We start from the raw sequence: 44,105 nt of genomic DNA, 5'->3' as shown, positions 1-44,105 counted from the left end.
TGTTGAACGTTGACTTTCATAGGAAAATTGAATTTTTATGGTCAACCTATGTCAGGGACGTACATGGTGAATGGTGAATACCACTTACTACTTACTTACTACTCACCATTCACCAATCTCCAATTAAATTCCAGCAATCACCTTTAATTCTTCTATCATACGACCCGCTAAACCATCAGCTTCGTCTTGCGTTGGCGCTTCGGTATAAATGCGAATAATCGGCTCTGTATTTGATTTTCTCAAGTGTACCCAACTCGTAGGGAAGTCTATTTTCACCCCATCAATCGTAGTAACTTCTTGATTTTTATAGTTTTCTGCGATTAATTCTAAAATCATATCGACGTTTAATTTCGGCGTCAATTCGATTTTATTTTTGCTCATATAATACTGCGGATAAGTCGCTCTTAATTCAGCTACAGTTAGCGTTTGATTGGCTAAATGCGTTAAAAAAAGCGCTACACCAACTAGGGCATCGCGTCCATAATGCGTTTCAGGATAGATGATTCCGCCATTTCCTTCTCCTCCAATTACAGCATTTGTTGCTTTCATAAGTTCCACTACATTGACTTCGCCAACAGCAGCAGCTTGGTAATTCCCTCCTCTATTTACGGTTACATCTCTCAAAGCACGAGAAGAAGATAAGTTTGACACTGTATTTCCAGGCGTTTTACTCAACACATAATCTGCTACAGCGACCAAGGTATATTCTTCACCAAACATTTCACCATCATTAGAGATAAAAGCTAAGCGATCAACATCGGGATCTACCACAATACCTAAATCTGCTCTTTCTGCTTTTACCAAAGCGCAGATATCTTGTAAATGTTCCTTTAACGGTTCTGGATTGTGCGGAAAATGTCCGGTTGGATCACAGTACAGTTCCACTACTTCTACACCTAATTTTCTCAATAAAGCGGGGATAATTACTCCTCCAGAAGAGTTTACACCATCAACCACCACCTTAAATTGGCGTTTTTTAATAGCTTCTACATCGACTAATTTTAATTTTAAGATCTCGTCAATGTGAATATCCATATAATCTGTTCTCGAAGTAATCGTTCCTAAACGGTCAACTTCAGCAAAAATAAAGGCATCTTTTTCTGCGATGTCCAAGATTTCCTCTCCTTCAGCTCCACTCAAAAATTCTCCTTTTGCATTGAGTAATTTTAGCGCATTCCACTGTTTTGGATTATGCGAAGCCGTTAGAATAATTCCGCCATCTGCTTGTTCCATGGGAACGGCAATTTCTACCGTTGGCGTGGTAGACAATCCTAAATCCACTACATCAATTCCCAACCCTACTAAAGTGTATACCACCAAGTTGTGAATCATCGGACCCGATAAACGCGCATCGCGTCCTATTACAACTTTTACTTGTTCTTTTCCTGCTTGGTTCTTAATGAACGTTCCATAAGCAGAAGCAAATTTAACTGCGTCAACTGGAGTGAGGTTAAAACCAACTTTCCCTCCAATTGTTCCTCTTATTCCTGAGATTGATTTTATCAACGTCATAGTATCTTTTTTTTATTCTTCTACAAGAACAAATATAAAACAATTCAATCGCTTATACTTTCAAATACTAAACTAAAAAACCGTAAATTTGAAAGTAAAGCGAAGCAATGAATTTTTTAGCACATGTATATTTATCAGGATCAGACCAAGAAAAGGCCATTGGCAATTTTATAGCGGACAGTGTTCGCGGTAAACAATACCTAGAATTTCCAAAAGCCATCCAACATGGTATTCTATTGCATCGAGAAATAGATACTTTTACCGATACCCATCCCATTTGGCGTGAAAATAAGAAATTACTCGTCCCGGCTTATAATCACTATGCTGCGGTAATTATTGATATGTACTACGACCATTTTCTCGCCAAAAACTGGTCTGACTATCATGCGGTTCCTCTTGCGGATTATGCAGCGCAATTCTATGCTACCTTAGAAGCTAATTTTGCTGTTTTACCTGAAAAAATTCAAAATTTTTTACCGATTATGATTCAAGAGGATTGGTTTACCTGTTATGAATCTATCGAGGGGTTGGGGTATATTCTCTACCAAATGGACCGCAGAACGAAGGGCGTTTCTAAGATGTCAAAGGCTACTGTTGAGCTTGAAGCGTACTATAACATCTTAGAAAAGGATTTTATACGATTTTTCAAAGAATTGGAAACCTATGTTGCTTTCGTTCAACATTCCCCTCGTTTTACTACTATTTAAACTCTTTTTAGCATAAAAAAATATGTACGACGTCTCCTTTTATATGACTATTTAGGCTATTTTTGCAAGATGAAAATTTGGAATAAAAAACGTATTGCATTCTATTTTAAGCAAACCTTTCGGTATGCAGAAGGTATTTTATTTTTTTTAAAATCGATCCTTTCGGATCGCCAATTTTTGTATTTATCCTGTGTGCTAGTAGGTGCATCGAGTGCCATCGCAGTAACTGTATTGAAGTCATTTGCCCATGCGGTATTTCAATTTGCTACGTACATCGACAACATCTCTCACTTGCCCTATACCAATAGTATTTTGCCCATTATCGGAATTTTACTAACCGTATTTGTTGTGCGTAAATTTTTAAATGGCAGTATTGAAAAGGGAACCTATCAAATTATGATTGCTGTGGCAAAGCGTTCAGGTATCATGCCTAAGAAGCAGATGTACTCTCAAATTGTCACCAGTTCCCTAACTGTTGGTATGGGAGGATCCTTGGGATTAGAATCCCCTATTGCGATTACTGGAGCAGCATTTGGATCTAATTTTGCTCAGAATTACAAACTCAGTTACAAAGACCGCATTTTACTTTTAGGTTGTGGGGTTGCAGCGGGAATCTCTGCTGCTTTTAATGCACCAATTGCCGGTGTACTCTTTGCTATTGAAATTGTCTTAGCGGATATTACCGTTTCCGCCTTTATTCCCATTATGATTGCTTCAGCAACTGGAACAATTGTAACCAACCTCATGATCAAAGAAGACATCTTACTTTCCTTCAAGAAACAACTTGTTTTTGACACCTATAATACTGGATATTACGTTGTTTTGGGTATTCTTGCTGGATTTTTCTGTGTCTATCACGCGCGTATGTTTAGGAAAACAGAAGCCTATATCTCAAAATTCACCAATCACATTTATAAAAAAGCGCTGATTGGCGCAACGATGTTAGCCGTTTTAATCTTTTTATTTCCCACGCTCTTTGGAGAAGGATATGAAAGTATCAAAATACTCGCAGGCGATCATCCAGAGACCATCCTAAACAACACCTTATTACGCAATTTTTCAACCAATGAATGGGTACTTTTACTCTTTGTTGCTGGAGCTGCGCTAGTGAAAACGTTTGCGGTGGGATTAACTATGGGAAGTGGAGGAAATGGAGGAAACTTCGCTCCTTCTCTATTTGTCGGTTCTTATCTCGGATTTACCTTAGCTAAATTCTTCTCCCTCCTGGGGGTAAAAGACATTCCCATTCACAACTTCACCGTTGTAGGAATGGCAGGTGTTATCAGTGGATTATTTCACGCTCCTTTGACAGGTATTTTCCTAATTGCCGAAATAACTGGAGGATATGGCCTGATGGTTCCCCTACTTATTGTATCATCCATAAGTTTTGCCATTGCCAAAAACATGGAAAAATATTCCATGGACATTAAATCAATTGCCGAAACAGGGATGGTTTTTACGTCTGACAAGGATTCTAATATTCTGTCAACCATCAACGTACACGATTATATTCGCAATGATATCCATCTTTTAAAATCAACACAGACCACACAAGATGCTGTGACAATCTTTACGCAAACCCAACAGGAATTCATCCCTGTTATTAACGACGATCATAAACTATTAGGTGTAATTAACCTCAACCACGTTCGCCCTATTGTATTCAGTGCATTCCAAACGAAATTCACCCCAATCGCTGATCTGATTGAAGAGCCAATCACTGTTTCATATACAGATAGTACCAAACACATGGTCAATAAATTTGACTTGAAAAAAGCTGATTTTTTACTGGTGCAACAAGACCATAAATACGTAGGTTATATCTTAAAAGCAGATATTTTAGAAGCCTATAGAAACAATCTAAAATCGCTATCCATTAATTAACCACCTCAAGATCAACGAAGTAAAAACAAAAAAAGTAGAGTTCCCATACGATCAGACGCAAAAGCAAAGGTTGGGGACTAAATAAGGTGCTTCTGCGCGATTCGTAAAGGTTATTAGATCGTATGACTTAAGCATACTAAGTAGTTCGATTTATGTACCTGTCTTCTCTTACCCAGGTAGTAAAATAATAGAGAGTGCCTGTTTCGAGGCACCCTCCAGCATTATAGTATCTTTGTATCTGTTACTTTCCCATTTGAAATAGAACAACAAAACAACAAAACCAAATTCCTTACAAGTAGCCGCTCAAAAGAAATCTTAAAATAAATCTATTTCAAAACAAACACACAAAGAACTATTCATTCTCAATGAAGGACTAGTATAGCCCTCACACTTTCTTCATTCAAAGATACTGATTAATTTATTGAATCGCTCTAGTCACCCCTCTCCTTTTAACAATTATTATCCCAAAAAGATACCCTTTCTTCTCAAAGAGTATATTTAAAATACTAAAAAAACTATATTTTGTCACATTTAGTAGATATATATACTAAAAAAAAGTTAAGCTGTTTGTGTATTGGGTGCTTTTGACTACATTAGCTTTCCCAAAAGGAAGTAACTTTCTAAAAAGAAACTAAAAAAATGTCCATCACAATACCTTTAGACAGCATTCAATATACGCTTAACACGATTAGTGGTAAATGGCGTATGCCCTTATTGAATGCACTCTTTCAAATGGAGCGTGCCCGCTATTCTACCTTGCAACAAAAGATTCCCAAGATTGGCAGTAAGATGTTGACTACCGAATTAAAAGCATTGGAACAATTAGATCTCATTGAACGAATTATCACGGAAACACCAGTGATCATAGCCTATCAATTGACTAGTAAAGGGCGATCTTTACTTCCTGTATTAGAAGCACTTGCACATTGGGGAGAGGGTAAACTTCCGAGAAAAGCCACTGAATTAACACATAAAAATAAACACGAAATCAATCATTTCTTAACTATAAACATCTAAGGCTATATGGATTTTATTCAAGAATTAGTACAAAAAAACGAAAGTACAACCGCTTTTTTAGATAAAAAGAGAATGGAGAACTTTACGGATACCCTTTTTCACTTCTTATTTCAATTAGAAGATAAGCGCTATCACTCCGAACAAGCCATTAATATTCGATTAAATACGTTAAAGAATGAATTGGTTTCCATCCTATTTAGCATTAACAATAACGAGGATCGATCACATCAAATTGCCCGTGATTTCTTTGAGGCATTACCCACAATTTACACCTTGTTGAACACAGATGCGACAGCTATTTTAGAGAATGATCCTGCTGCTACTTGTTTACAAGAAGTTCACATTGCCTATCCAGGATTCTATGCGATCGCAATTTATCGCTTTGCACATCAATTGCAAATGCAACAGGTACGACTTTTACCGCGTATTTGGACTGAATATGCCCACAACAAAACCGGCATTGACATTCACCCAGCTGCGAGCATAGGTTCTCATTTTTGTATTGACCACGGTACAGGTATTGTAATTGGAGAGACCTGTGTAATCGGCTCCCATGTTAAAATTTATCAAGGGGTTACGTTGGGTGCGATTTCTGTTTCAAAAGACAAAGCAAATACTCGTCGTCATCCTTATATTGAAGACCATGTGGTGATCTATTCGGGAGCAACCGTTTTAGGCGGTGATACGATAATTGGTCACGACTCTGTCATTGGGGGGAACGTTTGGTTAACCAAAAGCGTAGCTCCTCATTCTATAATCTATAGCAAGAGTAAAGTTTATTCAAAATACACAGATAAATACCCCGAACCTATCAATTTTATTATATAACAGCACAAAAAATTAATATTATGAAAGCAACGACAATTTTAGAAACAATTGGGCGTACACCCCACGTAAAAATTAATAAACTCTTCCCTGCAACACACAATGTATGGATCAAATTAGAAAAGCAAAATCCAGGAGGAAGTTTAAAAGATCGCATTGCTTTAGCGATGATTGAAGATGCAGAAGCCAAAGGTATAATCAATAAAAACACAACGATTATTGAACCTACTTCTGGAAATACAGGAGTTGGTTTGGCAATGGTTTGTGCTGTTAAAGGATATCAATTAATTTTGGTTATGCCAGAGTCCATGAGTATTGAAAGAAGAAAATTGATGGCAGCATTTGGTGCTAAATTCGTTCTTACACCAAGAGAATTAGGTACAGCGGGTTCTGTTGCTAAAGCTACTGAATTGGCCGAGCAAATGGACAATGCATGGGTACCTCAACAATTCAACAATTTCTCTAACCCTGAGATTCACCGTAAAACTACAGCGTTGGAAATCATCAATGACTTCCCAGAAGGAATTGATTATCTAATTACGGGTGTTGGAACAGGAGGACATATTACAGGTGTAGCAGAAGTGTTGAAAGAAAAATTTCCCAACCTAAAAGTATATGCTGTTGAACCTAAGAATTCTCCAGTTTTAAGCGGTGGACAACCAGGACCTCACCCATTACAGGGAATTGGAGCAGGTTTCATTCCTAAAGTAGTTAATACAGCTATTTTTGACGGTATTATTACCATCGATAAAGACGAAGCCTTTGACTACACCAATCGCATTGCAAGAGAAGAGGGAATTTTAGCGGGAATCTCAACGGGAACCTCACTTGCTGCTATTGCGCATAAACTTCCTGAAATTGAAGCAGGAGCAACAATTCTAACCTTTAATTACGATACAGGAGAACGCTATTGGTCTGTTGATGATCTATTTGACGAAAAAGCAGCAGAATACAAAGAATAATCACAGTCCTCATACAAAAACCTTTCAACTTCATTTTGAAAGGTTTTTTTGTATTTAAGCTTCTCTTGGAGAAAAGTGGCTATTCTAATTTTATGTTGTATTTTTGTAGCTTAATAAACAGTAAAATTAAAATATGTTAAAAAGAACTTTTCTTCTTGCAGGACTAGTTGTTTTATCTGCGTGTAAAACAATCCCTTCAAGTCAAGTTACTTCAACAAACAACCCTTTACATCAAATTGAAGTAAATGGTAAATTATACGCTGCCGTTTTTCAACAAAATGCAGCTGAATATCAAGCTTTAGCTGCACAAGCTTTTAATATTGCCACGTTGCGCGTAGATGAACTCTTAACGCAGTCTTTTGACAAACCACTCGCTATTGTTACAGATATAGACGAAACCTTTTTAGATAATTCTCCTTATGCAGTTGAAATGGCGCGTCAAGGAAAAATATTTAGTGAAGAAACGTGGAATGAATGGACATCAAAAGGAGATGCTCTACCCCTATTAGGCAGTTTAGAATTTTTCAACTATGCAGCTTCAAAGGGAATTGAAGTGTACTATATTACCAATCGTACACAAAATGACAAAGCGGGTACCATGAAAAACTTGAAAAAATACAACTACCCTTTTGCTGATGAACAACATGTTATTGTTCGCACGACAGAATCAAGCAAAGAAACAAGACGTCAAAAATTAAGCGAAACCCATGAAATTGTCATGCTTTTAGGGGATAACTTGTCCGATTTCTCAACAGCTTTTGACAAGAAAACACAGGAGGAACGCTTGCAAAATGTAAAAAATAACCAAGCGTTATTTGGCAAGCGATTCATTATTTTACCTAATACTGGCTATGGCGATTGGGAATCTGCCCTATTGCAGTATAAACGCAATCTGACAACTGAAGAAAAAGACGACCTATACAACAAAAGTGTAAGGGGCTTTGAATCCAACAAAAAATAAATTAATAACGCGACAAAATGAAAAAATTAGTAGCTATTTGTGCTTTTTTAGCCTTGCCATTTGCATTTGGTAGTTGTTCAAGTGATGACAATACCGTAAAACGCAACGAAGGTGATTATGTAGGAGAATGGGTAACAGACGAATTATCGTATACTATTCCTGGGCCTAACGGAGGGACTTTAATGAAACACAAATTTAAAGAATTTCCTGGACCAGATGCAGTGATCGAAGATGTTATGGTATTGACCAAAGACAAAGCAACACTAACGGAAACAAAGAAACAAAGTGGAGTGCAACCAACTGTTCAAGGAACAATCAACAACAAAGTAATTACTTGGACAAGCGAAGATGCTAGACATACAAAAAGAGAAATCAAAGAGGTAACAGAAAAAGTGTTAACTGTTGAATATGACATTGACATGAGAGGTGCAAACCTTCCTGTTACGGTAACTTACTTGAGAAAATAAAATAAAAAAGCCTTCAGAATCTGAAGGCTTTTTTTATGCGTTAGGATTATCTTCTTAAGCGAATATACACAGGTGATTTTCCTGTCCATTTACCCCTTACTTCCTCCTTTACTTTGATAGGACTCAATTAAGCGAAAAAAAGCAACAAAACTAATGGATTTAGCTGTACAAATATGTTGAATTGTAGATAAGGGAATATCATAGGAAATTGTTCCCCGACTCAAAGCCACTTTTTTCATTTTTCTAGCTACGCTTTCATCGATCAAAAATTTTTTTGCAAAAGAGCGTTGAGATTTTTCTTTTAGCATCCACTCTTCATAAATAAAAGCACATATTTTAACACTAATATCTTCCATATAGCAATTGAGTTAATTTTAAAAAAAATGCGTTCGATAGCACGCACTTTTAAATCTTTTTTTTATCTTTGATCTATCAAACACAAGATTCCCCTCTCTTACTAGAGGCATATAATCTCTTTCGGTTCTATCCAAGTCTTTTATATATAGTTACGATCCTCAGACAAAAAATAGACGAAGCGATTGTGTTGATCTTGTCTCTTTGATCAAACGCTGTGTTAGCCAAAGCAACGGATTTAGCTCCATTGATTTGTTTGATTTGTGTTTGTCAGGTAAAAAAGAAATAGAGCTTTCTTTTTTACCATTGCTGTAAGGGATTCACCTTCCTTACTGCCCTCAATAAAAAACTGGAATAGCGGTAATTAAAGCAATGGCCGTAAAAACTTGAAATTTTGTTTTGTTTGATAGAGTTCACATGCTAAAAATAAAACCTTTCTTGTTTTAATCCAAAGAAAACCGTCAATAAACAGTTTATTCACGTTGAGGTACATTTTGTGATAGTTCAGCAGACAAACTGGACTATCCTTTAAAAGCCAAGCGCAATATTTGGTATTGCGTTTACAACATATCTTGACCTTTGTCTCCCTTTTGGTCATTAGAATACAACTAAGCGTGTAAAGTTTATTGCTTATATATTCAACATTAATAGTACTTGCACGTATTATTTTACCGACTAACTATACTATATCCTTAAAGAAGGCTCACTATATGGACGCCTGCTAGTTATCTCATATATCACATTTCCATTCACCCTGGGGCAACGTATTGGAATACGTGTGGTATATCGCTCAGATTTGTTTTACTTATTCCTGTTCAAAATATTCGTTTTGAGCAGGGATAACAAACAACTAAAACTTCGAACCCAACCACTATGTATAAATAATTGTTTAACCTTTAAAAACTAACACGCAACACACTGACCTCAACTAAATGGCCAAAAATGTATACGAAATCGACCTCAACTTGCTCTTTTTTAAAGCTAAAACGAGATGTAACGTTGAGATCCTTTTGAGTCAGTAGAAATATAAATCACCTCTTTTTATACGTCATTGCGCAATAAATTTCGCAAACGTACAGTTTCTTATGCCTATTTCACTGCTCAATAAAGATTTGTTTTGGGAGACGCAAATTCTTACTTGAAACAGGGGAATAGGCTTTTTATTTTATTCTACTAGTTGCCAAGAATAGCATCAACTTGTCTAGGGACACCTTAGCTCACTAAACTACCTAGCTATTCCCTCTCTTTTTACTTCTGTTTTCTGGATTAGTCAAACTATCCCACTTCAAAAACTCTTGCATTATCACCGTGGAACAAAAAGGTGTATTTTCCTTCAGAAGGTTCTTTTTCTTACCTGCGTTTCTCATCAAAAGTGAATCTTTTTTTATTCTTTTTCTCGGCAGAATTTTCCCCTCTTCCTTGCGATTAATCTTTTGCTCTCTACTACTAGAAAACAAAGCGAGAATAACAAGAAAAATAATGCCTATAGGCAAACTCAATGATGCAAATAAACTCTTCATGTGATGCTGTTTAAAAATTAATCCTGAATCTAGCCTGTGTAGTGAAGGTAAACCAGTCCCCTATTCTTCCTGCTAATCTTTTCCCTTTCATAAATATCTTATTTTTCAAATATAACCAACACAAATGTTAAATAACCAAACAAAACACAAGACTACATTCAAAGAATCAATTTTTAACTTTTTTAAACCAAAGTGGATTACACTTTTTTTTATTATCCAAACACAAAAAGATAGCCTAGACTATCTTTTTGTGTCATTCATTTCCCAACTTAAGTACAAAATTTGCACCTTGTTTTCTTTCCAAACGATTTCTAACTTGAACTATTTACTTCTTTTTTACTGGGCTTCTTCTTCCTGTTCTATTTTCTTCTATTATTTACTTTAACGAAAACAACCTAACCACCTCATTACCAACAAACAACACACCAAAGTATTTCTTTAGAAGAAACATTGTAATAGAGGGATAAAAAGGATAAGTCCCCCCTTCAAAAAGGGATTAGTTTTGTTTGTACAAAAAAATTGAAAAAATGAAAAAGAAAATGATTATCAGTTTGTTGTGCTTCTGGCAATTTACTATTTCTTGTGTAGAAAAAACGCATCCAACAAATCTGTCTCTACAAACAACACAAGCGTTCACTACTAATCCAGCTATTGCCAAACAAGATCAAGAAGGAGAATCCTTAAAAAAAGGATGGAAAGAAGTCAATGCCTATTATACCTATCACTTTACAGGAAAAATTGACAATCGATTTGCTTTTGACCTAAATTTACAAGTATTAAATGATCGTATTTCAGGTTCTTATTACTATTTAAAATACGAAGAGCTCCTAAAAATTGAAGGTAAAATAAAAGACAACTACGTAGAGTTTACGGAAGAATCAGGTAATACTTTCAAAGGGATATTCGATTACAACAAGGGAGAAGTTACCGGATATTGGACCAATAGTAGCACTGGTGAGTCCCTCCCTTTCACGATGGTAAACCCCAAAGGCAAAAGTTATGCGAAGAAGCAATACCGCGTATTGGCAACCGAAAAATCTTATGCTTCTAATACCTATTACATCAGTCAAATTGAAGAAATTGATCAACAGCAACACAAGCGAATCATCCCTATTGAATCCCAATTTTGGGAAACAGAGATCGTTGATAAATTCGACTTGTATATCGAAGATTACAATTTTGACGGTTATTTAGATCTGTGTACTTTCCATTCATTACCTAGTAAATACGCTTATTTCACCTATGATCCAACGAACAAAAACTATGTTGAAAATGAGCAATACAGTCATCTCAACTCTCCCCCATTTACCACTAATTTCAGAAAACAACTGCTTTACTTTCATACGGAGTATAATGAAATACATCGCAGTCTTTATCAGTATCATCAAGGGTGGTTGCGCAAGATATACCATGCGGCCCTATTTCCTGATCCAAATGATGATTGGGCAGAATATTTTAACTATGTCAATGGGGAAACGCTTTTAATTACGCCTACGGCTTTTGAGGCCCAATATGGCAAACAGGTAGTAAAAACATTTGAGTAAGCAGAAGAAGGTAGTGCAATTTAACTGTTCTGCTCTGCCTGGAGCTATGGATACTATTTGCTGTTGTAACCCCTTATTTTATAAACATTTATTTTGTTATCTATTGTTTGTTTCTTACTTTCATATGCTTTACTGTCACCTACTATGATAAACAAAAAGATTAATTCGACCTATAACAAATTCATTGTGCTACTTTTTATGTTGTTTGCTACGCTGGGAATACAAGCCCAAGTTTCTGGTCTTTCCGCTTTATTTCAGGCGGGAAACCCAGCTTATTTAGGCAACTATGCCAAAAACAAACGTTTGAATATTACTTTGAATGCTACTTTAAAAGGGCAATTGGTCTACAAGGATGAACGCTTGGTTATGGATTCACTACAGGTGCGCAACAATAATGTCGAGGATAAAAGTACAAAAACGCAATACAGTCTTCGCAATACAAATCTCACGCAAATCACGTTAATCAATGCTGATCAAGTTGAACTTCGACTCTTTCGCATTTTTCCTTATAGGGAAACGCTTTTTCGCGAAATAGATCAAGTCAACGGACTTACCTTTTACGACAATTATATCACCTTTGACAAGAAAACGATTGACCGATACAATATTGTAATTGGCTATAAGGATCGCTTTTACGAGTTACCGAAAAACAAAAAGAAAAGACAGCGCATGCTTGAACAAACGTTTACTGATCCACAAATCAAAGCAACAGTCGCCTCTTGGGCCTTAGCCCATATGTAACATCATTCTCTTGATGATTGACAATAAAAAAGATCTTGAGTATACTCCCAAGATCTTTTTTATAACCTTTATTTTTTATTTGCCATTTGGTTGACAATTTCTTTTAAAAGTGCTTTGCGCTTGGCTACTGCCTCCTGTTCTTTTTGCTTTTTCTTCGCCAATTTGTCCTTTACAATTTGGCGATTGGCGGGGGTATTTCTGCCCATATTTTATTTTTATTTTCAGGTGTAATGAACAACAAAAATAATACAATTGAAGCACATCCCTTTCTTTTTTTGTAGACAACCTTCTTTTTACGCACTAAAACTGTTGCCTTAGGCAATTGTACCCATTCATTCTGTAGCTTTTATCTTTTACAATGTTTTTTAGTCTACTCATACTAAAGAAGAATACTTCAAAAAACTACCTATCTTTGTAGTAGTCACTAGCACTAAAATCATCAAAATCCTTTATTTCTGAAAGCTTAGCCCGTTTATCTACTTGTAAATCCGTCCATATTTCTTTATATGTTTCCTTACCCGAATCACTGATTTTTATGATTTCTTTGACTAACTTTTTCTTTGTTGAAAAATTGACACTCTTTTCATCAAATGCTACCCAGTCGGAAATAAAATTACTGCGATAAGCACTATCGTATCCAATTAGTTCAAAGTCTCCTTGTTGATAGCGGAAGGTATAGCTCGAATAACCATAACGACCATGTGCATAGTGAAGGTAAATATTGCCTTTGGTTAGAGAAACGGATAAATCTGGTGCAAAATAAACCCCACCATCTTCATATTCAGAAGAAAAACAGGTTTCGTTTTTCAGGGCTAATTCATATTTCCCCTCTTTCTGAAACAAAATAATAATCCCCCTACGATTGAGATCAAGATCACCACGATACTCATCTGTAACTTTATTTTCCTCGTCTGTTCCTTTAATAAGTAGAACACAGTCTTCGATCCCGTCTTTGTTTAAATCTCCGGTAAGCGTTTGCATCACGGCATAACCTTCAGGTAAAAAATCGGTTGGCTTGTTTTTGCGCTCTACCTGCCCCAAGGCCGTTAGGGTACACAAGACAAATAAAAAGATCCATTGTTTTTTCATCGCTTTTCTAGTATATAGTATGGTTTACATGTATTGTTCTAACAAATTCTACATTTTCACTTTTAAAACTTGCTCGTACGAATGTACTACAAGAGAAATAATAATAAAAAGTAATCGGATCTTTCTGTAAGAAAATATTTGTTTTCTATATGAACTAAGTTGCTCCTATTTGATAATGTAATGTAATTTCTTTTTTCAGGTTCGCACGGTTTGTTAGACTGTTCTTAGTTAGATCACTCCATCTCATCTTCTCATCTTTTATTTTGTGTGATTTTAGCTGTCAACTGATTTTAAAAATAACGTGAATTAACAGCTTATTTTTTTATTTTTTAATACTTTTACATCACCTTTTTTCTCCCCTTGTGGCTGTAAATCACGAAAGGTTACACTTAAAATAGGCTAGAGATCGCTTGATCTTTACCACACGTATATCATGTATAAAAGAAAAAAAATCACCTACCACAACCTAATTAAATTGGTTCTCGCTTCGGCATTTGTTAGTTTATGTAGTTTACTACTTGTATTTCTAACCCAACAGGCAACTGAACATGCAGAAGAATTACTATTTGAAAAGGTAAACAACACCCAAAAACTATTATTTATCTTGCTGCCTACTATTGGTATTACGACCATCTATTTTTTGAGAAAATTCCTTTTCAAAGGTCGAAAGAATAAGGGAATTACAGAGATTTATAAAACACTGGATCAACGCAAGGATCACTTGCCTTTTTTCAAGATCCCTTCTCATTTACTCAATGGGTTTTTAACGGTTGCGACGGGAGGTTCTACGGGTATTGAGGTATCTTCTGTAGTTGCAACAGCTACTGTAGGTAATAGTATCCACACGAAGCACTTTACGGCAAATGCCTTTAAAAGAGAACTCATTTGTGCGGGTGTTACTGCGGGTGTTTCTCTTTTGTTTGGGAGCCCACTTGCGGGTTTTCTCTTTGCCTTAGAAGTAATTGCCAGAAAAACGAGTAAATCGCTGTGGATCAGTTGTGGGACTTCTGCCCTACTCGCTTGGGGATTTATTGTCTTGTTTCAGTATCAACCGTTGCTTTCGTTTCAAGTTACAGGATGGCATACACAGGCGATTCCTTTCTTTATCTTAGTAAGCCTTCTTGGAGGATTATTATCCGTTTACTTTACGCTACTAGTTACTCGAATCAAAAAGCTATTTGGTAACATCAACAATAACTTTTTACGCGTGAATCTCGGTGCCCTTTCGGTTGGACTATTTATTTTTTTATTTCCAGTTCTCTATGGTGATAGTTACCACGGGTTAAAGGAAGCCCTTCACCCTCAAGCAACGATCACTTTATATAGCCTTGGTCTTCTTATTTTACTCAAACCTTTTGCTGCTTCCCTAACGCTGGGTGCAGGCGGTGACGGTGGTGTATTTGCACCGAGTATTGTTGCTGGCGCCTTTTTAGGACTGTTGTTTGCGCACCTAGGCAATACCTACTTTGATTTGCAACTCATCCCACTCAATTTTGCTCTGGTCGGTGCCGCTGCAACCTTATCTGCCTCTATTTATGCTCCTTTAACGGCATTGATTCTCGCGTGTAACTTAGTACCCAATGGCTATCAATTGTTTATTCCACTGCTCTTGGGTAGTTTTACTGCTAAATACTTTGCTAAGCTGATCCTTCCTTACAATGTGTATACGTACGATTTTTATCTAGCTAAAAAATAAGCATCCCCTATACCCTTAAAAAAAAGCATGTAGAAGACGAAATAATACGCTTTTACATGCTTTTTTTAGTAAAGATAGATTGACCGATGCGATGCTTCCTTCGTCAGCAGAACAAGGTCATATTACTTATTTTTCTAATAAAAGAAAAAAATTCTCTACTGATGGTCTCACCCTAAAAATAGTAATATGCTCCCCATTTACGCCATCCTGACTAAAGAAAGGAGAAAGGTCGCATCCTAGGCATCCGCCATAGTGCAAATAGTAAAGCAACAGTACTGATACGATGAAAGGAAAATCATCTAAATAAGAACAGTTTACTGTCAACTGATTAACCGTTAGCTGTAAACCATTCCCTTCTCCTCTCTCCAACATTTACTTACAATTCGATAATTCCAGCACCGGAAATTCTTCCACTGGCGTGTACAAAATCATTCATCGATTGATTTTGTTCCGTTGTCAATTTACTGTAATTAATATCTAATTTAGAACGACTCATAGATAAATCAAACAGCTCTTTTTGAATGGCTTTTTGTCTTGCTGCGTCCGTTGATTTTCTGAATTCTTCTACGAGTTCCACTTCTTTTTTGTACGAAGCGATTACCTCTTCTTGTGGTACATCGGGAATTACTAAAGCCACAGGCATACTAGGTTCTGTAATGGTACACGTCCCATTTTCCACGCGACTTTGTTCGTGAAATCCTCTTTCTTCTGCTACAACTGCTTCGTCGTAAAACGCAATAAATTCAGCTTTAGTAAAGAATTTATTAAAAAAGTTTCCAACTGTATTTTTATTGTAGGTAATTTGTTCTTCTGGATAAGCTTCACCCAAGAAGTAGGTACAGCGATACAGGTTGTTATCAATAAAAAGGGCATTTGTTGATTTGATATTGTCCTCATAAGGCACACCATCAATTTCGATTGCACGTTGGATTGAACCAAACTTATCAAAGTTTCCTTCTGTAGCATACACCATCGAATAGATGTAATGTGGTGCTAATGCAGGGTTAATAATCCCGCCTGAATTTTGTTGAAATACATTGAAGACCTGTTTTTGTCCCTTGTATGTCAACTCGTGTATACCCGATTTTAATTTTACTAACTCCACGCTCTGAGGGGCTACGGTATATGCTTTGTCATCGATAGTGACTTGCATGGTTGCATCTGTGGGATTGGATAGGTAAAAATCTTGTCTTTTAAAAGGATCATCACAACTGATGAAGGTAATAACAGTTAGCAACAAGGCTAAAAATCGCATTTTCATAGGAATTAGTTTTATTTAAAAAAGGGGGCAAAAATAATAAATCTCAAAAAAACATCCTACTTTTCACTAAACTATTATGTCAATGACGTTTATACTTACAGGTTAAAATTAAAAATCAAAACACTAAAAATCAAATACTTAAAACCTAAATTATTGCTTACTATTCTTCTAATTCTTTTCATTCAAAGAGACATTTCCCTTTCCTAATTTTCCTTTACAACAAGGTTGCCTATGTATCTTTACGCCTAATTATATCCCTTTAGCTCACTTACTTTTAATCTTATTTCGATGGGTTAATCCAAATTGAATGAGGGATTCTAAAACGGGTAGACTCTCCAGTGCATGTTCAGTAAGGCAGTAAGACACCGTAATGGGTTTGGTTTGGTTAACTGTTCGAATAATAAACAGATTATCTTCTAATTCTTGTAATTCTTTCGTCAATACTTTGGGGGAGATTCCCTTTGCTTTTTCTTGCAAATCTTTAAACCGCATGGTTTTGTTTTGCAACAGATTATTCAGAATGCAAAACTTCCACTTTCCACTTAGTAACGCAAGGGCATCATGAAGTGCCAGTATGGTTTCTTTGGGTATCTTTTCTTTTTGATTGGTCATAATTACTATCCTCGAGGTAAGTCATAGCAAATATAAAATAAGTGTAGCCTAGATTTGTAACAATCTAAAAATTAATCAAATGAAAGTTACTGTAATCGCTAATATTTCAATCAATGGCAAGGTGTTGGTATCGGATAATCCTGCACATCAACTCCCAAAAGAGGCTATGGATTTTTACCTCAACTACGCCCATCGTGTAGGCAATTTAATCATCGGCATGAAGACATTTGAACATTTTCAACATTTCCCTCAAGTAGTTAAAGATCGCTTTATGGGAATCGAACTTGTTGTTTTATCTACACATACAGATAAAAAAGAAACAACAGGCTATAGGGTTGTGTCTAGTCCCGAGGAAGCTATTGCGCATTTTATGGCAAAGGGAGTATCCGAAATAGCCATTGGAGGTGGAACGGGCACATTCAATGCTTTTATTGATAAAGAACTAGCAACGGATCTCTATTTAAATATTAACCCTATCCTCACAGGACATGGTGGTTATTTGGTGCAAGAGAACAAGCTTCATACGACTTTTGAACTTGTGGCACAACACCTAAATAATGGATTTATTCAATTGCATTTAACCAAGGTGTAGGTGTTTATTGCCTAATAACACGATCTAAAAATAATGGTGCAACCAACCTTTTTATAAAAAGAGACCTTGCCCGCCCCTTCTCTAGTAAAAATTGTTATATCATTTTAAAATCATGTGTTTTTCTGCACGATTGGTTCAAAAAAGAGCACTGTTGCTAATGAGAAAAGTTGCTCGCAGTGGACTACGCTTGACTGTACGTTACAATACAACCATGCTTTCCATTTATTTGAAATATATTTGCCAAATTCAAACACAATTAAACAAAAATTACAATGAAAAAACTTTTTCTATGTTTACTCTTAACTACATCTGCAGCATTTAGTCAATCGATCAAAAAAACAGAGCTAACGAATAGTACCTTAGCTCAGGCTTTATTTATTGCTGAAGCTGAGGGTTGGGGTGGTCCTTATCAAGCTCAATTTGAGGACAATTTTGTAAAAAATGAAAAGATTTACATCTTTGAAATGGCCTACCAAGGAAAAGTATTCTTTAGAGAAGCCTTGAAAAAAACAACAGCCAAAGGCAAGGATTCGGCTCTTTTTTCCAATATGAACCGTTTCAAAACGGACTTCTTTGTTCCCTATGATCTTTTTGACAAGGACACCAAGTTGGATATGCTTGAACGCAAGTATCGCATCTATGATGTAGATGGCGTGCGCTACCTTTACTATCAAGATTTTGAACCGATTAAACGCATCAATGGAAACTATGTTATTAATCCTGATGTTCCACCCTACATTAGCCTAAAAATTTACGAATTAGAATTTAACTAATTGCCATAAAAAAGACGGATGAAAGTAAGCTTTATCCGTCTTTTTTTTATGGGTTCTTTCATTTTTCTAGTATTCCCCTCTGATTCAAAGTTTAAAAGAAAGGAATAAAATAACTACTTTTCTCTTTATCTTTTCTACCTCTAAATATTAAATTTCAAATGCCGTTATTTTAATTAACATTTTTTATAGTTAAATTATATAGACTTGCGTTAAAATCAGTATTATTGCAGTTGTAATTAGGCTCTACCTAGCGCATAGGTCAGCCAATGAAAATTTCGAATTAGAACACAAAAAACACTGCAAATATTAACATTACTAACATGAACACTGTATTAAAAAAACTAGGCCTTGGTTGTCTATTGATGCTTTCTACTTTCACTGCTTTTGCACAAGAAACGACGCCTGAGAAGAAGAATGACTTCAATCAAGTCTATATGGGAGTTGGATTCGGACTCGATTACGGCGGATTTGGAGCTAAAATTGAATACCTACCAGTTAAAAACATTGGTATTTTCGCTGGTTTAGGCTACAATTTAAAAGAAGCGGGATGGAATATAGGAGCTTCCTATAAAATACGAGCAACTGAGCGCTTATCGGTTAATCCTATAGCATTTTATGGTTACAATGGCGTTCTTAAAGTAGATGGTGCCTCTGAATATGATATGGTATCTTATGGCGTAACCTTTGGTGTAAATCTAGACATTTATGTAGGGCAAAAAGGAAACAAAATCAGTACTGGACTTTTTGTTCCTATCCGCTCGAAAAAGTTTATGGACAACTACGATATGGTTAAAGATGATCCCTACATCTCAATGGATAATGAATTAATTCCAATCGCCGTAACTGTAGGTTATAATTGGAAGTTGAACTAGTAGGTAAATACGAAACAACACCTGTTTAACAATACAAAAAAAGCGCTGTATATTCTATAGCGCTTTTTTTGTATTGCTTTTCTAATGAAAAAGGAAGGCTTCGTCACATTACATCGCCAATCCCCCTTTCTTTCCTCCTGTTATTTTTTTTCAAAAATTGGTACACTTGCCTTAGAATTGGATAGTAATACGGCATAATCCAAGTAATCTAGGGTTGCTGTATCTTTTACCCGCTCACCATTGACTTCTTCCGCTGTCATTATGATTTCGATTAAATCGGGTTCTTTAGCAGCATAGGGTGAATTTTTCTGGTTGAGTCGAAAAAGAGTTTTATCGGAAATTTTAGCATCTTTTAAGTGCTGTATTCCTCTAAAATACTCGTTTTCGCAATCGCCAATCCCCATACCGCCTTCTATGGTATAGCCTGTATATTCATCATTATCGTCGTATTCTTCATCCCATACTACCTCGCTATCCGTTAAATACCCAATAATTGAAATCACCTTGTCTTTGGGGTAGATATCATTTTCAATCAATCGCGTAAAAAAAGAAGGATATCCCTCTTCTCCTTCTCTTGATTTTTCAAGATGGAAAAACCCCATTCGCACAAAAGTAGAATTCGCACGGAAATCGTATTTCTCATGCAAATCAACATAATTGTCATAAATTACTTGTTCTCTTTCACTATCTTCTACAAAAGAATACTTCAAGTTTTTAATTAGATGCTCGAAATCAAATGTATGGCTGATATATTTTTTATACTTCGTTTTATCTTTCTCATAATCAAATACAAAATCTTGTAACGTCCTAAAGGCATAGCTCGTTTCTCTCATGGCATAGGAGGTCGTATCTAGCTTTACCATTTCCTCAATGCGATTCAAGTATTCGAGCTGATGATGGGGTGCTTTTATCAGTTCAAGCAGATGCTTAGCAGCATATTTATAACTCACTTGAAAATCGATACCCACTACGTTGATTTTTTTATCTATCGGCAACTCGTCATTCATTTGCTTCAGGGCTTTCCACTTGTCAAACACCTGAATGGTTCGTTCTTGAGGGACACGTTCTCCGTATTCGGTAACAAGGTCTTTTAATAAAACTGTATCGCCCGATTTTAGAAATGCATTAAAAAAATAGGCGAGACTAAAGTCTGTTTCAGGCAGGTAGTAGGGTGTCTTATTTGTTTTAACAATGGATCTTAAAAGGTCCATTTCCACCTCTTCCGTTTTTTCACTGCCGTGATAGGCGCCAAAACCAATAATGCCGAACTCAGACTGTGGGAATTCGAAATCTTTTTGGTTGAGATCAAATCGGTTAGACGCTAAGTATTCAACTTTGTTTTGAGCAAACGTTAGGGAAGAAAGCACTAACAATACATAGGTAATATTCTTTTTCATGGTCTAGTTTTGGTATTTTTTTCAACTACTTACACCTTGTATTTTTCAAGATAGCGGTTGCTGTATTGCTGTGAATGTAGGCAATTTAGTTGAAAGTAGCTAATTGTATATGGAATCTCCCCCCCTATCCACAGCTACGCTATTTTTTACAGGTTTAATTTTAATGTTCCAAAACTCCAGCTTGTCTCTCACCAATTGTGTATTGTTTGGCAAGATAGTTTTTCGTATTTTTAGGTACGCGTAAACAGCGCCTAGCGATATACTTTTAGGCTCGCTCAAAATGATTGTATTTCCATTATGCAAAAATCAGTTTCACTCCTTATATTGATGAGTTTCCCTTTTCTTTTTCTGTCTTGTACAAAAAATTACGAATTAGAATCCCGCGATGCTGGACAATATGGCTATGAAGTGTGGCAAGGCCACTTTCTTGTAGAAAACGGGGTGCAAATTCCTTTGCTATTTGGTGTTGAGGGAAAAACGGGAGTACGCCAAGTACGCTTATTTAGTGGTTCTGAACTAGCGCATTGGAGCTATTGGCATGAAGAAGCAGATTCTGTTCAATTTAAGGCTGGATTACACAGTGAATTTAAGGGAATACGAGTGGATAATACGATATCAGGAAGCTATTTCGATGGCGTTGGAACACAGGTAGCGCGTGCAAAATTTGTCGCCCAAAAAGTGGAGCAACAAACGTCCCCCTTTGCTCCTGTTGCTACCCCTACACCCATTGTACCTACTGGTACGTGGCAACTTGATTTTGGAACTTTAAAAGATCTGAGCGATCCCAATGAACTTCTGCGGTATACGATGGATCGCGTACAAACTTTTGATCTCTACCGAAAAGACCACACGATTATTGGTAAGGCCTATGGAGCTGGAGGTATTCAGGGATTTGATGGTATCATGACGTCCACAGGATTTATTTGTTCCTCCTTTCATCATGCAGAGCCCTTTTTGATAGAAGCGACCTTTGTAGATGAAAACACTTTTGATGCGACCATTACCTCCACAACGGATGTCTTTGAGGTTCGCGGAACACGCAAATCCCAAACCAAAGAGGATACAGCCTATACAGGTTCTGTACTTAGAGGGTTTTACTTAACAGTAAAAGCGTTCTTCAATAGGTAATCTTGGATCAAATTCCCTTTTTATTGCTTTTACTACAAAAAGCCAATGCATAATACACTGGCTTTTTTTTACATCTACAGGTTTTATCAATCCAAATGGAAGACATACTCGTGATCCTGCTCCTTTTTATACGCAAGTGAAGCCGTTTTAGGCGACAAAGCAAACAAAGGCGAAAACGTTTTTACTTTGACTGTCTTTCCATCGGGATAAAACTCCAAAATTCGAACTAAACCATCTCCTCCATTGCCATCATGTCCACCACCTTCCGATTGCATATCAAACAACATTTGATGTACTGTTCGACCAGCTTTATTTTGATCTGATCGATAACCCGTACCTGAAATATGTCCCGCTAGAACTAAGGCGATCTGTTGATTGGGATAAACTAATTTTTCCCAAAGTTGCTCCCCATTGTTAGAGTCAGGCAAAACAATACGACTTGATTTAAGCTGTTTTTTTTCTTTGATATAGGGCTCAAAAATCACCCATTTATTTTCACCATCGAGGCGTTCGTTTGTCCGATTGAGATAGGCATGCGTCAGTAAAATCACCTTGTGATTTTTATACTCCTCAAAACTCAAAATTGTATTAGCCCAAGCTACTGTTTGATCACTTGGTGCATATTCTACATTAAGCACTAAAAAGTCTTGTCCATGCAAGTCAGTAAACTCATATACTGCATTGCTCAATGTGGGTTTATTCGTTGCATCCCATCCATATTGTACGATGTGTTTTCGGTTCAATACATTTTGCTCTATGCTAAAATAATCATCATACTGAGAAGTTCTATTTCCTTGTTGATCAATCGTATAGTCATGATTTCCTGTTGCGAGAATATAGGGCACTTTATGATTGAGTAGACCAAACGAACGCGAAACAAATTCCCATTGCTCTTTGGAAGGGACATCGCCATCATGTCCAGGAAGGATCACCTGATCTTGTTCGACCAAGTCACCTACGCATAAGACCATTTTGATATTTAGTTTCTCTACATGGGCACTAATCCATTGATTCATCACATCCAAAATTGGCTGATTCTGATAGTATTTTACATAGTTTTGCACATCAGGTACCAAGACCAATGACCACGACTTCGCGTGGTCTAATTGGACAGTAGCCTCATATTGCTGTGCTTGTAGAGATAAGGTTGAGAAAAAAAAGCTCAATACTCCAATTCTACTATATTTTCTTTTCATCTTAATACCCTGGATTTTGCTTGATATTCGCATTGATAATAACTTCTTTCGAAGGAATTGGCCATAAATACTGCTTCTGACTATCAAAGGCACGTGAAGCCAATACTTTGATGGTTCCCCTAGCTAATAAACGATCAAAAACAGGTAGTCCATCAGCATCAATAGTAGGTGTATCAGACCAAAACCAAAGCTGTTGATCTACTACTTGGCTTTGTAGTGGTTTAGGATCTAACAAACCATAATTCGGTCTATTTAAGGCCTTTTCCGCCAATTTCCATCGAATTAAATCTTCGATTCGCCTATTCTCCCATGCCAACTCTACTCTTCGCTCTAAGCGCAAAAGTCGACGCATCTCTTCTTGTGATCCCAAGGCTACTGCTGGTGCTGTGATTCCACTATTGTGATATCCTCTGGCTCTAACTTTATTCATAGACTCTACCACTTGTTGATCTAACTCACCCAGTTCAATCTTGGCCTCCGCTAACATTAATAATACATCAGCATAGCGCATAATAACGATATCACTTTCCATCAAATAATCATCAATCCAATCTTCATCCACTCCTTTTTTAAGAGATAATCCATTATAAGAAGCATAAGTATCTACACTTCTTGTATCCTTGTTTTTGACCTGTTGTCCTGTTGTTGTATTCAATACTTTGGTTGCATCTGGACGAGGATTGTAGATATAACCTAAAAATGGTTGATCAAATTCCGCTATAGTTGCCAATAAACGGGGATCTCTGTTTTTAAATGGTTCTTTTGAATTAAACAAAGGTGACTCATCAATTGTTTTTCCATCAATACACAAGTAAGAAGCAAACAGATCCCACGAAGGCTGAGCGACATTAGCCCCACCTGCATTTCGCGTGACAAAATTTTTCACGTTTAACGTAGAATTTAACGTAGCCAATCGCGGGATACCAAATATGGTTTCTTTGGAATTTTTTGTTTTTGACAAGAAATAAGTCGCATAATCCTCCTGTAGTTCATATACCCCTAACTTAATACAGGCTTCACTTGCTTCTTTTGCTGTTCTATAATCCAATAGATTTAATGCTGTTCTAGCTTTAAATGCATATACGGCTCCTTTTGTCAATCGAGCGGTACTCGTCCCTTTATACACTTCAGGTAAATGCGCTAAAGCAAAATCAAAATCTTGATATACCTGATCTAAAACGACTTTTTTATCCGTACGTCCCATAGAAAAGGCCTCTTCAATGGTTAATTTATCTGTGTAAAAAGGTATGTCCCCGTAGTAAAAAACCAAACGTCCATAAAAGATAGCTCGAAATGCTCTGGCTTCTGCTTCGAACTGTTTTTTATCTAGGTCACTTAAATTCCCTTTGTTGTTTTTTAGATTAACCAGAATGGTATTCGCTCTAGAAATCCCTTTGTACGTATTGTGCCAAAAATCGGTTGATACTCCCCATTCACTGTTTATTCCTGCAGAGGCATAACTATTCATCACTTGGCGTTGAGACCAGTTATCGCTCATGCGTTCTGACGTCCAGTTTACATCCAAATCCCATAAATATTCCCTATAAAAATCGGCAATAGAAATTTCGTACTCTTTTTTGTCGCTATACCAATTTTCTGTAGAAGCATTAGCAGGTGGGTTTAACTCTAGATCAGCACAACTAGTCAGCCCCAATAAAACGAATAGTAAATATATTTTTTTCATGTGTTGTCGTTTAAAAATTAACAGATACACCAAAGTTGATGGACTTTGTGATATAAGAATTGTATAGTGTTTCTGGATCAAATCCTTTCGGAAAATTACTCACGGTAAAAAAGTCATTTAGCGATAGGTATACGCGTAGTCGATCAAGTAGAATCGGCTTGATTACTTCTTTGGGAAAATTATAGGCGAGGGTGATATTTTTAATTCTGAAATATGCACCATTTACCAGCCATAGGGTTGAGGTTTTATAGTTATTATTTTCAGCACTTGCATGTGATAATCTTGGGTATTTTGCAGCTAGATTTTGACTTTCTGTATTATATGGACTCCAATATCTCCCATCAATTTCTTGCATTGGACTTGTCCAAGAGGATTGGAAAGGTCTCATTTGTTCTTCTGTCAATAGGCTTTGTCTTTTCCCAACTCCTTGAAAAGCTATTCCCAATTCAATGCCTTTGTATTCCATTTGAAGTGTCCCACCATAAGTAAAACGCGGTAGGGAATTTCCTAAGGGTACTCGATCATAATCGGCCGATATTTTGCCATCAGCTACCCCGTCAGGGCCACTAATATCCTTGTATTTTACATCACCTGGCTTTGTCGTTGTACTCAATAAGGCACTATTTTCAATTTCCTCTTGTGACTGAAACAATCCCTCTGCAACATATCCATACCAAGCATTATAAGGCGTTCCTTCTCTAATAATCTGATTATTGCCAATCACAATACGCCCATTTAGATTCCCCATCATCGTTTTTGAATCCGATACATTCAATCCAACGCTGTATTTAAAATCTTTGATATGATCTCGCCAAGTAACATCTAAATCCCAACCTTCGGTGTGCATCTCCCCTGCATTTTGATTCGGGTTTTCAAATCCCATAAAAGCGGGAATTTCCAACTCTAACAACATGTCTTTGGTCTTCTTTTTATAATAATCTGCAGTAATCCCCAAGCGGTTGTTTAAAAAATACATATCCACACCAAAATCAGTTGAAGTTGTTGTTTCCCAAGTAATATTTTCAATAGCATATTGAATCTGAGCAGCAGTTAAAGAGGATAAAATTTGCCCATCTTGATAGAATAAGGTGTTCGAAAACCCAATAGATGATTGGTAAGGGTAATTTCCGATGCGTTCATTACCCAATGTACCCCATGAACCTCGTAATTTCAGATTGCTAAATACGTTTTGCCCTTGCATAAAATCCTCATTAGAAACCGTCCATCCCACTGATACGGAGGGAAAAGTTCCCCATCGGTACTTGGAGTGAAAACGCGATGAACCATCTTTTCGAATATTGGCTTGTATGTGGTATTTATCCTTGTAGTTGTATATCAATCGTCCAAAAAACGAACGATAGGCTGTTTCGTACTTATTCCCTGAATTTGTCATATAATCCACAGGTGCTAAATCCAAGTAAGGGAAATTGTCCAATTCCATATTAGTAGCGGAAGCACCTAAATTTTCTACAGCATTATAGTTGTCTTCGTATCCAGCCAATACATTAACACTGTGATCATTATACGTTTTATTGTAGTTAATCAACACTTGTTTGGTCAACTGCTTTCCTTCATTTCTATTTTCAACCAGCTGCGTACTTGAATGGCCATTGATATAACCGCCAAAACGCGTGGGATCTTGTGCATCGTAGTAGGGAATTTGTTTGGAAAAATTCTTTCTTCGATTAAAGTACAGTTGAGGAGCAACCACCAACGTAATTTTTAGATCATCAAGAGGTGTGATATTTAAGGCGAAACGACCATAAGCTTTATCCGACGTATGTTTATTTTCACCCCCATAATGTAAACTTGCATAGGCATTCGATCCCGATTTTCCTTCTGCTATTCTACCATCTTGCCAAGTTGCGGCATATACCGGTGCATAACGCATTGCCTCCCAAACAGGGTTATTAGTTGGCGAAGTTTGATTGGTCGTATTATACGAAAAATCAACATCCCCCGATAAAAAGGAATTAATTTCCACACTATTATTTAATCGCATCATAATGCGCTTAAAATTTTCGACGGCGTACATGGCCTCATTATTATCATAGGTGATACTCAAGCGCGACTTGGTTCGTTCTCCTCCACCTGACATGGAGAATGCATGTCGTTGCTGATAAGCGGCTTTCCTAAGTAATAGATCTTGCCAATCTGTAATAGGAAATTGATCCGGATCAAGGGCATTGTTTTGTTTCCACGTTTGAATGGCTTCTTGGCTATAGATACTGTGTTGTCCATCTGTTGGATTTCCTGCATCATTCCATGACATCTCGTTGATCATTTCCATATAGCGTTGATAATCCACGGGTTTAGGCATAGCCGTAGGTTTATCTATCCCATAATCTGCCTTATAACTAAATTGAAACTCGCCTTTTTTTGCTCTTTTTGTTGTGATTAAAATAACACCTGCAGCGGCTCTAGCCCCGTAAATTGAGGCAGCAGCTGCATCCTTTAACACCGAAATTTCTGCAATATCATTGGTGTTAACCTCATCGATATTATCTTGCGCTACCCCATCGACAATAATCAGTGGATTACTATCGCCAATTGTAGTAACTCCTCTCACGCGAATCGTAGCGCCTGTTCCTGTTTTATTGCTGTTTCGCGTAACAGTAACCCCTGATAGCTGACCTTGTAAAGCTTGCGACAGCTGCGTTGTATTACGCGCTTCTATTCGCTCTCCACTCACCTGCCCGACAGACCCCGTTATATCCTTTTTCTTCACTGTTCCATAGCCAATAACGACAATCTCATCCAAAGCAGAAGCTTGTTCGCTCAATTTGACATGCATGGTGGACATTGCCTTTTGTTCTGTAGGTTGGTAGCCCATAAAAGAAAATTCTAGTAGATCGCCTTCTTGTGCTTCTATGCTAAAAGCCCCATCTAAATCAGACATTCCAGCTTGTTTCGAATGTAAGTTGACGACCGTTGCACCAGGCAGGCTCAATCCATCATCTCCAACAATTACACCTTTTACTGTGATTAATTTTGTCTTCGATTTACTTTGCTTTAGGGAAATAAATTGATCATTTAGCTGATATTCAATCCCCCATGTACTTCCCAAGGTATTCAATACCGTCTGTAAATCAATGATTTGCGTAGGTAAGCTAACCTTATTATGAGTATTAATGGCTTGATCGAGATAAACATTGAACGCTGTTTGTTTCTCAATAGCAGCACTAATTTGTGCTAAGGTCACTTCTTTACTAGAAAATTGGACCTCTACTTCTTTGAGCGAGTGCTTTTGTGCCCACCCTGTTGTTGCAAGAAGAAGAATCACAAGCAAGAATAGCTTGTGTTTCCTGATGTTAAATAAATTGTTCATTGTGTTGTTTGTCGTTTACTATTGAATAATTAGAGTTTGATTTTGCTTGTTTATCGATAGATTATGGAGAAACGCAATACTGTGTAGAATCGAATAAAGCTCTTTTTTAGGATAGTTTCCTTGTATGATACGATGGGCCTTGGTTTGGTCTTTTAGGAGGATCTGTATTTGGTAATAGGTTTCCAGTTCTGCGATAACCTCTTGTAGTTCTTTTCCTTTAAAGTTAAAATAGGCTTGTGTTTGATCTAGTGTATTGACCATTTGTTGGTGGTTTTTCCACACGATACTGTCTTGGGCTTGTAGTACAAAAAGTTTGGTATGCTCCCGTTCTAAAACGGCTACCTTCCCGTGATTTACTTTTACTTTATAGGTGTTATCGGAATCATCCACTACAAAATTCGTCCCCAAAACTGTTGTTTGTATATTTTTAGTCTGAACGATAAAGGCAAGCTTAGGATTTTTAGTTACTGAAAATGCAGCTTTCCCCTTCAGTATCACCTGGCGATTCTCCTGATTAAAATCTGCTGCAACGACAAGCGAACTTCCCTTGTAAAGGGTAACAGTAGAATGATCTGCTAAAAGCACCTTCATATCGCGATCCGCACGATACGTCAAAGCGGTTTGGGATTGAAAAGGATTCCAAATAAAAAATGCTAGAGGAAGGGCAATTACTGCGCAAAAGGTAGCAATCTTACCTAGAGTACGCCTGCGTTGGTATTGGCGTTTGCACTGCTGTATCTTCAATTTTATTCTCAACTCCGCTTGGTCGAGATTTTTCAATGATTCTTGCGCGTCCTTTTGTGCAGTCTTTTGGGTGTGCATTTGCATCTTATCCACCCAACGATCTAGAAAAGCATTTTCCTGTGCTGTTGTCTTACCTTGGGCAAAACGCTGTAAAATATCTCTTATTTTTTTGTCCATAAAACAGGCTGTTTTCTATAGAGTGTCGAAAAACGGTACCTGTACTAGTCACTTTCACAAACTTTACACAAGGATAATATAGCTAACAATTACTTAACAAAGATGGACAAGAAGAAAAATAAGTTCAACAGCATACGGCAAATGCGTACGCAAGGTTTGCAAAGCTTTGGAAATGTGATTTTTGACCGTATGTTCAGATATATTCATTGCTTGAGCAATTTCGGCATAAGACTGTTCTGCATAAAAGCGCAGTTGAAAGGCTTGATAACACTTATCAGGTAAGAGTTCAGCTGCCTTTTGTTTGATTTGATCCAACAAATATGCTTTAAAAAGTTGTTGTTCTTCTTCTGTCATTAAGTCGCTCTCTTGCAAAGCCTCGTATGCAAATTCCAATTCATTAGTTGTAAATGGACGTTTTCGCATATACTCAAAACTCTTGTACTTAGCAGCGGCATACAAATACGATTTTATATTTTGGACATCGAGATGATCCAACCTCTTCCATACATCAATAAATAGTTCTTGAATGATATCTTCGGATTGTTGGCTATCTTTTGTAAGAGCATACGCATAGGAATAAAGAGGTTTCCAAAGTTCCGAATAGATTTGATCGACAAGGTAATCATTACGCTTAGACATAGGCTCGTTTTTGAGCATAAAAGTATTTATTCCATTCAACCAGAGATTAGCCCGTGCTTTTACTAAATTATTAAGTTTCATCACAACACAATTAAAAAGCATAAAACAGTAGCAACCAACACATTAAATCCAACATACAGCTATCCTTCTCTTTTCATTTGATCAAGTAAAAGTTAACGAATATCCTTATCATATTACCAATACGTTAAGGATGACTCAGAACATAGGAAGATGCTTGATATAAATACACTATATCTAATGCGCTTCTGCATAAAGGCCAAGCATTCGCAGACAGCCTACCAAAGAAAAGATACTTTATTCTTCCTACTACCCGATCATTGTTGCTAACATGCCAAAAAAATTACTGCAATTATGCGATAGAATTGGGAGCAGAATACTGCGGCTTTTTAGGGTAATCCACCCCCAAACATAGCCTTGAAAACAGGTTTGTACAAAATAAAGCGTATCAAAATTCACACCATCAGCTTTGTTTAGCGTTAAAGCGTGTGTAAATCCAAAAAGAATGGCGGTTAATGCGATACTGGGATTCCCTAAATAAGGGATTTTTTCTTTTAACGACGAGGCTAAAAGCCCAAGTAAAATTCCGCGAAACATCATTTCTTCATCAAGACCTGGAAGGGTGAATTGAAAAGCTAGTGCTTCTATATTACATGCTACTTTATCAAATACAAACCCAGCGGTTATTGATAGTAAAACTATTCCTATTGCAGCGAGTAAAGCAGGTTTAAGATATGCTTTACTCTGTTTTAACGTAAAAAAATCAGTAGTTTTAAAATAGTTTCGAAACAGAAAATAAGAAATGATTCCCCAACTAATTCCATATAATTTACCTTCCCAATTCCAACTGCTTGCTATGAAAGTAAAGTCTGCCTGTATGGTTGGCAAAGCAAGAACCACCTGATACACCACAAAAATGAACACAACTAGTAAAAGCCGTTGAATGTGTCGTGTAGCCTTACTTTTTAACAGTAAAAAAGCAAAGGGCATTAAGAGTATAACTTGTAAAATTGCTTCAAGTAAAACTTCAGTCATGGTTCATTTCAATTGCCTATAGGTATCTTATCGATTATCTCTTATTTTTTTCTATCTATTGGATAAAAACAGCCTACAGCTGTCTACTTATTCAAGGTCCAAAGTAGGGCTTTTTGTTTAGTTGCTCTAAAAATTGTCGTATGCTGTTCATTGGGTTCATCGGAATAGGTCCATTTCAAAGCAGCAGCATTATTTGCGGTTAAAATAGACGCTAACTCCTGTGTATGTGGAAAAATATCTGTGGCATTCGATCCAGCAAACCAAAGCTTTCTGTTCGTTGTTTTCGTCTTTTCTAGGTTTTCATTTGCCGTTCTCACGAGAAAGTGATCATTCCACCATAAAGAAGGATCAAAGGCAATATAATTCGAAAATAATTCAGGTTCTAAAAAGAAGGTTTCCATCACAAATAAACCTGCGGCAGATTCTCCTAAGATCGTTTTTTCTCCTTTTGTACGATATCGTTGCTCTATTTCCTTAAATAATTCTTCTTTAATAAATGCTCGAAAAGCAGCTGAACCACCAACCACAGGTGCAATTTCTTTGTCTTTTGCCACCGTAGTAAAGCCCGTTAAATCTCTTCTTCTTTGGGTGTTTTCTATCCCCACTAAAATAACAGCCGGAATTTTTTGCGCCTTGATCAGCTCGTCCAACGTATTGGCTATATGGAGAAAATCTTCTGCCACTCCACCATCAGCCATGTAAATCACAGGTAAAGAATCCAGACCACTGCTATAGCCATCAGGCGTCCATACGTTGATCACCCGTTCCTCTTTTAGTTGATTTGATTGCAGTTTAAACGTATCATGTACTGGAATAACATCCTTATTCTCAGGTTTAGTAGCACAACTTACTAGTGAGATCACGCCTACTAGGCAGCCTATAATCGCAATTTTTGCTTTCATCTTCGTTCGTTTAATTCGTTAGACAAGGATTGACATCAGTAAATCGAACCAAAAGAACGAATGTAGTTCTGACTGTACGTTTTACTCGTTTTAAATGTATAAAATTTAGGCTTTGCTTTTACACGTATAGGACTGAATTTTAGTTTTTTGTTCGATATTTTTAAGAGAATCCCTAAAATCAACGTTAAATTGATGAGAAGATTAAAATTCCGGTTGATCTACGCCTATCTGATTCTATTGCAATAGATAGCCCCTCTTTCTTACCTTCTTTTGTCTCGATCCAAAGTCAAGTCCTCCTACGATCTAATACGTTGTCGTACTTGCCTGACTTGACCCAAGTGATTGTCGCTATATTCGTTCCTTTGTCTGTGTGAAGATTCGCATAACCCTCAAAATTACTTACCTTAGTTGACTGCTATTTATTGCTGCTATGCGACTAAAAATGTTCTTGATTAATCATTGACTACGTTCTTTTTTGTTCTTATTTTTACGAAAAATGCAATAAAATAAAAATCAGTACGAAAAAGAATGAATACACCAACGTTTGAACTTTCAAATGAACAACGTGCCTATTTAGGGCTTGAACCAGTTGAAGCCCATTGGGAACGCGTTTCCTTGTTTGACAAATACTATTATTTTGATGGGGATATTATACGCAAAGAAATTAGCGTGGGCGAACAAGGCTATACCGAACGCAGTCTCCATGAAAAAACAGCAGAGAATCGAAGCATTCTCTTACCTAAAACGTCCAAAGGCAAGAGCAAAAAGCTCAATTTTACGGCCTCTCAATCCTTTAAAGGGATTGGTGCTTATTTTTCCTTTTGGAACGAGTACCTAACGCTGTCCAATTATACCACACAGACCTCCTTTTATAGCGAACAGTTACCTAATCAAAAGCTAGAAGACCTGCCACTGTGGTTAGAGCAATGGATCGCAGATACCACCCCTCAAGAGTTAGAGGCGATTAGGCAATTTAGTCAAGCGCATCGACAGCACTGTAAGTATGCTGAGGGTGACTTTTTTGCTTTCAAGATAGGAAGAAAGCAATGGGGATTTGGACGTATCCTCCTCGATGTTCAAAAGCAGATTAAAACCAATAAAATAAAGCGAGACGAACACTTTGGACTAACGAATCTCATGGGAAAATGCCTTCTAGTCAAGGTATACCACAAAATAAGCGATACACCAACCCTAGATTTACACGCACTTGCTCAAACACCTGCACTGCCGTCTCAAATCATCATGGACAACCATTTTTACTACGGGCAAAATCCCTTAATTGGTCATCTTCCCTTGCAAACACAAGAATATGATATGCTGATTTCCTATAGTAAAAGCATCAGCAGTGACTCGCCGCGAATCGTTTACCTTCAATATGGGATGTTGTTTCGCACCTTAGATATCGAAGTGTTTGATCGCTACCTCCTACATGAGGATGACAGCCTCTATTTGGGTTATGAGGAAAATCCGTATCGCAAGGAGAGCTCGGGCTTTGGTTTGGATACTGCTAGTCTTGAAGACTGTATCAAGGCCCAATCAAATCTTCCGTATTGGCAGAGTGAAACCGCAAAATACGATACCCAGTTTGACCTGAGAAACCCAGCCAACCTGGCTATAAAGCGAGACATATTCAAGGCTTTTGGCTTAGATGCAGATCAAACATATACCGAAAATTTGCACCTAGCAGCAAACGAATGACTAACGCACAAAAAACAGTAAATTAAATAAACTTGAAAACCTTGCCCCATGGCTGCGTCGAAATACCGCTAAAATTCACGTTTATAAAAAACAAGGGGGCAATTATAGCAGTATGAGACCTGTTTCACAGGTAGTAAGTCCATTGTGACTCTATTAAAAAGCCCTTTTTCAATAGAGTCACAATGGACGCATTCTACTCGTACTACGTTGGCATAAGAACGAAAACTGGAGAGATTACCAATCAAAAGTATGGACGTCTAGGGCTGCCAATTGGCTTTCATATAATAAACAGTAGTTGAACGACTTGTTCAACTCTTTCTTCTTATTTTTACCTGGCTATCATCCGAAACAAGAAGTAACGTATGCTTGCTTTTTTGATTCATAAATCTTAACTATACTTGTCAAAATTATAAACGGATGCGTAATAAAATTGTCCTTCTCGGTGGTTTAGAACTAGGAAGATATGAAGAAGATAGTAAAACGTATATCCAATGGTTATCGCGTTTTACCAGTTCAAATTGGGAAAAAAACTTCCCTCAACTCGCGGCTTATCCCTATCATTTATTTGATTATGAGACAGAAGATCCCTTATTACCCCATTAATAGATCCAAAAAATGAATGAACAAACGTTCCCTCTTCAAGTTACCCAAACAACAGCCATGCTCATCGAGACTTTAGGGCATGCGGTAGAAGGAATTTACCTCTATGGTTCTTCTGTTCTAGGAGGACTACAACCCAAAAGTGATCTTGATTTTTTGGTTGTAGTCAATCGAGCATTAACGCTTGAAAGTAAAAAAAACCTTATCGCGCACTTACTCGTTTTATCAGGAGAAATTGACAATAAACAAGGAAAGCGATATTTGGAAATCACCCTGGTAAATCAAGCAGAGTTAAGTCAGTTAACCTTTCCAGTCTATCGGGAATTTCAGTATGGAGAATGGTTAAGAGATGACTATGTAAAAGGCTATATTCCCAATGTAGTAAAAGATGAGGATCTTGCGATTTTACTGCGAAAAGTAAGGCAAAATAGTCTTACCCTCTATGGAAAAGAGGCTGAAAAGGTAATTCCTGTTATTTCGGATTCGATGTTTAAGGACGCTATTCTAGCTTCGTTACCTCATGTACTAAAAGAGATCGAAGAGGATGAAACCAATGTGATCCTTACGCTGTGTAGAATGTATTACTCGATTCAAACGGGTGAAATCATTTCAAAAGACCAAGCGGTAGATGCGATGCTTCCTCTTACGCCTGATGTTTTCAAGCCTTTGCTTATCAAGGCGAAAGCTAGTTATTTGGGAAAAAATAAGGATTCATTAGATACCGATGCAGTTGTCTTACACCAGTTTGCTACTTTTATCCGTAACTTAATAAAGTCAAAAAAATGAAATCAAGCCCTAAAACTCCTGGTATACTAGTAGGAATGGGATCACGTTCTACAGTTCCTTTTTTTAGCACACAATTTGGATGCAGATTTTTTGACTAAAACGTTTGTATAACAAAGCGTAAGATGGGACAACCCTTTTACCATTTTCTGTTCATTCCCTTTTTCCAATCATAAGGCAGAAGAGATCCTAATGTAACAAACACCTCATTTTCTACTTCGACCATAGCGCTTTCATTTTCTTGTGCTAATTGAGACATTAATTCACGACAACGCAATCTAGGCTCATGGCAATATATAAAACAACTTTTCTCATAGTATTCGATTGTATTTCAGTATAATTACGATAAAAAACAAAGTTAAAAATTAACTTGTACGCTTCACTTTATCTCGTTCTCTTTTATTGTATTACGCACCTGACCTTATTGAAGTAAAAGCCAGTATGCTTTTTGTCGTTTTAAAATCAGGTATTTCGCTCGAACTTATTCACTGTTTCGGCTTAGTCTCCCCATTCCTTATGTATGTTGACAAAAATAATTCATCCTCTCTGCCCAATAATTAACACTTTCCCCCTTTCTATGTGCATTTTGTAATATAGGTATTTCGGTTTCCTCTACTCAATTATAAAGCATCTGAAACAGTACTATCGCGTACTAGATCGCTTAACGGAAGAAGGGGACATTCACAAAATAGCCACAGTGGAAGGAGTTATCAAATACGCCATTTGCCAGCAATGTACTTTAGATCAACATGAGCACAACCACATTCACTTTACCTGTGAACGCTGTCAAAATACCAGCTGTTTAACCGAAGTAGAACCGTCTTTTACTTTACCTAAAAACTACAAAATCAAAAATGTCAATTTTACCATTTCGGGTATTTGCCCTGAATGCAGCTAATTTGCTTTATTTTTTAATTGCTTATTGCTACGAAAAGGCGTTGAGTTTGTAGTTGAGGTAGAATCACCCCTAATCGCAAGACGCTTTGGATATTGTTTATTTGTATAGCACTAGAACGAAAAACACCCCCTTAGTGCTTCTGTTGTTCCACGGCTTGACCAATAAATAAAGCAGATAAAATCGTAAAAATATAGGCTTGTAAAAAGGCGGCTAGTATTTTGATGACATAAATAAACAAGGTCAACAGCAACGAAATACTAATACTTCCTCCTACTGTAAATTCTTCGTTTAAGAGAAATATAATGGCAATTAACCCCATAATGACCGTATGACCAGCCATATTATTGGCATACAACCTAATCATAAGGGAGAGTCCCTTGGTAAAAATACCCAGCACTTCTATGGGCATCAAGATTAATCGCACGGGATACGGCACACCCGGCATCCAAAAAATATGCTGCCAATAGGATTTATTTCCCTTCCAATTTACAATCACTAAGGTGAAAAGCGCCAAACAAAAAGTAACACTGATATTTCCTGTAACGTTAAAACCAAAAGGCGTTAATCCCAAGATATTGAGCAACCAAATAAGGAAGAACACCGATAATAAAAAGGGCATGAATACCTTGTATTGGGATCCGATGTTTGGTTTGGCAATTTCATCTCTTACATAGAGTATCAAGGGCTCCAATAATCGCCCCATGCCCTTAGGTACTTGATTGTGGTCTTTGCGGTAGCTTTTCGCCATTCCTATAAAAACCACAAATAGCAATAGCGCAATAAAAACTAATCCAACAACACTCTTCGTAATCGAGAAGTCCCAAGGCTTAATGAATTGTCCATCCTTGCTTATTTTCTCTCCCTTTGCATTGGCTTTGTATATTTTATTATGATCTAAAACATAGTAATTATTTCCATTTTTGGCTATTTGATTTCCGTTGATGAATGCCGCAGAAGAAAATAGCTGTACGCCATCGTCTAACAAGATAATAGGAAGGGGAAACCCATAGGTTTTGGCTTCGCTTTCATCCTTAAATAGGGTAAAGTAGTAATCATCCAACAGGTGGTGTTCAATTGTTTCCTTTATTTTTTCACTTTTACTACTGCTATTTTCCTCCTTTGAAAAGGCTAATAGCGAAGAAAAAGAAAGTAAAAAGACGAGTAAGCATTTAAAATATTTCATTCAATCACATAATTAGGTTATTGTACTTGAGCTTTTGGTTGAATACAAGCGCTAACGGTTTCAAATCCGGTGCAAACCTATTGAACAAAGCAGGGAGATTAGTTAACCTATGATAAATAATAAAAATCCCAAAAACAAAAAACACCAATCGTTGCTATTGGTGTTTTTTCTACTTCTTTTTTGGTTCAATCTTAACTCGCCACAACTTTCAATCCGAGAATCGATCCGATTAACGTGGTGATAAAAAAGATTCTCCAAAACGACATAGGGTCTTTGAATATAATGATGCCCACAAGCACAGTTCCCACAGCGCCAATACCCGTCCAGATGGCATAAGCCGTTCCCAAGGGTAGTGTTTGTGTAGCTTTAATCAAAAGAAGCATACTGATAATCATGGATATGGTAAAACCGATATACCAAGCGATAGCGTTACTACCTGTTTCAACTTTTGCTTTACCTAAACAAAAAGTGTACCCTACTTCAAATAAACCTGCAATAATTAAAATAATCCAATTCATACTATTTCTCTTTTTTGTTGCTGTAAATGTACTAGGAGGAATAAAATTTGAATTTATCTTAGGATAAAAAAAACCTCGACATCAGCCGAGGTTTTTTATCTAAATACGAATGAAATAGACGAATATTCCCTAAGAGCGAACTCGCTCCATCATTCGTTTTGCTTCTACTCACAATCTCCCTTACAATCTTCTGCTTGTTGGTAATCTTCAGCTGTAAAGATGTAATGCTCTGTCACATTACGATAAATATTGATATTTAATATATTTCTTGAATCACAAGGTACTTCTACTCCAAATTCAGTTTCGCACCTACCTTTTCCTTTCTCTGAACCACGTTGTAACAAAAAGACCTTTTTCTTCTTGTTATCATATACAACTTCCAATTTATTGATTCTCCCCTCTTCTCTTGTTTCAAAAAAGTCAACAAAATTATAATCTAGGGAAGGAGCATACATTTTTTCTTTCTTTTCGATTTTTTGTTCATTACGTAAAATAATCTCTTTACGTGGTATAGTTCTACCTGTATCATCGTAAAAAAAAGGTTTTAGTGTAATAGATACACCGCTTTGATTTTCTAAGGTATAACGGTAAGTTATAGGATCATCTCCTTCACAACTCACCAATCCGACTCCTAGCATCACACTGAGGAATAATAAAGTCAGGTATTTTTTCATAAAAATTGATTATCGTAAGGGTTAGTAATTAATACAAGAGCAAACGCATCGTATGCATCTTTTATCTTTCAAAAATCCAGGAGCCAATAATCCCCCAAAAGAAAGGAATAAAAACGAGGAGAAATTGGAAGAGTCCTTCCATCCAAGTTGATTCTTTTGTTTCCCTATCTTGGCCATACTTCGAAACAAGGTAAAGAGGACGATTGTATTTTTTAATGCTTCGTTCATTTATTTTTTTATACAACAGCAAGAAAGTCAGCGGGCTAAAAGAGATTAGCGTATGCGTTTTTTCTAGCGGTGTTAAGGTACCTTGAAACAACAAGAGAGCCGACAGTACAATGGGAATTAGTGCCAATACCAACGCAATTGTATACACCTCCTTTTTTCGCAAAACCCTATGCAATGGAGGGTAGATGAATGTGGGTATCCAAATGAAAAAAAAAGAATAAAATAACAAGAAGGATGGCATTGTGTTTCTTTAATTGAGTCGCTTAGAAATAGAGTAAATGCTTCGCAATGAAAAGCTGAGGCGGGTCAAGACAGCTGTGTTTTCAATCTATTACTTCACTTCCCATTTTGTCAAGGCGTTAATTGCAACCGTTATTTTTTGATTTCGTAAATGCCTGCTGAAGAATTCCAGATGAGCTTATTTTGATTTTCATTCCAGAAATTTAACCACCATGTTGCGTTTTTATCGTCATCTGCTTTTTTATGGCCAAATACCATTCCGAGATAAGCGTACGTATAGGTATCAGGATTACAATAACTTGCGGAAGATCCTTTTTCTTTAGGAAGCTCCTCTAAATTGTAAAGATCATGTAAACACTTTTTGGTTAGTTGATTTTTAATCGGATTCTCTTGTAAAGAAATGACTAAAGCTTTGATTGCAGCTAAAGAACTAATTTCGGGAATTTTGGAATTCTGAAATTTTACAGGTTGAAACTCATCCACAGGCTTTCCTGCTAAATGCGCTTGCCATTTATTCTTTATACTTTCAAGTTCTTCTTGACTGGTTTCAATTGTGATAAATCCAAAATTCTTATTTGTCAAACTTTGTAATAATTGATTGGCCCTTCCTGCAACAGTAAACAAATCATTTTCAAATACGATTCCTTTTCCTTCAAAAGTAAGATCACCACTCGATATTCTGTCCCAAATAATCAAACGACTGCTTCCTTTGAGGTTTGTTTGGGTTTTATCTGTGATTTGTTCAGTTAAAGCATGAAGAAAATCAATGTCCTTTGCATGATGATTAAGGGACGCATTCAATGTTAAAAAAACCTCACTCCAATATTCATCGTTTACATTTTTCTCCACCAATTCAGCTGAGGAAAGGTTTTGAGCTTCATCATACATTTCTTTTGTATAGTTTTCTATATTTTGTTGACTCCAAGAAGTCAGTAGTTTCTGAGAAAATGAAAATTGGAAACACAGGAATAGGAATAGAATTGAACTTGTAGTTTTCATTATCGTTTTTGGTTATTTCGGTTAATGTATAAGAAGGTTACAAACCAAAATAATGTTTCGTTTCGTAAAATCCGTCACAAATATAATTAACATTTTTAACAAAAAAAGATTCTAATAAAAAATTTGGGATAAAGGGGGTTACTCCTTATTTATGCTCCTTCAGTCCCACCTTCTCATCGTCGCATTGCTTCATAGGATAGCGACTATTTTATTAAATTTCTATTGTATTTCTCTTTTCAACCTAAGTATTTACTCTTCGTTTATTGTAACTTTGTCGCTTCGATTAACTCCCAATCGTTTAACTGTTTATTTTCTTCGTTTGGGTGATTGAACGCGATCGCAACAGAATGAAGAAAGAACAAGAAGAAAGAGAACTCACCCAGTGGACTGTCTGTTTAAGCTGTCATGGACTTGGAAAGAAAAACAAAGGACCTCGAAAAAAAGCGAAGTCAAGCCAACAAATCCCTACTCCTCTAGTACAAGTGGAAGGACATTCGACCTCCCATCTTTATACTTGTTCTACATGTAGCGGATCGGGTATTGTTCCTGCTTCTTTTTCTCCAACTCCCAATCTAAACTATCCCCATGTTGCTATCATTGGTGGTGGTATTGGCGGTATGGCCTTAGCGGTAGCTTGTTTACACCGTGGCATTCCCTTTACCTTGTTTGAACGCGATGAAAACGCAAGGGCCCGTTCCCAAGGGTATGGTCTTACCTTGCAACAAGCAAGTAAGGTCATGAAGGACTTTGGTATTGTAACGCTAGAAGAACAAGTGGTCTCCACCAAACACGTGGTTCACCATACGGATGGAAAAGTGCTGGGTAGCTGGGGATTGCGTAAATGGCAACCGCTAGACCCAAACAAATCCCCCAAAAAGAGCAATATTCACATTGCCCGTCAATCGCTTCGCCTAGCGCTATTCAATCAATTGGGAGATGATACAAAAATACAATGGGGACACCAACTGCTCGATTATACCCCCATCACCACAGACGAAATTGAATTGACGTTTCAGGTTCATGGAGCTCTTAAAAAAGAGAAAGCCAATCTTGTGGTAGGTGCGGATGGGATTCGCAGTGCCGTTCGTCGATTGAGTATGGGAGAGGAACCTACTCCCCTACACTATTTGGATTGCATGGTCATTTTAGGCATTTGTCCTTTAGCTGCAGTAAAAGACCTGACAACCAGTCCTTTATTAGATTCAACAACGGTCTTCCAAACCGCTAATGGGGAAGAACGCATCTATATGATGCCGTATACAACTGATACAATTATGTGGCAACTTAGTTTTCCGATTGGAGAAGAAGAAGCAATTGCACTCTCGCGATTAGGTTGTGACGCACTTCATGCCGAAGCCTGTAAAAGAACGCCCTGGCATGATCCGATCCCTCAGATTGTGCAAGCCACTTTACCCGATCAAGTTTCGGGTTATCCTGTCTATGACCGAGAGTTACTAACCTCTGAAAATTGGAAGGAACAACACGCCATTACCCTATTGGGTGATGCGGCTCACCCCATGAGTCCGTTTAAAGGGCAAGGGGCCAATCAAGCCTTATTAGATGCCCTACTCCTCGCTCGTATGATTACCAAAGGATGTAAAACTCCTTGGAGAGAACGTGGCTTAAGAACGGCTGTATTAGCTCCTTTTGAAACTGCTATGTTTGCGCGAAGTGCTACAAAAGTGAAAGGCTCTGCTCAAGCTGCTCAGTTGCTTCACTCGGCCTTGGTTTTAGAGGAATGCGATCAACCTAGGGGTTCTATCGCAAAATCCAAAGAGGAAGCTTAGTCAAGTAAAATTGCTACTGGATAAACGCAACACACTAACCACAGTGTTAAGAGGATTTCCTAAACTGTTATATCCATTTGGTATGAAGTGAAGTACAGATTCATTGCTGTCTAAAATGATTAACGGATCCCTTGCTGTCTTTGTATTTCATCCTCGTGACAATCTAAAATGCGAAACAAGGTATCCTTGGTAATCTGTTGATTTTCATCCCATACGGTTGCTTCTTCCTCTACCTCAAAAATTGAATACGAGAGCTGAATTTCATCCAGTAGATGAATGATCTTTTTTAACAACATGGCCATATCCTCGTGATCGTTATAAAAGAGTACTCCGGTATATAAGGGTTCTTTATTTTCTATTTTATCCTTTAGTTCACCTAAAGATACCTTAGTAAGACTTTTTATTTTAAATAAGGACGAGCTATCTATCGCTGTTTCAGTTAGTGTAATTGCTATTTTGGACATCGTTTTTATTTTTAAATTTTGCTGGATTATGGGGCTTATCATTTGTCTCTTTCTACAATGACCTCCATCTCCTCTATTCAAATCTTCTTCCGTTGTTGCAGCCCGTTCGGGCTTATCCGCTCCATGCGAATACGATTATCAATTAGACTAAGATACTCGATGTAGCAGACATCTATATAAGTTTTTTACTATTCCCTGTGCTAATTTATCCGATTAGCTAACTAATCAACTAGTATGCAGTACATTAAAAATAAAAAAGTAGAACACCTATATCGTCATTCTACCTTTTTATTTATATAATCAACTGATTTTAAAATTTACCGAAAAAAGAGTTTATATCAAAATAATACACGCTAGTTGATCCATCTGCTTTTTCCACTTGTATTACATCAAACATTTTTCCTTTGTGTTCAGCTAAAGATTGACTTCTAAATTTACAATCCGTACAGTTTGCTTCGATATAGCTATATTCTTCACTTACACTATTCACTTTGATCGCCGTATCAAAAGATGAACCTTCTTGTACGTTTGTCTTTTTTCTAGTATCAATAAAAGTATAATTTTCAGTAGCCATGTCTACACTGATTTTCTCAGCTGAGAACTTGATTCGATTTTTGTCCAGCACCTCATATTGATATACATCCGTTTGTCCAGAGTATTCATGAAACTCATAAAACTTACCATTTTCAACCCACCAGTTCCCTTTTTCTATTCCATTATTTGCATTTCCATCTAGTTTGTAGCTAAAATCTAAAACAAAGGTACCATCCGCCTTTCTTTGCATCTCCCATTGTTTTTCCAACCCTTCCATTTGTTCATCTTTTTCAGATCCTCCCCAGGTACCTACTAATCGTTTATCAATTTGTTTTTCATTGTTTACCGTGATTAAATGCGATCCACAAGAGGTAAAAAAAAGGAGGATAAAGGATAGCATCCATAAGTTAAAATTTTTCATACTGTATTGGTTTGTTTTAATGTTTTGTAACTGCTTCTGTGCTTTTTAAACTGACGATCAATTGAAACAATACACTTCAACTTAAACCCTCATTTAGACAAAGCCATTTTATTTTACTAAATTAACACTAAATACAATAGAATTGGTTTTAAAAACTTGTAAAAGACGGTGCTTGCGATTTATAGTAAACCAGTCCTTTAAAAAACGTACAATATCCTTAATATATGGGTGTATTCCTGAGAATTAGGAAGATGATGACAACGGGTCATAGCAATATGCCTCAAATTCTGCAATGGCGACTACGATGCATACAAAGAAAAAACAGCGCAATTTTTTATTGGTGTTATTCTTCTTTTTGTACTTCTTGGAACCTATGATTATTTAAAAATTACCAAAATAATGGTAAGCGATAATAGTATAGAAATTCAATGTTTCTTAGGCCTGAGGACAAAAATTATTACGTATCCCGAAATTGTAAGAATCAACCAACACAAAATGTGCTACAAGGAAAAGCTGGGCAAATAAGCGATGGGTTTCATCTAAGTGAATTTGTTTTAGCGGATAAAAGCTCGTTTATTCTATCGCCTGATAAATTTGGAAATTATACTCCATTATTATTAGCTATTAGAAGAAATCTGGATCGACTACATCCGTAATGCGTGAATGGGAGTGCGGTATAGTTTGCTCATTGCTCGTTGTTCGTTGTTCGTTGCTCGTTGTTCGTTGTTCGTTGTTCGTTGTTCGTTGCGCGGTTCGTTAGACTGTTCTAATTTAGGTAACTCGATCTCACCACTTACCACTTACCATTGACCACTTAGCCTTCACCACTTACTACTTACCACTTACTACTTACCACTTACCACTTACCACTTACCACTTACCACTTACTACTTACAAAACTAAAAAAGGAAAAAAACAAGGACAATCCCCCCTTCCGTTCTCTTCCACTTATGGGATAAAAAAAGTATTTTTTTCCTTTCTTTTCCAAATTGAATAATTATAAATAATTGATTTTCAACTTACTGAACAAACAAAATAAAGACCATGTAAAGGGTTTGTAAGGGGATAGTTAGTACCAGCAAGGGTTTTAGGCCTTTTTACCAATGTTGCCCCTTACAAACCCTTTACTATCTACCTGTGAGTGGTGAATGGTGAGTGGTGAATGGTGAATGGTGAATGGTGAGAAAACGAAATCACTGGCACAGTTTGACCAAAATAGGCGGCACAAGTACTCCGAAATCACTGGCAAAAAACAAACCGGAATATCCAGTAAACTTACGAAAAATACAAATAGGACAGCTTTTGGCGGATTAGAAAACAAAAGCGTTCAATCCAACCAAAAAAACCTCGTATTTTGCCAAGCTGATGTTGAACTAAACCTTCGGTAGCTTTTCCGTTAGAAGTCATATATTTAGGATATTAAAAAAATAAAATTATGGTA

Annotated in this window: 43 protein-coding genes; 20 read left to right on the top strand and 23 right to left on the bottom strand. The window is 36.9% G+C overall.

The window, feature by feature from the left end; all coding sequences use genetic code 11:
• Nucleotides 1–123 precede the first annotated feature (123 nt).
• Nucleotides 124–1,512 (bottom strand): phosphoglucosamine mutase, encoded by a 1,389-nt coding sequence (glmM, locus tag ACPDHL_RS13525; protein WP_430533284.1) that lies wholly within the window; start codon nt 1,510–1,512, stop codon nt 124–126.
• A 107-nt stretch (nt 1,513–1,619) separates the two neighbouring features.
• On the opposite strand from glmM, the gene ACPDHL_RS13520 reads away from it, so the two are divergent.
• The 7 genes from ACPDHL_RS13520 (at nt 1,620) to ACPDHL_RS13490 (ending at nt 8,335) form a co-directional block, all read left to right on the top strand.
• On the top strand, nt 1,620–2,219 hold the full coding sequence (locus ACPDHL_RS13520) for an ACP phosphodiesterase (RefSeq protein ID WP_430533283.1): 600 nt from the start codon (nt 1,620–1,622) through the stop codon (nt 2,217–2,219).
• A 69-nt stretch (nt 2,220–2,288) separates the two neighbouring features.
• A complete protein-coding gene (locus ACPDHL_RS13515; RefSeq protein WP_430533282.1) occupies nt 2,289–4,103 on the top strand; it encodes a chloride channel protein in 1,815 nt (604 codons plus the stop codon).
• Nucleotides 4,104–4,742: 639 nt separating this feature from the next.
• Nucleotides 4,743–5,120 (top strand): winged helix-turn-helix transcriptional regulator, encoded by a 378-nt coding sequence (locus tag ACPDHL_RS13510; RefSeq protein ID WP_430533281.1) that lies wholly within the window; start codon nt 4,743–4,745, stop codon nt 5,118–5,120.
• 6 nt (nt 5,121–5,126) lie between these two features.
• Nucleotides 5,127–5,948 carry a serine O-acetyltransferase gene (locus ACPDHL_RS13505; RefSeq protein ID WP_430533280.1) on the top strand — a complete coding sequence of 274 codons (822 nt, stop codon included), beginning with the start codon at nt 5,127–5,129 and terminating at the stop codon, nt 5,946–5,948.
• Between the two features lie 20 nt (nt 5,949–5,968).
• Nucleotides 5,969–6,907: a cysteine synthase A gene (gene cysK, locus ACPDHL_RS13500; RefSeq protein ID WP_430533279.1), complete on the top strand. Its 939-nt coding sequence runs from the start codon at nt 5,969–5,971 to the stop codon at nt 6,905–6,907.
• 133 nt (nt 6,908–7,040) lie between these two features.
• A complete protein-coding gene (locus ACPDHL_RS13495; RefSeq protein WP_430533278.1) occupies nt 7,041–7,868 on the top strand; it encodes a 5'-nucleotidase, lipoprotein e(P4) family in 828 nt (275 codons plus the stop codon).
• A 17-nt stretch (nt 7,869–7,885) separates the two neighbouring features.
• Entirely contained in the window at nt 7,886–8,335 is a 450-nt protein-coding gene (locus ACPDHL_RS13490) for a hypothetical protein (RefSeq protein ID WP_430533277.1), read from the top strand.
• Between the two features lie 89 nt (nt 8,336–8,424).
• Here ACPDHL_RS13490 and ACPDHL_RS13485 read toward each other — a convergent pair whose 3' ends face one another.
• Nucleotides 8,425–8,691, bottom strand: coding sequence for a transcriptional regulator (locus tag ACPDHL_RS13485; RefSeq protein WP_430533276.1), 267 nt, complete (start codon nt 8,689–8,691; stop codon nt 8,425–8,427).
• A 1,227-nt stretch (nt 8,692–9,918) separates the two neighbouring features.
• Complete coding sequence (locus ACPDHL_RS13480; protein ID WP_430533275.1) at nt 9,919–10,209, bottom strand: hypothetical protein; 291 nt, start codon at nt 10,207–10,209, stop codon at nt 9,919–9,921.
• A 527-nt stretch (nt 10,210–10,736) separates the two neighbouring features.
• Between ACPDHL_RS13480 and ACPDHL_RS13475 the strand changes: the two genes are divergently transcribed.
• Nucleotides 10,737–11,753 (top strand): XAC2610-related protein, encoded by a 1,017-nt coding sequence (locus tag ACPDHL_RS13475; protein WP_430533274.1) that lies wholly within the window; start codon nt 10,737–10,739, stop codon nt 11,751–11,753.
• Between the two features lie 144 nt (nt 11,754–11,897).
• Nucleotides 11,898–12,494: a hypothetical protein gene (locus ACPDHL_RS13470; protein WP_430533273.1), complete on the top strand. Its 597-nt coding sequence runs from the start codon at nt 11,898–11,900 to the stop codon at nt 12,492–12,494.
• A 68-nt stretch (nt 12,495–12,562) separates the two neighbouring features.
• Here the strand turns inward: ACPDHL_RS13470 and ACPDHL_RS13465 are convergent, their stop codons facing one another.
• On the bottom strand, nt 12,563–12,700 hold the full coding sequence (locus ACPDHL_RS13465) for a hypothetical protein (RefSeq protein WP_430533272.1): 138 nt from the start codon (nt 12,698–12,700) through the stop codon (nt 12,563–12,565).
• 196 nt (nt 12,701–12,896) lie between these two features.
• Nucleotides 12,897–13,583 carry a hypothetical protein gene (locus ACPDHL_RS13460; protein WP_430533271.1) on the bottom strand — a complete coding sequence of 229 codons (687 nt, stop codon included), beginning with the start codon at nt 13,581–13,583 and terminating at the stop codon, nt 12,897–12,899.
• A 433-nt stretch (nt 13,584–14,016) separates the two neighbouring features.
• On the opposite strand from ACPDHL_RS13460, the gene ACPDHL_RS13455 reads away from it, so the two are divergent.
• Nucleotides 14,017–15,279, top strand: coding sequence for a chloride channel protein (locus ACPDHL_RS13455; RefSeq protein ID WP_430533270.1), 1,263 nt, complete (start codon nt 14,017–14,019; stop codon nt 15,277–15,279).
• Between the two features lie 126 nt (nt 15,280–15,405).
• Here ACPDHL_RS13455 and ACPDHL_RS13450 read toward each other — a convergent pair whose 3' ends face one another.
• The 3 genes from ACPDHL_RS13450 to ACPDHL_RS13440 all read right to left on the bottom strand — a co-directional run bounded on the left by ACPDHL_RS13450 (nt 15,406) and on the right by ACPDHL_RS13440 (nt 17,152).
• Complete coding sequence (locus ACPDHL_RS13450; RefSeq protein WP_430533269.1) at nt 15,406–15,651, bottom strand: hypothetical protein; 246 nt, start codon at nt 15,649–15,651, stop codon at nt 15,406–15,408.
• A 4-nt stretch (nt 15,652–15,655) separates the two neighbouring features.
• A complete protein-coding gene (locus tag ACPDHL_RS13445) occupies nt 15,656–16,540 on the bottom strand; it encodes a hypothetical protein (RefSeq protein WP_430533268.1) in 885 nt (294 codons plus the stop codon).
• A 264-nt stretch (nt 16,541–16,804) separates the two neighbouring features.
• The gene (locus ACPDHL_RS13440; protein ID WP_430533267.1) at nt 16,805–17,152 is read right to left on the bottom strand and encodes a winged helix-turn-helix transcriptional regulator; all 348 of its coding nucleotides are present in this window, start codon (nt 17,150–17,152) and stop codon (nt 16,805–16,807) included.
• 79 nt (nt 17,153–17,231) lie between these two features.
• Here ACPDHL_RS13440 and ACPDHL_RS13435 point away from each other — a divergent pair, with 79 nt between their 5' ends.
• The 3 genes from ACPDHL_RS13435 to ACPDHL_RS13425 all read left to right on the top strand — a co-directional run bounded on the left by ACPDHL_RS13435 (nt 17,232) and on the right by ACPDHL_RS13425 (nt 19,389).
• The gene (locus tag ACPDHL_RS13435; protein WP_430533266.1) at nt 17,232–17,744 is read left to right on the top strand and encodes a dihydrofolate reductase family protein; all 513 of its coding nucleotides are present in this window, start codon (nt 17,232–17,234) and stop codon (nt 17,742–17,744) included.
• A gap of 272 nt (nt 17,745–18,016) precedes the next feature.
• Nucleotides 18,017–18,517, top strand: coding sequence for a hypothetical protein (locus ACPDHL_RS13430; RefSeq protein WP_430533265.1), 501 nt, complete (start codon nt 18,017–18,019; stop codon nt 18,515–18,517).
• A 320-nt stretch (nt 18,518–18,837) separates the two neighbouring features.
• Entirely contained in the window at nt 18,838–19,389 is a 552-nt protein-coding gene (locus ACPDHL_RS13425) for a hypothetical protein (RefSeq protein ID WP_430533264.1), read from the top strand.
• 140 nt (nt 19,390–19,529) lie between these two features.
• Here ACPDHL_RS13425 and ACPDHL_RS13420 read toward each other — a convergent pair whose 3' ends face one another.
• Complete coding sequence (locus tag ACPDHL_RS13420; RefSeq protein ID WP_430533263.1) at nt 19,530–20,786, bottom strand: hypothetical protein; 1,257 nt, start codon at nt 20,784–20,786, stop codon at nt 19,530–19,532.
• Between the two features lie 297 nt (nt 20,787–21,083).
• On the opposite strand from ACPDHL_RS13420, the gene ACPDHL_RS13415 reads away from it, so the two are divergent.
• Nucleotides 21,084–21,914, top strand: coding sequence for a hypothetical protein (locus ACPDHL_RS13415; RefSeq protein WP_430533262.1), 831 nt, complete (start codon nt 21,084–21,086; stop codon nt 21,912–21,914).
• A gap of 86 nt (nt 21,915–22,000) precedes the next feature.
• Here ACPDHL_RS13415 and ACPDHL_RS13410 read toward each other — a convergent pair whose 3' ends face one another.
• The 7 genes from ACPDHL_RS13410 to ACPDHL_RS13380 all read right to left on the bottom strand — a co-directional run bounded on the left by ACPDHL_RS13410 (nt 22,001) and on the right by ACPDHL_RS13380 (nt 31,637).
• Nucleotides 22,001–23,110 carry a metallophosphoesterase gene (locus tag ACPDHL_RS13410; protein WP_430533261.1) on the bottom strand — a complete coding sequence of 370 codons (1,110 nt, stop codon included), beginning with the start codon at nt 23,108–23,110 and terminating at the stop codon, nt 22,001–22,003.
• Nucleotide 23,111: 1 nt separating this feature from the next.
• Complete coding sequence (locus ACPDHL_RS13405) at nt 23,112–24,794, bottom strand: RagB/SusD family nutrient uptake outer membrane protein (RefSeq protein WP_430533260.1); 1,683 nt, start codon at nt 24,792–24,794, stop codon at nt 23,112–23,114.
• A gap of 10 nt (nt 24,795–24,804) precedes the next feature.
• The gene (locus ACPDHL_RS13400; RefSeq protein WP_430533259.1) at nt 24,805–28,122 is read right to left on the bottom strand and encodes a SusC/RagA family TonB-linked outer membrane protein; all 3,318 of its coding nucleotides are present in this window, start codon (nt 28,120–28,122) and stop codon (nt 24,805–24,807) included.
• A gap of 18 nt (nt 28,123–28,140) precedes the next feature.
• The gene (locus tag ACPDHL_RS13395) at nt 28,141–29,043 is read right to left on the bottom strand and encodes a FecR family protein (protein ID WP_430533258.1); all 903 of its coding nucleotides are present in this window, start codon (nt 29,041–29,043) and stop codon (nt 28,141–28,143) included.
• A 93-nt stretch (nt 29,044–29,136) separates the two neighbouring features.
• Entirely contained in the window at nt 29,137–29,682 is a 546-nt protein-coding gene (locus tag ACPDHL_RS13390; RefSeq protein WP_430533257.1) for an RNA polymerase sigma factor, read from the bottom strand.
• Between the two features lie 327 nt (nt 29,683–30,009).
• Nucleotides 30,010–30,735, bottom strand: coding sequence for a CPBP family intramembrane glutamic endopeptidase (locus ACPDHL_RS13385; RefSeq protein ID WP_430533256.1), 726 nt, complete (start codon nt 30,733–30,735; stop codon nt 30,010–30,012).
• A gap of 83 nt (nt 30,736–30,818) precedes the next feature.
• On the bottom strand, nt 30,819–31,637 hold the full coding sequence (locus ACPDHL_RS13380) for an alpha/beta hydrolase (protein WP_430533255.1): 819 nt from the start codon (nt 31,635–31,637) through the stop codon (nt 30,819–30,821).
• Between the two features lie 528 nt (nt 31,638–32,165).
• Here ACPDHL_RS13380 and ACPDHL_RS13375 point away from each other — a divergent pair.
• From ACPDHL_RS13375 to ACPDHL_RS13360, 4 genes are all read left to right on the top strand, one after another.
• Nucleotides 32,166–33,335 carry an immunity 26/phosphotriesterase HocA family protein gene (locus ACPDHL_RS13375; RefSeq protein WP_430533254.1) on the top strand — a complete coding sequence of 390 codons (1,170 nt, stop codon included), beginning with the start codon at nt 32,166–32,168 and terminating at the stop codon, nt 33,333–33,335.
• A gap of 417 nt (nt 33,336–33,752) precedes the next feature.
• Nucleotides 33,753–33,938: a hypothetical protein gene (locus ACPDHL_RS13370; protein ID WP_430533253.1), complete on the top strand. Its 186-nt coding sequence runs from the start codon at nt 33,753–33,755 to the stop codon at nt 33,936–33,938.
• 12 nt (nt 33,939–33,950) lie between these two features.
• On the top strand, nt 33,951–34,721 hold the full coding sequence (locus tag ACPDHL_RS13365; RefSeq protein WP_430533252.1) for an aminoglycoside adenylyltransferase family protein: 771 nt from the start codon (nt 33,951–33,953) through the stop codon (nt 34,719–34,721).
• 694 nt (nt 34,722–35,415) lie between these two features.
• The gene (locus ACPDHL_RS13360; RefSeq protein WP_430533251.1) at nt 35,416–35,616 is read left to right on the top strand and encodes a hypothetical protein; all 201 of its coding nucleotides are present in this window, start codon (nt 35,416–35,418) and stop codon (nt 35,614–35,616) included.
• 130 nt (nt 35,617–35,746) lie between these two features.
• Here ACPDHL_RS13360 and atpB read toward each other — a convergent pair whose 3' ends face one another.
• The 5 genes from atpB to ACPDHL_RS13335 form a co-directional block, all read right to left on the bottom strand.
• On the bottom strand, nt 35,747–36,799 hold the full coding sequence (atpB, locus tag ACPDHL_RS13355) for a F0F1 ATP synthase subunit A (RefSeq protein ID WP_430533250.1): 1,053 nt from the start codon (nt 36,797–36,799) through the stop codon (nt 35,747–35,749).
• Nucleotides 36,800–36,990: 191 nt separating this feature from the next.
• Nucleotides 36,991–37,317, bottom strand: a complete 327-nt coding sequence (locus ACPDHL_RS13350; RefSeq protein ID WP_430533249.1) for a DMT family transporter — start codon at nt 37,315–37,317, stop codon at nt 36,991–36,993.
• A gap of 164 nt (nt 37,318–37,481) precedes the next feature.
• Nucleotides 37,482–37,991, bottom strand: a complete 510-nt coding sequence (locus tag ACPDHL_RS13345; RefSeq protein ID WP_430533248.1) for a hypothetical protein — start codon at nt 37,989–37,991, stop codon at nt 37,482–37,484.
• A gap of 61 nt (nt 37,992–38,052) precedes the next feature.
• Complete coding sequence (locus ACPDHL_RS13340; protein ID WP_430533247.1) at nt 38,053–38,367, bottom strand: hypothetical protein; 315 nt, start codon at nt 38,365–38,367, stop codon at nt 38,053–38,055.
• A gap of 224 nt (nt 38,368–38,591) precedes the next feature.
• Complete coding sequence (locus ACPDHL_RS13335; RefSeq protein ID WP_430533246.1) at nt 38,592–39,458, bottom strand: hypothetical protein; 867 nt, start codon at nt 39,456–39,458, stop codon at nt 38,592–38,594.
• A gap of 347 nt (nt 39,459–39,805) precedes the next feature.
• Here ACPDHL_RS13335 and ACPDHL_RS13330 point away from each other — a divergent pair, with 347 nt between their 5' ends.
• A complete protein-coding gene (locus tag ACPDHL_RS13330) occupies nt 39,806–41,245 on the top strand; it encodes an FAD-dependent oxidoreductase (RefSeq protein ID WP_430533245.1) in 1,440 nt (479 codons plus the stop codon).
• Nucleotides 41,246–41,364: 119 nt separating this feature from the next.
• Here the strand turns inward: ACPDHL_RS13330 and ACPDHL_RS13325 are convergent, their stop codons facing one another.
• Both ACPDHL_RS13325 and ACPDHL_RS13320 read right to left on the bottom strand, forming a co-directional pair.
• On the bottom strand, nt 41,365–41,709 hold the full coding sequence (locus tag ACPDHL_RS13325; RefSeq protein ID WP_430533244.1) for a hypothetical protein: 345 nt from the start codon (nt 41,707–41,709) through the stop codon (nt 41,365–41,367).
• 310 nt (nt 41,710–42,019) lie between these two features.
• Nucleotides 42,020–42,664 (bottom strand): lipocalin family protein, encoded by a 645-nt coding sequence (locus ACPDHL_RS13320; protein WP_430533243.1) that lies wholly within the window; start codon nt 42,662–42,664, stop codon nt 42,020–42,022.
• A 497-nt stretch (nt 42,665–43,161) separates the two neighbouring features.
• On the opposite strand from ACPDHL_RS13320, the gene ACPDHL_RS13315 reads away from it, so the two are divergent.
• Complete coding sequence (locus tag ACPDHL_RS13315) at nt 43,162–43,320, top strand: hypothetical protein (protein ID WP_430533242.1); 159 nt, start codon at nt 43,162–43,164, stop codon at nt 43,318–43,320.
• Nucleotides 43,321–44,105: the final 785 nt, after the last annotated feature.

Source organism: Myroides sp. C15-4, assembly GCF_050522745.1.
Lineage (GTDB): Bacteria > Bacteroidota > Bacteroidia > Flavobacteriales > Flavobacteriaceae > Flavobacterium.
This window is presented reverse-complemented; position numbering and strand designations above follow the sequence as displayed.

What these genes read in the sequence shown, in the direction of transcription:
- cysK (WP_430533279.1), top strand. Translation starts at nt 5,969, where the DNA reads ATGAAAGCAACGACAATTTTAGAAACAATTGGGCGTACACCCCACGTA.
- ACPDHL_RS13405 (WP_430533260.1), bottom strand. Translation starts at nt 24,794, where the DNA reads ATGAAAAAAATATATTTACTATTCGTTTTATTGGGGCTGACTAGTTGT.
- ACPDHL_RS13415 (WP_430533262.1), top strand. Translation starts at nt 21,084, where the DNA reads ATGCAAAAATCAGTTTCACTCCTTATATTGATGAGTTTCCCTTTTCTT.
- atpB (WP_430533250.1), bottom strand. Translation starts at nt 36,799, where the DNA reads ATGAAATATTTTAAATGCTTACTCGTCTTTTTACTTTCTTTTTCTTCG.
- ACPDHL_RS13330 (WP_430533245.1), top strand. Translation starts at nt 39,806, where the DNA reads ATGAAGAAAGAACAAGAAGAAAGAGAACTCACCCAGTGGACTGTCTGT.
- ACPDHL_RS13510 (WP_430533281.1), top strand. Translation starts at nt 4,743, where the DNA reads ATGTCCATCACAATACCTTTAGACAGCATTCAATATACGCTTAACACG.
- ACPDHL_RS13410 (WP_430533261.1), bottom strand. Translation starts at nt 23,110, where the DNA reads ATGAAAAGAAAATATAGTAGAATTGGAGTATTGAGCTTTTTTTTCTCA.
- ACPDHL_RS13460 (WP_430533271.1), bottom strand. Translation starts at nt 13,583, where the DNA reads ATGAAAAAACAATGGATCTTTTTATTTGTCTTGTGTACCCTAACGGCC.
- ACPDHL_RS13390 (WP_430533257.1), bottom strand. Translation starts at nt 29,682, where the DNA reads ATGTCTAAGCGTAATGATTACCTTGTCGATCAAATCTATTCGGAACTT.
- glmM (WP_430533284.1), bottom strand. Translation starts at nt 1,512, where the DNA reads ATGACGTTGATAAAATCAATCTCAGGAATAAGAGGAACAATTGGAGGG.
- ACPDHL_RS13320 (WP_430533243.1), bottom strand. Translation starts at nt 42,664, where the DNA reads ATGAAAAATTTTAACTTATGGATGCTATCCTTTATCCTCCTTTTTTTT.
- ACPDHL_RS13350 (WP_430533249.1), bottom strand. Translation starts at nt 37,317, where the DNA reads ATGAATTGGATTATTTTAATTATTGCAGGTTTATTTGAAGTAGGGTAC.
- ACPDHL_RS13520 (WP_430533283.1), top strand. Translation starts at nt 1,620, where the DNA reads ATGAATTTTTTAGCACATGTATATTTATCAGGATCAGACCAAGAAAAG.
- ACPDHL_RS13445 (WP_430533268.1), bottom strand. Translation starts at nt 16,540, where the DNA reads ATGAAAATGCGATTTTTAGCCTTGTTGCTAACTGTTATTACCTTCATC.
- ACPDHL_RS13470 (WP_430533273.1), top strand. Translation starts at nt 11,898, where the DNA reads ATGATAAACAAAAAGATTAATTCGACCTATAACAAATTCATTGTGCTA.
- ACPDHL_RS13385 (WP_430533256.1), bottom strand. Translation starts at nt 30,735, where the DNA reads ATGACTGAAGTTTTACTTGAAGCAATTTTACAAGTTATACTCTTAATG.
- ACPDHL_RS13325 (WP_430533244.1), bottom strand. Translation starts at nt 41,709, where the DNA reads ATGTCCAAAATAGCAATTACACTAACTGAAACAGCGATAGATAGCTCG.
- ACPDHL_RS13455 (WP_430533270.1), top strand. Translation starts at nt 14,017, where the DNA reads ATGTATAAAAGAAAAAAAATCACCTACCACAACCTAATTAAATTGGTT.
- ACPDHL_RS13420 (WP_430533263.1), bottom strand. Translation starts at nt 20,786, where the DNA reads ATGAAAAAGAATATTACCTATGTATTGTTAGTGCTTTCTTCCCTAACG.
- ACPDHL_RS13490 (WP_430533277.1), top strand. Translation starts at nt 7,886, where the DNA reads ATGAAAAAATTAGTAGCTATTTGTGCTTTTTTAGCCTTGCCATTTGCA.
- ACPDHL_RS13505 (WP_430533280.1), top strand. Translation starts at nt 5,127, where the DNA reads ATGGATTTTATTCAAGAATTAGTACAAAAAAACGAAAGTACAACCGCT.
- ACPDHL_RS13435 (WP_430533266.1), top strand. Translation starts at nt 17,232, where the DNA reads ATGAAAGTTACTGTAATCGCTAATATTTCAATCAATGGCAAGGTGTTG.
- ACPDHL_RS13450 (WP_430533269.1), bottom strand. Translation starts at nt 15,651, where the DNA reads ATGTTGGAGAGAGGAGAAGGGAATGGTTTACAGCTAACGGTTAATCAG.
- ACPDHL_RS13495 (WP_430533278.1), top strand. Translation starts at nt 7,041, where the DNA reads ATGTTAAAAAGAACTTTTCTTCTTGCAGGACTAGTTGTTTTATCTGCG.
- ACPDHL_RS13335 (WP_430533246.1), bottom strand. Translation starts at nt 39,458, where the DNA reads ATGAAAACTACAAGTTCAATTCTATTCCTATTCCTGTGTTTCCAATTT.
- ACPDHL_RS13465 (WP_430533272.1), bottom strand. Translation starts at nt 12,700, where the DNA reads ATGGGCAGAAATACCCCCGCCAATCGCCAAATTGTAAAGGACAAATTG.
- ACPDHL_RS13365 (WP_430533252.1), top strand. Translation starts at nt 33,951, where the DNA reads ATGAATGAACAAACGTTCCCTCTTCAAGTTACCCAAACAACAGCCATG.
- ACPDHL_RS13400 (WP_430533259.1), bottom strand. Translation starts at nt 28,122, where the DNA reads ATGAACAATTTATTTAACATCAGGAAACACAAGCTATTCTTGCTTGTG.
- ACPDHL_RS13515 (WP_430533282.1), top strand. Translation starts at nt 2,289, where the DNA reads ATGAAAATTTGGAATAAAAAACGTATTGCATTCTATTTTAAGCAAACC.
- ACPDHL_RS13370 (WP_430533253.1), top strand. Translation starts at nt 33,753, where the DNA reads ATGCGTAATAAAATTGTCCTTCTCGGTGGTTTAGAACTAGGAAGATAT.
- ACPDHL_RS13475 (WP_430533274.1), top strand. Translation starts at nt 10,737, where the DNA reads ATGAAAAAGAAAATGATTATCAGTTTGTTGTGCTTCTGGCAATTTACT.
- ACPDHL_RS13440 (WP_430533267.1), bottom strand. Translation starts at nt 17,152, where the DNA reads ATGACCAATCAAAAAGAAAAGATACCCAAAGAAACCATACTGGCACTT.
- ACPDHL_RS13485 (WP_430533276.1), bottom strand. Translation starts at nt 8,691, where the DNA reads ATGGAAGATATTAGTGTTAAAATATGTGCTTTTATTTATGAAGAGTGG.
- ACPDHL_RS13345 (WP_430533248.1), bottom strand. Translation starts at nt 37,991, where the DNA reads ATGAAAAAATACCTGACTTTATTATTCCTCAGTGTGATGCTAGGAGTC.
- ACPDHL_RS13395 (WP_430533258.1), bottom strand. Translation starts at nt 29,043, where the DNA reads ATGGACAAAAAAATAAGAGATATTTTACAGCGTTTTGCCCAAGGTAAG.
- ACPDHL_RS13375 (WP_430533254.1), top strand. Translation starts at nt 32,166, where the DNA reads ATGAATACACCAACGTTTGAACTTTCAAATGAACAACGTGCCTATTTA.
- ACPDHL_RS13380 (WP_430533255.1), bottom strand. Translation starts at nt 31,637, where the DNA reads ATGAAAGCAAAAATTGCGATTATAGGCTGCCTAGTAGGCGTGATCTCA.
- ACPDHL_RS13425 (WP_430533264.1), top strand. Translation starts at nt 18,838, where the DNA reads ATGAACACTGTATTAAAAAAACTAGGCCTTGGTTGTCTATTGATGCTT.
- ACPDHL_RS13430 (WP_430533265.1), top strand. Translation starts at nt 18,017, where the DNA reads ATGAAAAAACTTTTTCTATGTTTACTCTTAACTACATCTGCAGCATTT.
- ACPDHL_RS13480 (WP_430533275.1), bottom strand. Translation starts at nt 10,209, where the DNA reads ATGAAGAGTTTATTTGCATCATTGAGTTTGCCTATAGGCATTATTTTT.